This window comes from Streptomyces sp. TM32, from assembly GCF_004122755.1.
In the GTDB taxonomy this organism is placed as follows: Bacteria; Actinomycetota; Actinomycetes; order Streptomycetales; family Streptomycetaceae; genus Streptomyces; species Streptomyces sioyaensis.
Map to the genome: position 1 here is coordinate 1 of NZ_SDIG01000002.1, position 57671 is coordinate 57671.

Sequence of the window (57671 nt, forward strand, 5' to 3'; positions counted from 1 at the left end):
ACCCCCACCGGTGGCCGGGCCCGGCTCCCGGCCCCCGGCGCTCGCCCCGCATCCGTCCCGCCTCCACCGGTTCGCGGGCCGCAGGCCATACTGGGGGCATGGCCTTGATCAACCCCAGCATCCTGTCCGCGGACTTCGCCCGGCTCGCCGAGGAGGCGAAGGCGGTAGAGGGCGCCGACTGGCTGCACGTCGACGTGATGGACAACCACTTCGTCCCGAATCTCACCCTCGGCGTGCCCGTCGTCGAGTCGCTGGGCAAGGCGACGGACACCCCCCTCGATCTGCATCTGATGATCGAGGACCCGGACCGCTGGGCGCCGCAGTACATCGAGGCGGGGGCCGGTTCGGTCACCTTTCACGTGGAGGCGGCGGCCGCGCCCGTGCGGCTGGCGCGGGAGATCCGGGCCAAGGGGGCGCGGGCCTCGATGGCGCTGAAGCCGGCCACGCCCATCGAGCCGTACGAGGACCTGCTGCCCGAGCTCGACATGCTGCTGATCATGACCGTGGAGCCCGGCTTCGGCGGCCAGGCGTTCCTGGACATCATGCTGCCCAAGATCCGTCGGACCCGTGAGCTGATCTCCCGGCACGGCCTGGAGATGTGGCTGCAGGTCGACGGCGGGGTCTCGGCGACCACCATCGAGCGCTGTGCGGAGGCGGGCGCCGACGTCTTCGTGGCAGGCTCGGCGGTGTACAGCGCGGACGACCCGGCGAAGGCGGTCCGGGATCTGCGGGAGAAGGCGGAAACGGCGACCGCGGCGGCGGGCTGGGGCTGCGCGCACTGAATTCCCGGAAACGGGGGCGGGCGGCCCGCCGCCGCAAGCCACGGGGGCTTTCCGTGGTGCGGCCGTGCCGCCTCTTGTCCGTGGCGCCACCGAGCGTTCACGTGGGTCGGGGCGGTCATGGTCCCCGTTGCCCCCGGGTTTCTGAAAGGATGAGCAAAGACTCGATCAGATGCGCAAAAGGGGAGAATTTCGTGGTAGCCAGCCGCCCACAGTCCGGAATGGGCCCTGCCGAGCTGGTGCAGGCTGCGGCCATGGCCCGCCGTTTTTATCTTGAGGGAAAGTCGAAGATCCAGATCGCGGAGGAATTCGGCGTCAGCCGGTTCAAGGTCGCGCGGGTGCTGGAGACGGCACTGGAACGCGATCTCGTGCGGATCGAGATCCGGGTGCCCTCCGAATTGGACGCCGAGCGCTCCGACGCCCTGCGGGCCCGCTACGGCCTGCGGCACGCGGTGGTCGTCGAGTCACCCGCGGACGCTCCCCCCGCCTTCGGGGGTCAGACCCCGCCCGATGACGCCGCCGACCCGGAGAACCTCGGCGAAGTGGCCGCCGATCTGCTCGGTGAGCTGGTCAACGAGGGCGATGTGCTCGGGCTGGCCTGGGGCCGGTCGACGATCCACATGGCGGCGGCCCTGCACCGCCTCCCGCCCTGCACGGTCGTGCAGTTGACCGGTGTCTACGACGCGGGTACCGCCGACCGCGGTTCGGTCGAGGCGGTGCGCCGCGCGGCCGATGTCTCCGGTGGCGAGGCGCACCCGATCTACGCACCGATGCTGCTGCCCGATTCGGCAACCGCCGAGGCGCTGCGCCGGCAGACCGGGATCGCCCGCGCCTTCGAGTACTTCGACAAGGTCACCGTCGCCTGCGTCTCCATCGGTTCCTGGGAGCCGGGCGTCTCGACCGTCTACGACATGCTCTCGGAGCAGGAGCGGGAGCACTACGCCTCGCTGGGTGCGGCGGCCGAGATGTCGGCGCACCTCTTCGACGCCGAGGGGCGGCGGATCGGCCGGGACCTCGGCGAGCGGTGCATCACGGTCGAGGCGGACCGGCTGCGCCGTATCCCGGAGGTCGTCGCCATCGCCGGCGGCCGGCGCAAGGCCGACGCGATCGGCGCGGTGCTGCGCTCCGGACTGGTGACGAGCCTGGTCACGGACACCGCCGCCGCCGACCACCTGCTGCTGGAGACCGGCCCCGGGCCGCGCCCCGCGCTCGACCGCGCGGATCCTGACGGGGCGTGATCCGCGCCGCGGCGTGCCGCCGCGGGCGAGCGCGGTAGCCGCTGCCGGACGGCCCGGCCCCACCCCGGTGCGGTCACCGGCGAGCGGCCCGCGCGGGCCTGTGACAGCATCGGCGCCATGGTGATCCGCTCCGCCGTGCCCCGCGCCGCCGCGCTGCTCGGTGCGCTGCTCGCCGGGCTGCTCCTCGTCCTGACCGGGTGTGCCACGAGCGGTGCCGGCAACGGGAGTTCGCAGGGATCGCCGGGAGCCACGGCCACCGTCACGGCCGCCGCCGGTTCGCCGGGCGCCACCAAGACACCGGCATGGGCCCAGGGCATGCGGGTCGTCACCGTCGCCCAGCTGCCCTCCCGGGCGCGGGACACCCTCCGGATCATCGACGCCGGCGGGCCCTTCCCGTACCGGCAGGACGGGACCGTCTTCGGCAACCGCGAGCGGTTGCTGCCCCGCCAGCCGCGCGGTCACTACCACGAGTACACCGTCCCCACGCCCGGCTCGCCGGACCGCGGTGCCCGCCGGATCGTCACCGGCGAGAGCCATGAGACGTACTACACCGACGACCATTACCGGACCTTCAAGGCGGTGCTCCGATGACGGGTTCTGTGCCCCGGCCGCTCGCGGCGGTGCTCGACGGCAGTACGCCTCCCGGAGTGCTGCCCTGGCCCGCGGAGCGCTCGGTCGCGGAGGCGCTGGCGGCCGCGCGGGACGCCGGCTGGACGGGGACCGCACTGGACCTGGACGGGGTCGCGGACAAGTCCGCGTTCATGGACCGGTGCGCCCGCGCGCTGCGGCTGCCGGACTGGTTCGGGCGCAACTGGGACGCGCTCGCCGACTGCCTGACCGATCTGTCCTGGTGTCCCGCCGGCCGCGGCCGGCTGCTGGTCGTGACGGCCTGGCAGGGCTATGCCGCCGCGGCCCCGGAGGACTGGAGCGTCATCGAGGGCATCCTGGCGGACGCGGTGGGGTACTGGCGGGACACGGACACCGGCCTTGCCGTGATCATGGTCAGGTGCCGGGCCCGGCAGGGGGCTTAGCCGCGGGGCGCCCAGCGGCGGGCCGCGCCTGACCTGCCACGTTCCCGCGGACGGTCGTGCCGCGGGGGCCGGGAGGCGCGCGGAGCACCCGGCCGGCCTGGCGGCGCCATCCGTCGCGGGGCCCTTTGGGGGATCGCACACACGACTGGCAAATACCTCAGACAATCACATGAGCCCTGGTCAGGGCCCGTATCCTGGCCATATGCGATTCCTGAATCCGAAGAACGGCGCGCTCGAAGAGAGTTCTTCGGTGCCGTACGACCTGACCTACGACGATGTGTTCATGGTGCCCGGCCGCTCAGCCGTGGGCTCCCGCCAGGGGGTGGATCTGTCCTCCCACGACGGGACCGGCACCACCATTCCGCTCGTGGTCGCCAACATGACGGCGATCGCCGGCCGCCGGATGGCCGAGACCGTGGCCCGCCGTGGCGGCCTGGTCGTCATCCCGCAGGACATTCCGCTCGATGTCGTCACCGACGTCGTGACCTGGGTCAAGCGCCGGCATCTGGTCCTGGACACGCCGATCGTGCTGTCTCCGGTCTCGACCGTCGCCGACGCCCTGGCGCTGCTGCCCAAGCGGGCGCACGGCGCGGGCATCGTCGTCGAGGGCGGCCGCCCCGTCGGTGTGGTCACCGAGCACGATCTGGCCGGGGTGGACCGCTTCACCCAGGTCGCCGAGGTCATGTCCAGGGACCTGCTGGTCCTGGACGCGGACATCGACCCGCGGGAGGCCTTCAACCGCCTCGACGCCGCCAACCGCAAGCTCGCGCCCGCGGTGGACGCCGACGGCATGCTGATCGGCATCCTCACCCGCAAGGGCGCGCTCCGCGCCACCCTGTACACCCCCGCCACGGACGCCAACGGCAAGCTGCGGATCGCGGCCGCCGTCGGCATCAACGGCGATGTCGCCGGGCGGGCCAAGTCGCTGCTGGACGCCGGCGTGGACACGCTCGTCGTGGACACCGCGCACGGCCACCAGGAGTCGATGATCAGCGCGATCAAGGCGGTCCGCGGGCTGGATCCGCAGGTCCCGATCGTGGCGGGCAACATCGTCGCGGCCGAGGGCGTCCGCGATCTGATCGAGGCCGGCGCGGACATCATCAAGGTCGGCGTCGGACCGGGTGCGATGTGCACCACCCGCATGATGACCGGTGTCGGCCGGCCGCAGTTCTCCGCGGTGCTGGAGTGCGCCGCCGAGGCCAAGAAGTACGGCAAGCACGTCTGGGCCGACGGCGGGGTGCGCCACCCCCGCGATGTCGCGATGGCGCTGGCCGCCGGTGCGTCCAACGTCATGATCGGCTCCTGGTTCGCCGGCACCCTGGAGTCGCCCGGCGACCTCCAGCACACCGCCGAGGGCCGGCCGTACAAGGAGAGCTTCGGGATGGCCTCCGCGCGTGCGGTGCGCAGCCGCACCAGCGAGGAGTCGGCCTACGACCGGGCCCGCAAGGGACTCTTCGAGGAGGGCATCTCCACCTCCCGGATGTTCATCGACCAGGCGCGTCCCGGCGTCGAGGACCAGATCGACTCGATCATCGCGGGTCTCCGCAGCTCCTGCACCTACGCGGGCGCCGCCTCCCTGGCGGAGTTCGCCGAGAAGGCCGTGATCGGCGTGCAGAGCGCCGCCGGCTACGCCGAGGGCAAGCCGCTCCACGACAGTTGGAGCTGACCGCCGAGGAGCCGTAAAGGGCTCCGCGCGCCGTTCACCGGCCCCGCACCGACCCGGTGCGGGGCCGGTGGCGTATCCGGAAGCATCGGACCCGGTTCGAGGCCCATCCGGAGGCGGCCGTTACGATCTCACCCTGGCGCGCAACGAACCATCGTCCGCCGCGCCGGTGCGCAACGATCATCCGTGGTTACGCAAGGAACCTGCATTACGGCAGGTCAGCGGCGGCCCGTAAGGTCATGCGCTGTACGTGGAGTGGCGGGGACCGTCTGCTCGGCGGTCTCCTGCTGCGGTGTGCTTCGGCATGCCCTTCTCCCGACCGCTGCCGGTCGCCGTCATCCGTACGTCATCGATCGGCAGCGAATAAGGAGCCACTTCAGTGTTGGAGCACGGCGCAGCCCCGCCCGCAGGGGCCGGCGACCCCCTACCCCCCTCTCCCGGAGGACTCGGCACCCGGCTGATGCGGCGCAAGCCCGTCGAGCGGCTGGTCGCCGAGGGCGGCAAGGGGCAGGGGGGAGAGCTCCGCCGCTCCATGGGCATGTGGCAGCTGACCATGATCAGCATCGGTGCCACGCTCGGCACCGGCATCTTCGTCGTCCTCGGCGAGGCCGTCCCGGACGCCGGGCCCGCGGTCATCCTCTCCTTCGTCATCGCCGGGATCACCGCCCTGTTCTCCGCGCTGTCCTACGCGGAGCTGGCCGGCTCCATCCCGGTCTCCGGATCCTCCTACTCCTACGCCTACGCCACCCTCGGCGAGCTGATCGCCTGGGTCTGCGGCTGGTGCCTGATCCTGGAGTACGGCGTCTCGGTCGCGGCCGTCGCCGTGGGCTGGGGCCAGTACCTGAACGAGCTCCTCGACGGGGTCTTCGGCTTCACCATCCCCGACGCGCTGTCCCAGCCGCCCGGCGACGGTGGCATCTTCAACCTGCCGGCGCTCGTGGTCGTGCTGCTGGCGATGGTCTTCCTGCTGGGCGGGGCCAAGGAGAGCGCCCGGGCCAACACGATCATGGTCGCCGTCAAGATCGTCGCACTTCTGCTGTTCTGCGGCGTCGCGCTGCAGGGCGTGCGCTCGGGCAACTACGCGAACTTCATGCCGATGGGTATGGCGGGCGTCAGCGCCGCCGGCGCGACCCTGTTCTTCTCGTACATCGGCTTCGATGCCGCCTCCACCGCGGGCGAGGAGGCCAAGAACCCGCAGCGCGACCTGCCGCGCGCGATCATGCTCTCGCTGGTGATCGTCACCGCGCTGTACTGCCTGGTCGCGGCCATCGCCGTGGGCGCCATGCCCTGGCAGAAGTTCGAGGGCTCGGAGGCCGCGCTGGCCGGGATCATGAAGTCGGTCACCGGACAGAGCTTCTGGGCGGTGCTGCTCGCCCTCGGCGCGGTGGTCGCCATCGCCAGCGTCGTGCTGACCGTGCTCTACGGCCAGACCCGCATCCTCTTCGCGATGTCCCGGGACGGGCTGGTGCCGAAGGTGTTCTCCAAGGTGCACCCCAAGAGCGGGGCGCCGCGCGCCAACACCCTGATCGTGTCGCTGTTCTGCGGGGTGCTCGCCGCGGCGGTGCCGCTGGGTCAGCTGGCCGACGCCACCAGCATCGGCACCCTGTTCGCCTTCGCGCTGGTCAACGTCGCGGTGATCGTGCTGCGCCGCACCCGGCCGGACATGCCGCGCAGCTTCCGTACCCCGCTCTCGCCGCTCTTCCCGGCGATCGGCTTCCTGCTGTGCCTCTACATGATGGGCAGCCTCGACGTCGTGACCTGGGTCGTCTTCGGTGCCTGGATGGCCGTGGGCCTTGTGGTCTACTTCGGATACGGCATGCGCCGCTCCCGATTGGCCACCGCAGAGAAGTGATCCACCCGCAGTGCGACTGAACGATCTCGACGAACGCATCGTCCACGCCCTCGCCGAGGACGCCCGCCGCAGCTACGCCGACATCGGCCAGGAGGTCGGGTTGTCCGCGCCGGCCGTCAAGCGCCGGGTGGACCGGCTGCGGGCGGACGGCGCGATCACCGGCTTCACCGTACGGGTGGACCCGGCCGCGCTCGGCTGGGAGACCGAAGGGGTCATCGAGCTCTACTGCCGCCGGAACACCTCGCCCGAGGCGATCCACCGCGGCCTGTCGCGCTACCCGGAAGTGGCGTCCGCCTCCACCGTGACCGGTGAGGCGGACGCCATCGTCCAGGTCTTCGCCGCCGACATGCGGCATTTCGAGCGGGTGCTGGAGCGGATCGCCGGCGAACCGTTCGTGGAGCGGACCAAGTCCGTGCTGGTCCTCTCGCCGCTGCTGCGGCGGTACGGGTCGGGGGCGCCGCGCTGATCCGGCCCCTGGGGGCCGCGCCGCCGGCCGGACAGCGCCCTCGTGTGCGGTGTCCGTGCCGGCGGGCCCGCTCCCTCCGGCACCCGTGAGGTCACCTACGGGCCCGGCCGCCGGCCCGCGCCCCGGTACGCAGACCGGTCACCACGGCAATGCCCACCACCAGCACCACTCCTGCCGCTATCCGGTAGCCCAGCTCCATGGCGCCGGTGAACGCGGCGGCCGCCCCGGCGCCGTGCCCGGTACCCGAGGCGATGCGCACGGACAGCACGGTGCCCACCACGGCGATGCCCAGCGCCGCCCCCAACTCCCGTGCCGCGCCCTGGAGTCCGGAGCCCATCCCGGAGCGGCGCGCCGGTACGGACGTCACGATCGCATGCGACAGGGTCGGCATCGCCAGCCCCGCACCGGCCGACATCACCAGAAGGAACACCAGGTAGCGGGGGTAGGGAGTGTGGGCGTTGGCGGTGGAGAGCAGCAGCAGACCGACCGCGATCAGCACCAGGCCGGCACCGGCCGTCCGGGCCTCGCCGGCCCGCTCGGCCCCGCGTATGCCGAACTTCGTGACCGCCATCATCCCGAGGGCCAGCGGCACGATCGCACCGCCCGTCTGAAGCGGTGAGTACCCCTTCACGTACTGCAGGAACTGCGCATTGACGTAGAAGAGCGCGAACATCCCGAAGAAGGTGACGGCGATGCCGATGCTGCCGGCGCGCAGCCGCGGCAGCCGGAACAGCCGGGGGTCCAGCACCGGGTGCGCAGCACGCAGACCGTGCCGGACGAACACCGCGAACACCACCAGCGCCAGCGCGAAGGCACCCGTCACCGGCGCCGAGAACCAGCCCCTGCCCGGGCCTTCGATGATGCCGAAGAGCAGCGCCGCCGCACCGAGGACCAGCAGCGCCGAGCCCGGCAGATCGAGCGCCGCGGTCTGCCGGGGAACCCGGGGCGCGGCCGTCGAGACCCAGCACAGCAGGCCCAGGGCGAGCGGGACGTAGACCCAGAACAGCCCCTGCCAGGGCAGGTGCTGCACGATCAGTCCGCCGCCCGCGTTGCCGGCCAGGCCGCCGGCCCCGATCGCCGTGCTCCAGGCGGCGACCGCCCCGGCTCTGCGGTCGGGCGGGGAGGCGTGCAGCAGTACGGACATGGTCGCCGGGACCAGCAGCGCGGCGCCCGCGCCGGCGACGGCACGGCCCGCCAGCAGGACCGGCAGCTCCGTGGCCAGGGCACACAGCAGTGCGCCCGCGCCGAACACGCCCAGCCCGGTCAGGAGGATGCCCTTGCGGCCGAACCGGTCGCCGAGCGCCCCGGCCGGGATCAGCAGGCCGGCGAAGACCAGTACATAGATGTCGACGATCCACAGCATCTGGGCGGGGGAGGGGTGCAGCCCGCTCGTGGTGATCTTGGGTACGGCCAGATTCATCGCGGCCACCAGCGACTGCGCCACCAGGACACAGGCGCACATCGCGGCCGTCACCGAACGCCGCCCGGCGCGGGCACCAGCGGCAGCGGGAGCGGCAGGAGGCGAGGGAGTGGGAGGGGAAGCGGTCGAGGTCATGGCCGGGACGTTAGAGTCCCGTTGAGTTGACCTCAAATGCAAGGTGTGCACTCCATGATTGCGCGAAACGCAAACATCGACCTCAACCTGCTGACGGCGCTGGATGCCCTGCTCGAAGAACAGAGCGTGACCGCGGCCGCCGACCGGCTCGGGCTCTCCGGACCGGCCATGAGCCGGGCACTCGGCCGGATCCGCCGCACGACCGGCGACCCGGTGCTGGTCCGGGCCGGCCGCCACATGGTGCCCACGCCGCGTGCCCTGGAGATCAGGGCAGAGGTGCGCCGGCTGGTGGAGGCGGCCCACGGTGTACTGGCCCCGTCCGCGCCGGCCGACCCGGCCGCGCTGGCCCGCGTGTTCACCCTCCACGCCAACGACCTCGTCGTCACAGCTCTGGGCCCCGGCCTGCTCTCCCGCGCCGCGGAGCAGGCGCCGCAGGTCGTGCTGCGCTTCCTCGGCGAGAGCTCCGTCGATGTGCCGCTGCTGCGGGACGGCTCAGCGGACCTCGAACTCGGGGTCATCGACAGCGTGGAGCCGGAGATCCGCAGGGAGGAGCTGTTCATCGACCACAGCGTCGCGGTGCTGCGCGAGGGCCACCCGCTGACCACCGGAAAGCTCACCGCGCGCCGCTTCGCCGACGCGCTGCACCTCAACTTCTCCCGCCGCGGCCGGCTGACCGGTCCGGTCGACGCGGCGCTCGCCGAACTCGGGCTGCGGCGCAGGGTGATCGCCACCGTCCCGACCTTCGCCGCCTCGCTGATGATGGTCCAGGACAGCGATGCGGTCGGCCTGGCCAATGCGCGGGCCGCGGCCTCGACCGTCCGCCGCCTGGGACTGCGCACCCTGCCGATCCCGCTCGACCTGCCGACGATGACCATGGAGATGGCCTGGCATCCGCGTCAGGACGCCGACGCCGGGCACCGCTGGCTGCGCGGGCTGGTGCGCGAGACGGTGCGCGAGGCCCTGCGGGAGCTGCCGGCCGGCGGGGCCTGAGCGCCGCGGCCGGGCGGCCTCCCCGTGAGGGACCGGCCGGTCGGGCGACCTGCTGCCGTGGCCGGCTGCGTCAGGACGCAACGAATCACCGCAGCCTCCCGTGAACACGCAATGAATCGTCCAGCAGCGCGCAACGGTGGCGCCTTGTCCCGCCTCACCGGCGGCCCGTACCGTCAATGCGTCCACCCGCACCACCTCGCCGAGGGATCCCATGACGTCGCTGCACACCGCCCTGCTCCAGAGTTCGGGACGGCCCGGCGACGTCGCGCACAACCTGCGGATCCTCGACGACGCGGCCCGTACGGCGGCCGCGACCGGCGCCGGACTGCTCGCCTGCCCGGAACTCTTCCTGACCGGCTACGCCATCGGCGACGGGGTCCACCGCCTCGCCGAGACCGCCGACGGCGACAGCGCCCGGGCCATCGCCGAGATCGCCGCCGCACACGGCATCGCGGTGCTCTACGGCTACCCCGAGCGCGCCGGCCGGGAGGAGCCCGACAGCGCCGCGGTCTACAACTCCGCGCAGCTCATCGGCCCCGAGGGCGAGCGCCTCGCGAACTACCGCAAGACCCATCTCTTCGGCTGCTTCGAGCGGGAGTGGTTCACCCCGGGTGAGCAGGCCGTCGTCCAGGCCGAGCTGGGCGGCCTCCGGATCGGCGTCATGATCTGCTACGACGTGGAGTTCCCGGAGAACGTCCGGGCCCACGCGCTGGCCGGCACCGATCTGCTGCTGGTGCCCACCGCGCAGATGCACCCCTTCCAGTTCGTCGCCGAGTCCGTCATCCCGGTCCGCGCCTTCGAGAACCAGATGTATGTGGCGTACGTCAACCGGGTCGGCGCGGAGGGCGCGTTCGAGTTCGTCGGCCTCAGCTGCCTGGCCGGCCCCGACGGTGTCGTACGCACCCGCGCCGGCCGCACCGAACAGCTGGTGCGGGCCGAGGTCGACCCCGCCTTCCTGAAGGAATCCCGGGTGGCCAACCCGTATCTGCACGACCGGCGGCCGGAGCTGTACGGCCCGCTGACCTGACCCACCCGATCCCCCCTCCCCTCGTTCTGCTGCTTCCCCCTGCCCCGCCGCGGGCCGGTCCCGCCGGCCCGTACTGCCCTGCCTGCTGTGCCCTGTCTGCAAGGAGTCCGTCCCCGATGACGTCCACGGTGCCCACCGCCGCCCACCACGCGGATGCCCAGCCCCCGATCACCATGTTCGGCCCGGACTTCCCGTACGCCTATGACGATTTCCTCGCCCACCCGGCGGGCCTGGGCCAGGTCCCCGCGACCGAGCACGGGAAGGAGGTCGCGGTCATCGGCGGCGGCCTCTCGGGCATCATCACCGCCTATGAGCTGATGAAGATGGGCCTTCGGCCCGTCGTCTACGAGGCCGACCAAATAGGCGGGCGGCTGCGCACCGTCGGCTTCGAGGGCACCCCGTCCGAAGCAGCGGGCCTGACCGCCGAGATGGGCGCGATGCGCTTCCCGCCGTCCTCGACGGCGCTCCAGCACTACATCGACCTGGTGGGCCTGACGACCAAGCCGTTCCCCAACCCGCTGGCGCCGGACACCCCCTCGACCGTCGTCGACCTCAAGGGCGAGTCCCACTACGCGCGTACGGTCGAGGACCTCCCCGAGGTCTACCACCAGGTCATGGACGCCTGGAACGCCTGCCTGGAAGAGGGCGCCGACTTCTCCGACATGAACCAGGCGATCCGCGAGCGCGACGTCCCGCGCATCCGCGAGATCTGGTCCCGGCTCGTCGAGAAGCTCGACAACCAGACCTTCTACGGCTACCTCTGCGACTCGACGGCCTTCCGGTCCTTCCGCCACCGGGAGATCTTCGGCCAGGTCGGCTTCGGCACCGGCGGCTGGGACACCGACTTCCCCAACTCCATCCTGGAGATCCTTCGGGTCGTCTACACCGAGGCGGACGACCACCACCGCGGCATCGTCGGCGGCAGCCAGCAGCTGCCGCTGCTTCTGTGGGAGCGCGAGCCGCAGAAGATCGTGCACTGGGCGCCGGGCACCTCGCTGTCGTCGCTGCACGACGGCGCGCCCCGGCCCGCGGTGACCCGCCTGAACCGCACCGCCGGCAACCGCGTCACCGTCACCGACGCCGACGGTGACATCCGCACCTACGAGGCCGCCGTCTTCACCGCGCAGTCCTGGATGCTGCTGAGCAAGATCGCTTGCGACGACTCGCTGTTCCCCATCGACCACTGGACGGCGATGGAGCGCACCCACTACATGGAGTCCAGCAAGCTCTTCGTCCCCGTCGACCGGCCGTTCTGGCTCGACAAGGACGAGGACACCGGACGGGACGTCATGTCGATGACGCTGACCGACCGGATGACCCGCGGTACCTACCTGCTCGACAACGGCCCGGACGAACCCGCCGTCATCTGCCTCTCCTACACCTGGTGCGACGACAGCCTCAAGTGGCTGCCGCTGGAGGCGAACGAGCGGATGGAGGTCATGCTGAAGTCGCTCTCGGAGATCTATCCGAAGGTCGACATCCGCAAGCACATCATCGGCAACCCGGTCACCGTGTCCTGGGAGAACGAGCCGTACTTCATGGGCGCCTTCAAGGCGAACCTGCCCGGCCACTACCGCTACCAGCGGCGCCTGTTCACGCACTTCATGCAGGACCGGCTCCCCGAGGACAAGCGGGGCCTGTTCCTCGCGGGCGACGACATCTCCTGGACCGCGGGCTGGGCCGAGGGCGCGGTGCAGACCGCACTCAACGCGGTGTGGGGCGTCATGCACCACTTCGGCGGCACGACGGACGCCACGAACCCGGGCCCGGGCGATGTGTACGACGAGATCGCGCCGGTGGAGCTGCCGGAGGACTAGGCGGAGTTGACCGGGCCGTTCCTGTCCGTCGGCAGGAACGGCCCGTACCGGGGCGTCGGGTCGGGGTGACGGGAGGGGCGGCCCCGGCGGCGGCGCGGGATCAGCCGGGCAGCGGGGTCAGCAGCATCCGTCCGACCAGGCCCACCCCGGCGTCGAGGCGTTCGATGAGTTCCTCGGTGACATCCGGCAGCCGGCGGACGCTCCACAGCGCGCGGGCCGCCACCCAGGCGCCGTCCCTGGCCTTGTCCAGGCTCCACGATCCGACCAGATGCGTCAGCGGATCGGCGACGTCCAGCACGTCGGGGCCGGGCATCAGCCGCTCGCGGATCCGCTCCTCCAGGCTCGTCAGCACCCCGCCGACCCGCTCGAAGTCGGTCTCCAGCGCGGCCGGTTCGCACTCCAGCGCCCGGCAGGTGTCCAGCACCGCCAGTGCCAGGTCGTGGCCGATGTGGGCGTTGATCCCGGCCAGCGCGAACTGCAGCGGATGCACGCCCGGGTGCCGGCGCAGCTGGAAGAGGGGACGCCAGCAGGCCGGCGGCCGCAGTCCGGCGGTCGCGGCGTCCACCGCGGCGAAGTACCGCCGCGCAAAGCAGCGGTCCAGCTCGCCCGCGGCCGTCGGGTCCTGGAACGTACCGTCCCCGATACGCCCCGCCACCGCCTCGGTGACGGCCAGATAGACCCCGTTGAAGACGGCCACACCGTCCTCGGCGGGCAGCGCCGCGGCCAGCGCCCGCATCCGGGCCAGCACCTCCGCCAGCTCCGCGGCGGCCGCGGTTTCCGCGCCGGTGGGAGGCCGTGCGGTCGGCCCTTCGGCCGGGTCCGGCCGTCGGTGGACATCAGGGTGCGGGGCAGAGTGCCGAGTCGTCGTCATCCACTCAGCGTGACACCGCGGTGACGGATCTCGCGGGACGGCGGAGGCCGTTGACCGATACGGGGTAACGAACGGCGCGCCCTCTTGTGGAACGGTGCGCCTGACCCGGCGCGGCCATCGAACGGCGCGGCTGCCGTACGGCGCGGCCACGGCACGGCACGGCTGCCGAACCCCGCATCCCCCAGGCCACTCGCCGACTGCGCCCCGGCTTCGGTTTGTCCCCACGCAGCCGTTCGACTATGAATCACCTCGGCTCTGTGACCTGCAGGGCGTCGCAGAGTGGAGAGTGAAGATGGCCGGCTTCGGGTGGAAACTTCATGGGGACGGGCGGCATCTGCAGCCCGGCGAGGTGGTCAAGCCCCAAGAGCGCCTGACGTGGGGGCGGACGATCGCGCTCGGCGCCCAGCATGTGGTGTCGATGATCGGGGCATGTTTCGTCGCCCCCGTGCTCATGGGGCTGGATCCCAGTCTTGCCCTGATGGCGTCGGGTGTCGCCACCGCACTGTTCTTGGTGATGACCCGCGGACGCATCCCCAGCTACTTGGGCTCCTCGCTCTCCTTCGTGGGCGTCTCCGCCGTGATCGCGGGCCAGGGCGGTGACGCCGGCACGCTGACGGGGGCGATGCTCGTGGTGGGCGCCTGCTTGGCCGGCTGCGGCCTTGCCATCCATGTCGTCGGGGCCGGTGTGGTCCACGCCGTGCTCCCGCCGACGGTGACCGGCGCGGTCGTGATGCTGATCGGCTTCAACCTCGCCCCCGTTACGGCGTCCACGTACTGGCCCCAGGATCAGTGGACGGCCCTGGCGACGATGCTGTTCACCGGACTCGCGCTCGTCGTGCTCCGGGGCTTCTGGTCGCGGATCGCCATCTTCTTGGGCCTGGTCTTCGGCTATGCGCTGTCCTGGATTCTGGACCGAACCGCGGGGAAAATTCATTCGGTCAATGGTGCGGGCAAGCTCACCGACCACTGGCGCATCGACTTCTCCGGCGTCGAAAAGGCCGACTGGATAGGCCTTCCCACCTTTCACGCGCCGAATTTCTCCGCCTCCGCGGTTCTCGTCGCGCTGCCGGTCCTGGTCGCGCTGATCGCGGAGAATGCCGGACACATCAAGGCGGTCTCCGCAATGACCGGCGATCCCCTGGACGACAAGATGGGCATGGCCCTCGTCGCCGATGGCACGGCAACTGTCCTGTCGACCGCGGTGGGTGGCCCCGCCACCACGACCTACGCCGAGAACATCGGCGTCATGGCGGCCACCAGGGTCTACTCCACCGCGGCCTATTGGGCGGCGGCCGGCTTCGCCCTGCTCTTCGGCCTGTGTCCGAAGTTCGGCGCGGTGGTGGCGGCGATCCCGGGCGGGGTGCTGGGCGGTATCACCGTCATCCTGTACGGCATGATCGGCCTGCTGGGAGCCCAGATCTGGGTCCGGAACAAGGTGGATTTCTCGGTTCCGCTGAACCTCATTCCGGCGGCGGCCGGGATCATCATCGCCATTGGCGGCGTCTCGCTGAAGCTCACCGAGAATTTCGAGCTGAGCGGCATCGCGCTGGGCACGCTCACCGTACTCACCGGCTACCACTCCCTGCGGTGGCTCTCCAGGGTGACGGGCCGGCCACACCCGCCACTCCTCGACGCCGGGACCGGGGAGGACAAGGAGCCGACGGACGGGGAGGGTTGAGGCACGCAGGTGTCCGGGTGCGAGGGCTCGACGGGCGGTGACCGGCGGAGGGCCCGGACGGCCCGGTGCCCTCGGCGCCCGCATGCCGCGCGTCGATCATCGCCCCGGCGGACGAAGCGTCCTAAGCATCCGCTTACGATGGCTCGGGCAGGTGGCTCACACGAGTACCACCTGCCCCACAGCACCCACAGCACCCACAGCACCCACAGCACCCACCGCACCGCCCGTTCCGCTGCGCCTCCGCTTCCACCGCGCCGGCCGGCGCATCACCTCCCCAGGAGCATCACCCGTGAGCGTCGAATCCCTCCAGGCCCCCACCGTCCCGTACGGCGAACTGGTCCCCGTCACCGTCCACTTCGACGACCTCGACGCGCTCGGCATGCTCCACAACTCCCGCTACCCGCTGCTGGCGGAGCGCGCCTGGGCGGAGTACTGGCACGGCCGGGGCTTCCGCTTCGACGGTGACTGGGCCGCCGCGGGGGACATGTGCAACGTCATCAAGGAGATGCGCGTCTCCTACGAGCGCCCGATCACCCGGCCCGGCCGGTACGCGGCGCATCTGTGGGTGGAACGCCTCGGCCGCACCGGCCTCACCTACGGCTTCCGGCTCTGCTCGGCCGACGGCGCCGAGACCTACGCCCAGGGCCACCGGGTCCTCGTTCGGGTCGACGCCCGGACACTGCGCCCCACCCCGTGGTCCGACCGTGCCCGGGCGGTCGCCGCGGACCTGCTCCGGCCGGCCACCGCGGAGGCGGAGGCGGAGGCGGAGACGGACGTGGCGGCGGACGCGGCCTGAGCCGTTCGCCACCGGCCGGCTCCGCTGTCGATGCGGCGCCGCGCTCGCCGACAGGGAGGCCGCTCAGGACGAACTGTTCGCCCCCGCGGACCGATCCGCCGCGCCGCCCGTCCGCGCCGCGAGGAACTCGGCATAGGTCCGCCGCCCGTCGGCGTGTTGCGGTGTGAGGTTCTCGCCACGCCGCAGTGCCGCACCCGTCGCGCCCGGCAGCCACAGAGGCACCAGCAGCCGGCGCCGCCCGCCCGCCCACAGCGTCGTCCGCACCAGGTCCCGGGCGTCCAGCACCTCCGGACCGCCCAGGTCGCTGACCCGGCCCGCCGGTTCGCCGACCGCCAAATCGGCCAGCCGGGCGGCCACTTCGTGCACCTCGACCGGCTGTACCCGTACGCCCGTCGGCACCGGCAGCACCGGCGAGCGGGCGCCCGCCTTGATCACCCCGAGCACCAGATCGTGGAACTGCGTCGTCCGCAGCACCGTCCAGCCGATGCCGGAGTCCTCGATCAGTCGCTCCACGGCCAGCTTGGTGCGGTAGTAGCCGAACGGGATCCGGTCCACCCCGACGATCGAGATGTACACCAGATGTCCGACCCCCGCCGCCTTCGCCGCCTGGACGAGCCGCCCGGCCGCCTCCGTGTCCCCGCCGGCGGGTGACGAGGCGCAGTGCACGATCGCGTCCGCACCCGCCACCGCCTCGGCCAGCCCCGTTCCGTCGCGCAGATCGACCGCGTACGACCGCGGCCGCGGCCGCCCCGTGCCGGTGTGCGGCCGTCTGCTCAGTGACCGGACGTCATGACCGTCGTCGAGCAGCCGGCCGACCAGGGCCCGCCCGAGGGTGCCGGTGCCGCCGGTCACCAGAATTGTCGCCATTGCGCATCAGTCCTTGAAGGAGGGAGGTGAAGGAGAGGGAAGGTGAGAAGGGTGGGGAGGGGTCGTGTGTCGTCCCGTTATGACGGAACACGGGTGCGTTCTGTGACAGGCGGCGCGCCGAGCGTTGTGAGGCAGCCCACAGGGCTTCGCCCGCATGGGCGACGATCGGCCGTGGCAGACTGATGCTGTACTGACATAAGAGCAGCAGCGCACTCCGGGGTCGGTGTAATTCCGAACCGGCGGTTACAGTCCGCGACCCGTCCGCAGCCAGCGGCCGGTTGAGCAGGTGAAATTCCTGCACCGACGGTGAAAGTCCGGATGGGAGGCAGTGCGCGGCGGGCGAGCTTCGGTACACCGCCGTTGGCGGCGCGTCCGGTCGTTTCCGGGCGGGCCTTTTTCCGGCCAGGTGTCCCCGTTGCCGCGTTTCCGCTTTCTGTCGTCCTGACAGCCCCGGAGTCCGTGCCCGATGAGGCAGGAGGACCCGGTGGCCACCCCAGCCCCCGTTGAGACCGCGGCGATGCGCCGGGCCATCGAGCTCGCCGCGCGCGGCCTCGGGCACACCAGCCCCAACCCCGTGGTCGGCTGCGTCGTCCTGGACTCCGAGGGCCGTACGGCGGGCGAGGGCTGGCACCGCCGGGCCGGCGGGCCGCACGCCGAGATCCACGCACTGCGCGCCGCGGGGGAGCGGGCCCGGGGCGGCACCGCCCTGGTCACCCTCGAACCCTGCAACCACACCGGCCGTACCGGCCCCTGCGCCCGGGCGCTGATCGACGCCGGGGTCACCCGCGTCGTCTACGCCGTCGCCGACCCCGACCCGAGGGCCACCGGCGGCGCCCTGACCCTGGCCGAGGCCGGCGTCGACGTCGAGGGCGGACTGCTCGCCGACGAGGCCGCCGCCGGCAACGAGGCCTGGCTGACCTCGGTCCTGCGCCGCCGCCCCTTCGTGCTGTGGAAGTACGCCGCCACCCTCGACGGCCGGGTCGCCGCCGCGGACGGCACCAGTCGCTGGATCACCTCGCCCGAGTCGCGCGCCGATGTGCACCGGCTGCGGGCCGCCGCGGACGCCGTGATCGTCGGCTCCGGTACCGCCCGCGCCGACGACCCGCAGCTCGGCGCGCGGCTCGGCGGGCTCGTCGACGACGAGATCAGCCAGCCGCTGCGGGTCGTCGTCGACTCCGGTGCCACCGCCGTCAAGGCCGGCGCCCGCGTCCTGGACGGCACCGCGCCCACCCTCATCGCGGTCGCCGAGGACGCCGACGCCGGACACCTCGAAGGCCTCGCCCCGCTCGTGCGGCTGCCGCGCGCCGCCGACGGCCGCGGACTGCACCTCCCCGCTCTGCTCCAGGCCCTGTACGAGCGCGACGTGCGCTCCGTACTGCTCGAAGGCGGGCCCACGCTCGCCGGGGCCTTCCTCGCCGCCCAGGTCGTCGACAAGGTCGTCGGCTATCTCGCACCGGTGCTGCTCGGCGCCGGACCGGCCGTCCTCGGCGACGCCGGAATCACCACCATCGCCCAGGCGTTGCGGCTCGACGTGACCGGAATCGAACGGCTCGGACCCGATCTGCGGGTCACCGCCACGCCCGTCCGCCACGCCCTGAACGAGGAGAACAACTGACGTGTTCACCGGAATTGTCGAAGAGCTGGGCGAAGTCGTCGCCATCGAGGACCTCGGTGACGCTTCCCGGTTCCGACTGCGCGGCCCGCTCGTCACCGAGGACGCCAAGCACGGCGACTCGATCGCCGTCAACGGCGTCTGTCTGACCGTCGTGGACACCGCCGACGGTGAATTCACCGCCGATGTGATGGCCGAGACGCTGCACCGCTCCAGCCTCGGCGCGCTGGCCGCCGGCTCGCGGGTCAACCTGGAGCGGCCGATGGCGCTCGGCGGACGGCTCGGCGGTCACCTCGTCCAGGGCCATGTCGACGGCACCGGCACCCTCGTCGAGCGCATCCCCGGCGAACACTGGGAGATCGTCAAGATCGCGCTGCCGGCCGCACTGTCCCGTTACGTCGTCGAGAAGGGTTCCATCACCGTCGACGGCGTGAGCCTGACCGTCGTCGACGCCGCGGACGACTTCTTCACCATCAGCCTCATCCCCACCACCCTCGCCCTGACCACCCTGGGGCTCAAGAAGGCCGGCGACCCCGTCAACCTGGAGGTCGACGTCCTGGCCAAGTACGTCGAGCGCCTGCTGGGCCGCGGCGCCGTGGCGGGCGCGGAGCTCAGGGACCTCGACGAGATCAAGGAGATGGACCGGTGAGCGTCCTCGACGCGCTGAACGGCGAGGTCTTCACCGCCTTCGGCCAGCACGTCATCTGGTCGGACATGATCGGCAACACCATCGGTCTGGCCGCCCTGGCGCTCGGCTGGCGGCGCTCGATCTGGACCTGGCCCGCCCAGTTCCTCTCCGGCGTCATCCTCGTCGCCGCCTACGCCTCCGCCCACCTCAGCGGCGGCGTCGGCAAGCAACTCCTGGTCATCGGGGTGGCGTTGTGGGGCTGGCGGCAGTGGCAGCGCGGCCGGCAGCAGGCGCAGGACGGCTCCATCGCCGTACGCTTCGCCGGCCGCCGCGAGCGCGTGCTGCTCGTCGCCGGCACCGCCCTGGGCACCGCGGCCGTCGGCGGCCTGTTCACCCTGTACCCGCAGCTGTCCTGGAACCCCTGGCCGGACGCCTACATCTTCGTCGGCACGCTCGCCGCGATGGTCGCCCAGGCCCGTGGCCTGGTCGAGTTCTGGTTCGCCTGGCTGCTGGTCGATGTCGTCGGCGTCCCGCTCGCCTTCAGCAGCGGCCTCGCCTTCTCCGGCCTCGTCTACGTCGTCTATCTCGCCCTCGTCGTGTGGGGCATGCGCGACTGGTGGCTGCGCTCGCGCGCCGTCGCCGATCGCACCGTCCTGGAAGGAGCAGCGGCATGACCGCCCTCAAGAGCTGGTACGACGCCGAGGACGCCGAGGCACTGGCGCTCGACCCCGTCGAGCAGGCCATCGCCGACATCGCCGCCGGCCGCCCCGTGGTCGTCGTGGACGACGAGAACCGCGAGAACGAGGGCGACCTCGTCGTCGCCGCGGAGAAGGCCACCCCCGAGATCGTCGCCTTCATGATGAGCGAGTGCCGCGGACTGATCTGCGCCCCCATGGAGGGCCCGGAGCTGGACCGGCTGGAGCTCCCGCAGATGGTCGAGCACAACACCGAGTCGATGCGGACCGCCTTCACCGTCTCCGTCGACGCCACCGCCGCGCACGGCGTGACCACCGGCATCTCCGCCGCCGACCGCGCCACCACCCTGCGGCTGCTGGCCGCCGGCGAGTCCGTGGCCGGCGACTTCGTCCGGCCCGGCCACATCTTCCCGCTGCGCGCCCGACCCGGCGGGGTGCTGGTCCGCAACGGCCACACCGAGGCCGGCGTCGACCTCGCCCGGCTGGCCGGTCTGCGCCCGGCCGCCGCCATCGTGGAGATCGCGGGAGAGGACGGCACGATGCTGCGGCTCCCCGAGCTGGTGCCGTTCGCCCGCAAGCACGGTCTGTCGATCATCTCCATCGAGGACCTGATCGCCTACCGGCAGTCGTCCGAGCCCACCGTCCGCCGCGAGGCCACCACCCGGCTGCCCACCGCCCACGGCGAGTTCACCGCCCACGGCTACCGCTCCACCGTCGACGGCGTCGAGCACATCGCGCTGGTCGCGGGCGATCTCGGCGAGGGCGAGGACGTCTTGGTCAGGGTCCACTCCGAGTGCCTGACCGGCGACGTCTTCCACTCGCTGCGCTGCGACTGCGGCCCCCAGCTGGAGGCCTCGCTCCAGCGGGTCAGCGAGGCCGGCCGCGGCGTGGTGATCTACCTCCGCGGCCACGAGGGGCGCGGCATCGGGCTGCTGTCCAAGCTGCGCGCCTACGAGCTCCAGGAGCGTGGCCGCGACACCCTCGACGCCAACCTCGAACTGGGGCTGCCCGCCGACGCCCGCGACTACGCGGCGGGCGCGCAGATCCTCCAGGACCTCGGGGTGCGCTCGCTGCGCCTGCTGACCAACAACCCCGACAAGACCGCCGCCCTGGTGCGGCACGGCCTGCACGTCACCGGCCGCGAGCCGATGCCCGTCCGGGCCGGTGAGCACAATCTGCGGTATCTGCGCACCAAGCGGGACCGGATGGGGCACGACCTGCCCTGGCTGGAGCCCGGCGCGAGCACCGGCTCCCCCGGAGCGCCCGACACCGCGGCGACCACCTGCGACAACCAGTAGCCACCCGGCACGACGACAGCACCACCCACCCCCATCACCCGTACGAGGAGAACCGTGAGCGGCAAGGGCGCACCCGAACTGACCGTGAAGAACTGTGGCGACCTGCGGGTGGCCGTCATCGCGGCGCAATGGCACGAGCAGGTGATGGACGGGCTCGTCGACGGCGCGCTGCGGGCGCTGAACGATCTGGGCATCAGCGAGCCGACGGTGCTGCGGGTCCCCGGGACCTTCGAGCTGCCGGTGGCCGCCAAGGTCCTCGCGGACCGCGGCTATGACGCGGTGGTCGCCCTCGGCGTGGTCATCCGCGGTGGCACTCCGCACTTCGACTACGTGTGCCAGGGCGTCACCCAGGGCCTGACCCAGGTCAGCGTCGATACCGGCGTTCCCGTCGGCTTCGGTGTGCTGACCTGCGACAACGAGGAGCAGGCCATGGACCGTGCGGGCCTTGAGGGCTCGCACGAGGACAAGGGCCACGAGGCGGTCACCGCCGCCGTCGCCACCGCCGTCACCCTCCGCTCGGTATCCGAGCCCTGGCACTGACAGGGCAGGGCGACCGCGTAGGGTGGTGACCATCATGTCCAAGAAGACGTTCGAGGAGCTCTTCGCCGAGCTCCAGCAGAAGGCCGCCACGGGCGACCCCGCCACCTCCCGGACCGCCGAGCTGGTGCAGGCCGGCGTCCATACGATCGGCAAGAAGGTCGTCGAGGAGGCCGCCGAGGTGTGGATGGCCGCCGAGTACGAATCCGACGAGGCCGCCGCCGAGGAGATCTCCCAGCTCCTCTACCACCTCCAGGTCATGATGGTCGCCAGGGGCATCTCCCTCGACGACGTCTACGCCCACCTCTGATCCAGCTCCCCGCTCCTCCCAACACCCTTAGCCGTAAAGGAACTCGCTCTCATGCTGCGCATCGCTGTCCCCAACAAGGGTTCACTGTCCGAGCCTGCGTCGGCGATGCTCCATGAGGCCGGCTACCGCCAGCGCAAGGACCGCAGGGAGTTGGTCCTGGTCGATGCCGAGAACGAGGTCGAGTTCTTCTTCCTGCGGCCGCGTGACATCGCCGTCTACGTCGGCTCCGGCAAGCTCGACATCGGCATCACCGGCCGTGACCTGCTGCTGGACTCCGGCTCGCCGGCCGAGGAGATCCTCCAGCTCGGCTTCGCCGGGTCGACGTTCCGTTACGCCACCCGCCCGGGTACCGCCAAGGACGTCTCCGAGTTCGGCGGCATGACCATCGCCACCTCGTTCTCCGGTCTGGTCCGCCGGCACCTCGCCGACAACGGCGTGGACGCCTCCGTCGTCCACCTCGACGGTGCCGTGGAGACCGCCATCCAGCTCGGCGTCGCCGAGATCATCGCGGATGTCGTGGAGACCGGCACCACCCTGCGCAACGCCGGCCTGGAGATCATCGGCGAGCCGATCCTGGAGTCCGAGGCCGTGGTCATCCGCGGCACCGGCGCCCCGGACGACGACCCGAAGGTGCGCCAGTTCCTGCGCCGCATGCAGGGCGTCCTGGTGGCCCGCCGGTACGTGATGATGGATTACGACATCCGCGTGGAGCACGTCGAGAAGGCCGTCGGCCTCACCCCCGGCCTGGAGTCGCCGACCGTCTCCCCGCTGCACCACGAGGGCTGGGTCGCGGTCCGCTCGATGGTTCCGTCCAAGGACGCCCAGCGCATCATGGACGAGCTCTACGAACTCGGCGCCCGCGCGATCCTGACCACCGGCATCCACGCCTGCCGGCTGTGACCCGCCGTCACTGATCACCCGTACGCCCGCCTCACCCACGACGGAAGACCCACGACGTGTCCGCGCCCCTGACCGGCCTCCCGGTGACCTTCCGGCCGACCCGCACCCGGGCCGTCCTGTACACCGTCGGCATCGCCCAACTGGTCGCCCTCACGGCGATCGCGCTGGCGCTGCCGAAGCTGACCGGCGGCGAGCGGCTCAGCTTCGTGCTCACCGGACTGCTGGTGCTGGCCGTCCTCCTGCTGCTCAGCCGCCCCAAGGTGGTGGCGCGGCAGGAGGGTGTCACGGTCGTCAACCTCACCACCAAGCGTGAGCTGGCCTGGGCCGAGATCGTGCGGGTCAATCTCCGGGCCGGCGACCCCTGGGTCCATCTCGACCTCGCCGACGGCACCAGCCTGCCCGCCATGGGAATCCAGCCGGGCATCGCCAGGGAGCGGGCCATCCGCGACGCCCGTGCGCTGCGCGACCTCACCGAGAAGCACGGTGCGCTCGGCCACACGGCCGGGTGACCCTGCCCTAATCGGGGTCCCGCTGTTTACTCTGTTCTCCGGGGCGCAGCACGCGCCCTGCCCCTACGTGGGCTCACCGCGACCCGAGGAGTGACTCCCTCCGGCAATGGACGGATCGTCCTGTAGTACCTGCGCCGCCCCTCCCCAACCCCCGCACACCACGGAGGAGGCGGCATGACCGGCCCGCTGCTGCTGCTCGCCGCGGCCCTCGTCCTGATCCTGGCCAACGGATTCTTCGTCGCCGCCGAGTTCGGACTCGTCACCGTCGAGAAGGCCGATGCCGAACGCGCCGCGAGCGACGGCGACCGCCGCGCCCGCACCGTCGTCTCCGCCCTGCGGGAACTCTCCTTCCAGCTGTCCGGCACCCAACTGGGCATCACGATCACCTCTTTGGTGGTCGGCATGCTCGCCGAGCCCGCGCTGGCCCAGCTGCTGGCCGGGCCGCTGCTCGCCACCGGCCTGCCGAAGGCCGCGGTCCCCGGCATCGCCGTCGTCCTCGGCATGCTGCTGGCATCCGGCGTCCAGATGGTCATCGGCGAGCTGGTGCCGAAGAACTGGGCGGTGTCCAAGCCGCTGCCCGTCGCCCGGGTCGTCGCCGGTCCGCAGCGGGCCTTCTCCCGCTTCTTCCGTCCGGTGATCACCCTGCTGAACACGGTCGCCAACCGCCTGGTGCGCGCCCTGGGCGTGGAGCCGACCGACGAGCTGGCCTCCGCCCGCACCCCCGGCGAACTGGTCTCCCTCGCCCGGCACTCCGCCCGCGCGGGCGCGATCGAGCAGGACACCGCGGACCTGTTCGTCCGCACCCTCTCGCTGGGCGATCTGACGGCGGAGAACGTCATGACGCCCCGGGTGCGGGTGAGCGCCCTCCAGGCGTCCGCGACCGCCGAGGACGTGGTGAACCTCACCCGCGCCACCGGACTCTCCCGTTTCCCCGTCTACCGCACCCGCCTCGACGAGGTCGTCGGCATGGTGCACCTCAAGGACGCCCTGGCCGTCCCGGCGCACGACCGGCTGCGCATACCGGCCGGCCGGATCGCGGTGCCGCCGCTGCTGGTGCCCGAGACGCTCCCGGTGCAGCCGCTGCTGGAGCGGTTGCGCAGCGAACAGCCGATCGCGGTGGTCGTCGACGAGTACGGCGGCACGGCCGGCGTGGTCACCCTGGAGGACATCATCGAGGAGCTCGTCGGGGAGGTCCGCGACGAGCACGACCGGGTGGACCTGCCCGAACTCGGCCAGGCCCCGCCGGAGGAGGGCCGCCCCGCCTGGGACGCCGACGGCGGTTGCCGGGTGGACACCCTGCGGCGGATCGGCCTGGACGCCCCGGAAGGACCGTACGAAACGGTGGCAGGACTGGTGGCGCACATACTCGGCCGGATCCCGGCCCCGGGCGATACCGCGGAACTCGACGGCTGGCGGCTGCGGGTGCGGCTGGTGTCGCACCACCGCGCCGAGCGGATAAGGATCGTACGGACCGCGACCGTCACGCTGCCCGCCGCCCCCGAGGCGCCCCGCGAGCCCGTCGCCGTCGGCGTGGAGGTGGCCCGATGACGCTGGCCCAGCTGTTCTTCGCGATCCTGCTCGTGCTCGCCAACGGCTTCTTCGTCGGCGCCGAATTCGCACTGGTCTCGGTACGCCGCAGCCAGATCGAACCGCTGGCGACCGAGGGCTCCACCCGTGCCCGGCAGGTGCTGCACGGCCTGGAGAACCTTCCGCAGATGATGGCCGCCGCCCAGTTCGGCATCACTGTCTGCTCCCTGACGCTCGGCGCGGTCGCCGAGCCGACCGTCGCCCATCTCCTGGAGCCGCTCTTCGCGGCGGTCCGTCTTCCGGCGGCGCTGGTCCACCCACTCGGCTATGTCATCGCCCTGGCCCTGGTGGTCTTCCTCCACCTGGTCATCGGCGAGATGGTCCCCAAGAACCTGGCGATGGCGGCGCCCGAGCGGACCGCCCTGTGGTTCAGCCCGGGGCTCGTCGCCTTCGCCCGGCTGTGCCGCCCGGTCACCACGCTCCTCGGCGCCTGCGCCCGCGGCGTACTGCGGATCTTCCGGGTGGAGCCGAAGGACGAGGTCGAGGCGGTCTTCACCAGCGAGCAGCTGACCCACCTCGTGGAGGACTCGGGCCAGGCGGGGTTGCTCGACCCGGCGGAACAGGAGCAGCTCTCCGACGTCCTGGAGCTCGGCAGCCGCCCCGTCACGGACGTCCTCCTCGACCGGGCGGCCCTGGTCACCGTCGAACCCTCCGTGACCCCCCGTCAGGTGGAGGAGTTGACCGTACGGACCGGCTACTCCCGCTTCCCGGTGTGTGCGGCCGGCGGCGCGTACATGGGCTATCTGCACGTCAAGGACGTCCTCGACCTGGAGGAACGGGACCGCGCGGTGCCCCAGCGGATCTGGCACCCGATGACCACGCTCCGCGCCGAGCTGCCCCTGGACGACGCGCTGACCGCGATGCGCCGGGCCGCGTCCCATCTGGCGGCGGTCGCCGACGCGACCGGCCGGGTGCTCGGCCTGGTCGCGCTGGAGGACGTCCTGGAAATGCTGGTCGGCGAGGTCCGCGACCCGGCCCACCGCCGGGCCCCGGCCGCCCGTGCCGGACGGCGGGGCGCGGGGGAGCGGGTCACCGAACCCCGCGAGGAGGCGTCGCTGCCGGCCGGGAACCGGGCGCTGGCGGGCTGAGCTCTCCGGGGTCCCTCGGCACGGTGTTCCTCGGCACCGCGCCGAGGGACGCCGGCGGCGCGAACGGCGTTGCGGCGGCGCGACGACGGTCAGAAGTCCGCCCCCCGGGGTCAGCATTCCGCCCGCCTTGGTCAGAAGTCCGGCCGCCGCCCCGGCGACTCGGGGCCGCGGCCCGAGAGCACCTCCCCGTACGCCTGCATCAGGTCCGGCAGCCGCAGGGTGGCCAGGTCGTCGCGGGTGGGGGTGCCGCGCCAGGTGGAGAGCCGCAGATCGCGGTAGGCGCAGCTCTTCTCGTACAGGGTGCGTAGAAAGCGGCCGTTGCCCAGCTCGTCGATCCAGCCCTGGTCGACGACGTGGCCGCTGATGCTGCACAGCTCCTCCCGGGCCTCCTCGTCCCAGCGGTCGCCGTTCTCCGCGGCCAGCACCTCGCCGATGGCGGTCAGCTCCAGCGGCCGGTAGCTGGGGAAGTCGACCCGGCTGGTGAAGCGCGAGGACAGCCCCGGGTTGGCGGCCAGCAGCCGGTCCATGCCCTCGGGGTAGCCCGCCAGGATGACGACGAGCCGGTCGCGGTTGTCCTCGGCGCGCTTGAGCAGCACCTGAAGCGCTTCGTCGCCGTACGCGTCGCCCTTGCTGTAGCCGGAGTTGGACAGGCTGTACGCCTCGTCGACGAACAGCACCCCGCCCAGCGCCGAATCGATCAGCTCATTGGCCTTCACGGCGGTCTGGCCCAGGAACTCGCCGACCAGATCGGCGCGTTGGGCCTCCACGAGGTGATCGCCGCCGAGCAGCCCCAGGGCGTAGAAGACCCGCCCGAGTATCCGGGCCACGGTCGTCTTACCGGTGCCGGACGGGCCGGAGAAGACGAAGTGCCGTTTCGGCGGCTGGACCGGCAGCCCCTGGCTCGCCCGCAGGCGCGCCATCCGCAGTTGCGCCGACAGCGCCCGCACCTGCCGTTTGACCGGCTCCATGCCGACCATCCGCTCCAGCTCCGCCAGCGCCTTCTCCAGCAGTACCGGGTCGGCGGGACCGGCCGGCAGCCGTTCGGCGCCGCGCGGCACCGGCACGGTCGTCTTGGCCCGGGCCGCGGCCCCGCCCCCGGCCGGCGCGCCGCCCACCTCGCTCTCGGGCGCGTCCGCCTCACCGGTCACCAGCAGTTCACGGCCGTCGACGGGGTCGAGCGGCGCCATCGGATCCGGGTCGCCGCCGGCCTCCTGGCCGAGGCCGGACGCGGGGACCGTCGCGAGATCCGAGCCCTCGTCGAGTCCGTCCCCCTCGGCGATGGCGGCGAGCCGCGCCGCGGTGTCCATGAACGCCGGGTCGACGCGGTGCACCGCACGGTAGAGGGGGAGTGCCGCGGCGCTGCGGCCGGTGCCCTCGTGGGCGCGGGCGAGCCAGTACCGCAGCTCCTTGCGCTGCGGCTGCTCGCTGCGGCAGCGCATCAGCGCCGCGGACAGCAACGGCTCGGCCTGCCCGTACATCTCCAGCCGCACCCGCGCCATCCCGCCGAACAGCCCCGCCTCGATGCCCAGCACCGGGTCGCCGAGCAGCGGCTCGGTGTGGCGTACGAGCTGGTCCCAGTCCTTGACGAGGTAGGCGCGGCAGGCGTGCAGAAAGCGCACCTGGGGGTCGGTGTCGACGGGCGGGCAGCCGGCCAGGGCCTGATCGAGCTCCGCGACGTGCCGGCCGTCGAGCCAGTGGGAGGCGTGCGCGAGCAGCAGATCACGACCGGTCTCCAGCACCGGTTGCACCCACCAGCCCAGCCAGTACCAGGAGTTGAGGGTGCGCCGGTGCCGGGCGCGCATCTCGCCGAAGCGGTCGCGGTGCCGGTGCATCCGCAGCAGGGCGATGGAGGTGTCGGCGCGCAGCGCGTGCAGCCCGAGCCAGGCGTCGGCCATCGAGGGATCGAGCCGTACCGCGGCCCGGAACTCCTCCTCCGCCTGCGGATAGGCGCCCACGGTGTAGGCGTCGACCGCCCGCAGCCACGCGAGTTCGGCCGGGGCGGGCGAACCCTGAGTGCCGACGTCCATCCCGTCCCCCCATAAAACGTTCCCCCGTGCCGCCGGGCGAGTGCGGGCCGCAACACGGTCGAACCTGCGTACGGGGAACGGGAGTTGACCGTCACCGCGCACACCTCGGTCCGTGGCCTGCGGCGGCCCGGACTCGCATGGTACCTGCGGGATCGGTACGGGCCGTAGAGGGCGGTACGGGGCCAGAACTGACCGTTGGGTACGCTACGGCGGCGCGAAGAATGCGGTGACCCAGGGTGAGGGGGAAGCGGCGCTCGGCGGGCGGCGCGAGGGGGTTCGGGCAGAACGAAGCCCCCGATCACGGGGGAACAACCGGGGGCTTCGCATCTGCGGGCGGTCCGTTGAACCGCACATTGAGAACGTAAGTCCTGTACGCCCCCCAGGTCAAGCCGAGTTGAGGCACTCGGCGGGACCCTGTCGGCATCGCCGGGCGCGTCGGCCGTTGTCCGTTACGGAGCGTTAAATGCGGGGGCGGTCACGGCGCCGCGGACGGCCCCACGAGTACCTCGTACCCCAACGCCCCCTGGTGCACCAGGAAATCCGCATACGGACGGGAGGGGTCCGCTGCGAAGTGCGCGCGCTCCGCCGAAATCCAGCCACTCCAGAACGTGGAGAGCCCGGGCCCGTCCCGGAGTTGACCCCTTTCCCAGGAGTGTTCGCTCGCCAGTTCCATCCACAGCAGGCACGCCAGATACGGCCGAAGCGCCCGCCGGCCCGCGCCCACGCCCTCGACCAGCACCAGCGGTGCGGGTGCCAGTTCCCGCTGCCCGGTGAACTCCCCGCGCACCCAGTCGTAGACGCCGTAACGCGCCGTCCCGCCCCGGGAGAGCGGGTCCAGGACCTGTGCGCGGAAGCGGTCGCTCCACCCGAACAGCTCCTCATGGGTGGCGAGGTCGTCGGTGTGCACCACCGGCGCCCCGCCCAGCGCCCCGGCCAGGTCCGCGGCGAAGGTGCTCTTGCCCGACCCCGCGTGCCCGTCCACCGCGATCAGCCGCACCGGCCCGCAGGACGGCGGCAGGGCGTGCAGCCGGGCGGCGAGCGAAGCCAGATCATGATCCATCGCGCCAGCGTACGCGTCGGGCCCGTGCCACCTGGCCGCCAGTGGTCCACACCAATATTGCTGCCGCGACGCGCGCCGCACCGCCTTCCGAAGCGGGCTCGCAGCGGCAATAGTTGAGCGACTGCGATCCGCCCGTGCCCCGCCCGACCCTCCGTACCCACTCGTATGCATCCGACTGGGGGACCTTGATCATGACCAGCTCCGCGCCCCGGCGTACCGTTCTGGCCGCCGCGCTCGCCGCCGCGGCGGGCGCCGCCACCCCCTCGGCGCAGGCCGCCGACGCGTCCCGCACGTCCGCCGCGGGGACCACGACCCCGGCCGCCGCGCCCACCGCCCCGGACGCCCTCGCGCCCCGATCGAAGAGCCTCGTGGACTTTCACGCCTGGACCACCGCAGCCGACTGGGCCAGGGGCCACGCCCGGGGCACCGGCATCGCGCACGGCGCCCGCCCCGGCATCCGCCTCGTGCACCCGGCCGGCACCGTCGACTACAGGGATCCGCACACCGGAAAAACCGCCGCCTGGGAGTACGCCACCTGGACCTCCCCGGTGCACACCCTCAAGGTGCCGGCCACCGAGGCCGTCGCCTCGTGGAACGCGCACACCCCACCCGGCACATGGATCGCGGTCGAGCTGCGCGGCGGCTACACCGACGGCGCCCGCACCCCCTGGTACGTCATGGGCCGCTGGACCTCCGGCGACAGCGACGCCGACATCCGGCGGACCTCCGTCGACGGCCAGAAGGACGGCCGGAGCAGCATCTCCACCGACACCTTCGCCATCGACACCCCCGCGAGCGGCCTCCGGCTGGCCTCGTACGCACTCCGCGTCACCCTGTACCGCAAGCCCGGCGCCCGGCTCACCCCCACGGTCTGGCGGCTGGGAGCGATGGGTTCGGACCTCCCCGACCGGTTCGAGGTGCCGGCGTCCGAGCCCGGCCGGGCCGGCCGCGAGCTGGTGGTCCCGCGCTATTCGCAGGAGATCCACAAGGGCCAGTACCCGGAGTACGACAACGGGGGCGAGGCCTGGTGCAGCCCCACCTCGTCCCAGATGATCATCGAATACTGGGGCCGCCGACCGAGCCCACAACAGCTGTCCTGGGTCAACCCCGACTACGCCGACCCCCAGGTCTGTCACGCCGCCCGCTACACCTTCGACCACCAATACGACGGCTGCGGCAACTGGCCCTTCAACGCCGCCTACGCCGCCACCTACCGAGACCTCCAGAGCGTGGTCACCCGCCTCACCTCCCTCACGGACGCCGAACGCCTCATCCGCGCGGGCATCCCCGTCATCACGTCCCAGTCCTTCCTGAAGACCGAACTCGACGGGGCGGGCTACGGCACCGCCGGCCACCTGATGACCGTCATCGGCTTCACCAAGGACGGCGACATCATCGCCAACGACCCGGCCTCACCCGACGACGCGGCGGTCCGGCACGTCTACAAGCGCCGCCAGTTCGAAAATATTTGGCTGCGGACCAAGCGCAAGAACGCCCAGGGCAAGGTCGTCAGCGGCAGTGGTGGTGTGTGCTACCTCTACTTCCCGGCCGAGCCGACGCCGGGTCAGCGCCGGGCCCTCGCGGAGGTGGGGATCCGCTGAGCAGGTGGGCCGGTGTTGAACCCCACCCACGGTGCGTTGTGGTCCAGGGTGGCTCGGTGAGGCAGCCCCTTTTCATCCGGCCCCTCGCTCCGGGGGCCGAGTCCTTCGCACGCGACCACCTCTGTCCGGTCGATGTCTGTTGTGTCAGGCCAGGTGTGACACGGGGCCGCGCGCACGGCTGTTGCGGCTTGTCAGCCGGACGATCCGTCCGGGCGGCTGATCAGTGTCATGACCTCCTTGACCGTGCCGGTGGAGTCCAGGGTGAGGACGGCGTCGCGCAGCGTTTCGATGGCGTCGGGCGGCAGTGCCAGTTGGGCCTCCAGCTGGAACTTGGTACCGAGTTCCTCGGCGGACAGCGGCCGGTTCGGTCCGCCCCGGTTGGTGTCCACGCGGATCTCGTGCCACTGGCCGTCTCGGGTGCGGGCCCGCAGAACGGCGGGAAAGTGTCGTGGGAACAGCTCGTCGCACCGCTGGTCCGGTACACAGCGGACCTTGGCTGCGAGGGCGCGCCGTTGTGGGTCGTGGGCGGCCTGGTCGGTGAAGTCCGACAGCCAGACGCCGAGCCCGCCGCCGCCGGTGAGCGCGGCGGCAACGGTGTACGGGCCGGAAAAAGCCGCCGCGTAGCCCGTCGTAGGGGCCGCCTTCGCATCGATCGGCTGGGCGATGGTGCGCAATACCGCAGTGGGAGCGCCCAGTTCGAGCTCGGCGATGTCCTGCGCCCGCACTCCGCCGGCGCGCAGCTGGAGGGCGGCGTCGATGCCGGCGTGCGTGAAGTGGTTGCACGGATACGGCTTGATGTGGATCTCTTTTGACTCCCAGGTTTCCCCCAGGTCCTGCACCACGCGCTCGGGGTGGGCGTCGTTGCCGCACCATGCCTGGAAGAAACCGAACCTGCCTTCCAGCACGGTGGGCGGCCCGGTGATGCCCGCGCGTGCCATGTCCGCTGCGACCAGCCCGGCGTGCGCCGCCCAGCCGGTGTGTACCTGCTTGACGGTGCCGCCGGTACGGTTGGCCTCCAGCAGGCCGGAACCCATGCTGGCTGCGATCCCCGCTGCCGAGCCGATGTGGGCGGGGGACAGCCGGTAGAGCATCGCGGCGGCCACTGCTGCGCCCACGGCGCCGCAGATCGCGGTGGCGTGCTGTCCCCGTTCGAAGAAGATCGAGTTGCTCAGCTCCTCGTCGTAGCCGGCCATTCCCAGTCGCACGCACAGCTCCGTGCCAACCGTGGCGGCGTCCAGCAGCGCGGTGCCGCTCGCTCCGACGACCTCGGCGGCGGCCAGCGCGGCGGGCACGATCGAGGCGCTGGGGTGGAGCACCGAGGGCAGATGGGTGTCGTCGAAATCGAGGGCGTGCGCGAGGGTTCCGTTGACGAGCGCGGCGCTCGGTGCCGGATAGCGTCCGCCGCCGACGGCGGACGCGGCCGGGTGGCCGCCCCAGGCATCCACTACGGACGTGATCGTGCGGCCGATCGGGTGGGTGCCGGCGGCGAGTGCGTTGCCGAGTACGTCCAGGACCCGGTGGGCGGCACGTCGTCGCAGATCGGCCGGCAGTCCGGTGTCGGTGACGGTGGCGGCGAAGTCCGCGAACCGTTCGATGAGGCCGGTCACGCGTCGTCCCCTTCCACGACCGCCAGCGGACGGACCGGTGAGCCGGTGCCACCGACGATCTTCAGCGGTGCCAGGACGAACAGGAACTCGGCTGCGTCGGCAGCCGCCAGTGTTTCGAGGTTCAGGTGCTCGATGATGTGGATGCCGCTTTCGACGAGCAGCAGCCGGTGCACCGGCAGCACCCGGTGACCCGCTCCGGCGGGTATGTGCTCGAACGCGGTGGTGTCGCCACCGGCGGCGCGGACCGCGTGGTCGGCCAGCCACCCTGCGGCCTCGGCGGTGATGCCGGGCACGCCGCTGTCGGCGCCGAGATAGGCCACCGGGTCGGTCCAGTTGCGTGCCCACCCGGTGCGCACCAGTGCCACGTCGCCGGGCCCCGGGCGCACGCCCGATCGTTCGGTGGCGAGTTCCAGGTCGGCTGCGGTGACCGGATATCCGCCGGGCAGCGTGTCGACCCCGTGCACGGCGGCGACGTCCAGCAGGACGCCGCGGCACAGGAACGGCGTGATGGTTTCCGCGCCGTGTACGGAGAACCGTCCGCCCTGCTGGGCTTGTTCGGCGTCGTGCCCGCCGAACAGCTTGCCGGCGAAGGAGGCGTGGCAGAGGGCGTCGATGTGGGTTCCGACGTGCCCGCCGGTCACGATGATCTCGTTGGCGGCCGAGCTGCCGTCCGGCCGGACCATGTCTCCGTGCCGGCGCTGGAGAGCGAGCCGGAAGCCGGGGTGGTTCGGTGAGCAGGGCATTCCGGCTTCCAGAGGCTGTGCCAGGTCGTGGAGGGTGACACCGCGCCGCAGCGCGTCGAGCAGGGTGGAGCTCATGGCTTTTCCTTCCGGGCATGGTCGGCCAGTGCGAGGATCTGGTGGGCGGAGCGGACGGTGGCAGCGTCGACGAACCGGCCGTCCGTGGTGAGGGCGGCCCCGCAGTCGTCCGCCAGTGCGGCGCCCAGTACGTCCACAAGTGCCGCCGCATCGGCTATCTCGCGGTCGGTCGGGGAGTAGCTCTCGTTGATCAGGTCGAGCTGTTTCGGATGCACCGCGGAGCGGCCGAAGAAGCCCTGGCGTTTCCCGCGCAGACAGGACCTACGCAATCCGCCGAGGTCGTCAACGGCCGTGAAGACCGACTGCACCGGACCGGGCAGGCCAGCGGCACGGGCGGCGATGACACAACGGGCACGTGCGACGTCCAGCGTCACTTCGTGAAGGGCGCCCAGGTCCGCGGCCAGATCGGCCTCCCCGAGCGAGATTCCGCCCGCGGCGTCGCAGGCCCGGGCCAGTTCGAAGGCGTTCTCCACACCGAGCGCCGATTCCAGCAACAGGTGCACCGGTGCGGGGCAGTTGGCTTCGGACAGCCACCCGGCGACGCGCCGCACCTCTTCGGCGTGCTCCGCCTTGGGCAGTCGGATCCCGGCAAGTCCCGGGCCGGCCACCGCCGCGATGTCCTCGGCGGCCCGACCGGTCGCCAGTCCGTTGACCCGGACGAAGGTGGGCTTGCCCGTCGCACTCGCCACCACCGACGCCGCACTCTCGCGCGCGGCGTCCTTCGCCTCGGGCGGTACCGCATCTTCCAGGTCGAGCACGACCGCGTCCGCGCAGCTGGCGTATGCCTTGTCGATGCGGTGGGGCTGGTGGGCAGGAACGTACAGGTAGCTGCGCAGCAGCCCGGGCATCAGACCACCCCCTGCTGCTGCAACCGCTCCAGCGCCTCGGATTCGAGGCCGAGCGCCTGGTAGACCTCGGCGTTGTGCGCGCCGATCGCGGGGCCCGTCCAGCGGATGGCGCCCGGTGTGTCGAAGAGACGGAAGAGCACGTTCTGCATCCGCAGCGGACCAAGGTCGGGATCGGCCACGGTGGTGATGGTGTCCAGCGCGGCGTACTGCGGATCGGCGAGGACGTCGCTGACGTCGTAGATCGGTGCGATCGCGGCGTTCGCGGCCTCGAACTCGGCGATGACCTCCTCGCTGGTGTGCCGCGCGATCCACGCGCTGACCGCGGCATCCAGCTCATCAGCGTGCTCGGCACGCCCCGCGCCGGAGGCAAACCACGGTTCGGTGACGAACTCCGGGCGGCCCACCAGTTTCATCACCCGTTCGGCAATGTTCTGCGCACTGGTGGAGACCGCGAGCCAGCGCCCGTCGCTGCTGCGGTAGACGTTGCGCGGCGCGTTGTTCGTCGAGCGGTTTCCGGTGCGGGGCGGGATGGCGCCGAGCTGGTCATAGGCGGTCGGCTGAGGCCCGAGGAGCGACAGCAACGGCTCGATGATCGCCAGGTCGACGACTTGCCCGCGGCCGGTGCGTTCGCGTGCCCGTAGCGCGGTCATGACGGCGAACGCGCAGGTCAGTGCGGATACTCCGTCGGCAAGGCCGAAGGGGGGCAGGGTGGGTGGGCCGTCCGGTTCGCCCGTCATCGCGGCGAACCCGCTCATCGCCTCCGCGAGGGTTCCGAACCCGGGCCGCCCGGCGTACGGGCCCTTCTGGCCGAATCCGGTGACCCTGGCCAGGACGAGACCGGGGTTGTCGGCACAGAGCACGTCATAGCCCAGTCCCCAGCGTTCCAGCGTGCCGGGGCGGAAGTTTTCGATCACCACATCCGCCTCGGCCGCAAGTTGCCGGAACAGCTGCTGCCCCTCGGAGACGCCGAGGTTCAGTGTGACGGCCTTCTTGTTGCGCGCCAGGCTTTTCCACCACAGCGGTACGCCGTCCTTGCTCGGGCCGTGGCCCCGGGCCGGGTCACCTCTGGGGTGCTCGATTTTGATCACTTCGGCGCCGTAGTCGCCGAGCATGGTCGCGGCGAACGGGCCGGCGAACAGTGTGGCCGCGTCGATGACCCTTAGTCCTGCCAGTGCCTGTGGTGTGGCTGCCATCGATTACAACTCCTGGTCCTGGATGGTGTGCGGTTCGGCGAGGGCACGGCAGATCTCCGTGGCGGCCGCGCGAACCATGGGCTCGTATCGGCGGACCGTGTCGGGGTCGAAGCGGCCAAGTGGCCCGCAGAGGCTGATCGCGCCGAACACCTCGCCGGTCGGCAGCAGGATCGGGGCCGCAATCGCTCCGGCCTCCGGAAGCCGCTCTCCCAGGGAGATGGCCGACCCCCGGCGGGCGATCTCGGCCAGCTCCGTGCGCAGCAGATCCGTGTCGGTCACCGGGGCGGGCGTGAGGGAGCGCAGCGGGACGGCAAGGACGCGCTCCTGCTCGGCCGGGTCCAGGTGGGCCAGCATCGCCTTTCCGCTGGCACCGGCATGCAGGGAGTGTCGGACGCCGAGCGCGACGGTCATCTTCACTTCGCGCCGGCTTTCGAACTGCTCGACGTACGTCCGCTCCGCGCCGACCAGTTGGGACAGCGTCGTGGTCTCCCCGGTCTCATCGCGCAGCCGGCGCAGCACCGGCCTCGCCGCCGCGTGCACATCCAGCGCGGCCCAGGCGCGCGCACCGAGCAGCGCCGCGGCCGGCCCGAGCTGATAGCTGCGGCCGTCGCGGGTATGGCGAATCAGTTCCCGTGAGGAGAGCGACCGCAGAATGCGGTGCACGACCGACTTGGGCAGCTCCAGCCTGCGGGCGATCTCACTGACGCCGAGTTCAGTGGATCCCTGCGTGAACAACAGCAGGACGTCGCAGACCCGGTCGGCGACCGTGGTACCACCCTCCAGCGCTGTTCCTCCTAGCGGAACATTTTCATTCATTACAGGGCGCCTTTCTGTATCGTCTGCTCTTATGTAACGGCGGAAATGGCCCGCTCGTCAAGTATTGAACTGGGCACTTGCCGGTGGTAAACCGGAATTAAGCGATTCAGAATTTGTTCCTCTCAGCGGAACAATAAGGAACCGGGAGGGTCCGATGTCCAGCGAAATCCATGAATTCGAGGTTGAACCGACCAGATCGCGACCAGCAGGCCCCGCCACCTCGTGGCGCCACCAGATCAGCCCCACCGGATGGCGGGCACTCCTGGCAGCCGCCATGGGCTGGACGTTCGAGGTCTTCGATGTCGCCCTGCTGGCCCTGACGATTCCGGCCTTCCTGGCCGACTTCCACGTCAGCAAGGCGGAGATCGGCATTGTCGGGACCATCCAGGCGGCCGGAATGATCGTCGGCGGCATCGTCGGCGGCGGGGTGGCCGACCGGATCGGCCGGGTCCGCACGCTCAGCTACGCGATCGGCTGGTATGCGGTGTGCACCGGGATCACCGCGGCGGCGGGGTCGCTGACCTGGGTGGAAATCCTTCGCTTCCTGGCCGGGCTCGGCATGGGCGCCTGCTGGACGGCAGGCGCGGCCCTGGTCGCGGAGACCTGGCCGACCGCGCACCGCGGCAAGGGAGGTGCCCTGATGCAGAGCGGAATGCCGCTGGGCAACCTGCTCGCGCTTGCCGCCGCCGCAGTCGTCGCGCACGGGCACAGCGGGCTGGACGAGGGCCGTTGGCGCATGCTCTACCTGGTGGGCGCGCTCCCCCTGCTGTTCGCCGTCTACGTCCGCCTCGCCACGCCCGAGTCCCCTCTGTGGCTCGCCCGGGACACCGGGCCGCGCACCCGCAGCAGCATCCGCTCGCTGGGTGCCCCCGCCCTCCGCCGGCCCCTGCTGACCGCGCTGGCTTTCGTGTTCTTCATTCAGTACCTGTTCTACGCCGTCAACACGTTCCTGCCGACGTTCCTGGTGGAGGTCGACCACATGGCCTTCGCCAAGAGCCTCACCTACCTGGTGGCGCTGCAGTTCGGCGCGATCGCCGGCTTCGCCGCATTCGCCGTGCTCGTGGACCACATCGGCCGCCGCCCGACCTTCGTCGGCTACCTGCTGATCGGCGCGTGTGCCATCGGGCTGCTCCTCACCGTCCGGCGTGAAGGCGTGGTACTGGCCGCGACGTTCCTCGCAGGTGTCGGCATCTCCGGTGTCTTCGCCGGGGTGGGGCCCTGGACCGCGGAGATGATGCACCGCGCACCCGCCCGCGGACTCGCCATGGGCGTCATCTACAACGGTGGCCGCACAGGCGGCGCCATCGCGCCGTACGCGGTGGGCGCGCTGGCCGTGGACACCGCCGCCGGGTTCCGGCTCGGCCTGGGCACCGCGATAGCGGCCGCGGCTCTCGCCGTCGTCATGATGCTCCTCGCACCCGAGACCCGCGGGCGCGAACTCACCACCTGATACGCACGCCTGCTCGAAAAAGGAATCCCGCACCATGTCGCCCGCACCTGCCGTAGCGGAGATCCGCGGACCCCGCGTCGAGACCCCTCCGGCTCCGGCTCAGCCCCCGCCCGGCGCCCCACCCTGCGCTGCCATCGCCGTACCAGGACAAGCCCAAAAGGCAAGCCTGGTAAGGCACTTCACCCGGTCAACGCTCAAACGATGGTGTATAGCGTCCGATGACCTGGAGTCCGCCCTGCTCGTGGTCGGTGAACTCGCTGCCAATGCAGCCCAATACGGACGAGGCGAACTCGCTGTCTGCCTCCTCCTCCAGGACGGCACTCTTGACATCGAGGTTTCGGACTGCGGAAACCGCACTGAGCCTCAGACCCGCTACATCGCTTCCGAGGACGAGGAGCATGGTAGAGGGATGACCATCGTTGAAGCCCTCACCAGCGGATGGGAAACACACCCACGAGAATCTGGATGGCACACTCGGGCCCGCCTCCGCCTCACCCGTCCTCCCGCGCGCTGCGCTCGCATCACGTCTTGATCACCCGGTTTCCACGGCTCAAATACGGGTCTCTCGCAACCCCCGTACGCGGTAAGCAACCGAAGGAGTGTGCTGCCGAACGGGAGGGCCTGCCGACCACAAGCCAGCAAGCCTTCCGCGATCAAAAGGCCACTGCGCTCATACCGCCAAGAGGTGCGCACTCACTGCCGGTCCGACGATTTGCATGCCTGCGTACTGTCGGCCGCGACGACATGGAATACGGTGACTACGCCTGTGCCTACCGATCACGCCTGCCATGCGGCCGCCAGCGCTGCGGCCCAAAGCATCCGTCCCGTTCGGATATTTCTGGCCGGCGACCCGAGGGAGAACGAGCGCGTGGCGGCTGCCTATGCAACTGATGAGGCGGTGGGTGCAATCGCGGTGCTGATCTTTCTGGACGGACTGCATGCAGAACTGATGGGACGGCTCGGGGAATGGCACGAGGCTCTCGGCGACCGGCTTCCAGCCGCCCTCGGCCCCTCCAGCACCGCAGGGCCGGGCGGCTGGAAAGCCCTGGCACTCGTGCAGCGCAAAGCCCGCGACCTTCTCGGCGCCCTGGCGACTCAGGCCCGCGACGGGTCCTTCGGCCGTGGTGAACTGATGTGCCGACTGACGCTGGTGGAGGACACGTTCGCCAGTGGCCTACGCAGGATCGCCGTGCCTGATGAAATCTCGGTTCACTGCGCTGCCGACCTGGCAGCAGCCGTCGGCGCACTGTTCGGACTCGTTCTTCCGGCTCACCGGGCGCCGCTGCCCGCACACCCGTCCCCCGCGGAGTCTGCCGATGTCACCAACAATGTGATGCACGAGCTCTGGAGCTGGGCCGCAGCTATGCCATGAACGGCGAAGCCTTGCACTGCTGGACACGAACAAGTGAGCGGCCGCCTGAGGCGTTCCACCCGCAGCCCTGAAACCAGCCCCGATCCAGCACAACGCTCCCGCCAGGACCGGACCGGTGGGGGTGTGGCGGTCGGCCGGGTCGCCGTCGCGTGGGTGGCGTTCGTGACCGTGCTGTTCTGCCTGCCGCAGGCGGCCCCGGTGACCGTCGGGTCCTTCAACTACGCCCCGGTCGCGCTGATCGCAGGGCTGTTGCTGACGACCGCTTCCGCGGCGCCGGAGAAGATGACGCCAGGGCCCGTGGGGGTCTCGTTGAGGACCCACAGGCCGATCAGCGTGGCCAGGGTGAAGACAACGGCGATCAGCACGGCGAGGACGAGCCGGCGCCGGCGCTCGCGGCGCAGCCACTCGCCGCGGGCCGTGCGGTAGGCGTCGGGCGTTGCAGGCACCCCCACTCCGTCCGCCATGGCGGCCAGGGCTTTCTGCAGCTCCTTCTCGGTCCGCTCCGGACTGGTGCCGTTCATCGCCGGCCCTCCATGGTGTGGGTCAGGGCGGCGAGGCCGCGTGCGGTGTGTGTTTTGACCGAGCCGCAGGAGATGCCCATCGCGGCGGCGATCTCCTTCTCCTTCAGGCCGAGCCAGTGGCGCAGGACGAGTGCCTCGCGCTGGCGGGCCGGCAACGCCTGGAGCGCGTCGATCAGTACCCGCTGGTCGTCGTGGAGGATAGCGGTGCTCTCTGCGGAAGCGACGACCTCGTCCGGCGGGTTCTCCACGTGCCTGCGGGCGACCTGGAGATGACGTATGCGCATCCGGGTCAGATTGCACACGGTGGAGCGCAGATACGCCTCTGCCGCCTCGGCGTCCCGCAGCCGCTGCCACTTCCGGTAGATCTGGTAGTACGCCTCGGCCACCACGTTCTCCGGGTCGTCGGCGCCGAGCAGGACGGCGAGGCGCAACATCGAGGCGTAGTGCAGCTCGAAGAGGTGAGCGACGCCGGCCTCGCGTGCCGGGTCGGCGGGGGTGCCCACCACAGGGGTGAGGATCCCGGGCGCAGCCGGCGGTTGCGGCACCGGCGAGGGAGTGCTGGTCGGCACCGGCACGGAGGTACTGGTTCTGCGTCTCACGGGTTGTTCGCTTCCGTCTCGGGGTACCGCCTGAGGGCCAGGCGGGACGGCAGGTCGGTCGCGTCGGCGCCGCGCGGGACGCCGAGACGTTCGAGGACGGCGGTGCCGGCCGCGGCGACGGTCAGATTGAGCAACAGGGCCGCGAGCCCGGCGTAGATCTCCAGCGGCTGCCCGCCGATGCCGAGCGGGACGACGGAGGAGAACCCCTCCCGCACCACCATGAACGTCCCGGCCACCATGCCCACTGCCCACCCGGCCAGGAGCGCCCGCGGATGCAGTCGGCCGGTGAAGAGGCCGACGGCGACGGCGGGGAAGATCTGCAGGATCCAGACGCTGCCGAGGAGTTGGAGGTTCACGGCGTCCTGGTCGCGCAGCCCGAACACGAACGCGACAGCGCCGACCTTCGCCGTGAGCGACACCGCTTTGGCGATCCGGACCTGCCGTTTGGGCGTGGCGGTCGGATGGACGTACTCGACGTACACGTTCCGTACGAAGCTGGTGGCCGCCGCGATCGACATCACGGCGGCCGGGACCAGCGCCCCCACCGTGATCGCGGCGAACACCAGCCCGGCCAGCGGCACCGGCATGAGCCGGTCGACCAGCATCGGCACGGCGGACTCGGCGCCGCCCTTCGGCGCCCGCACCCCCGCCGCGAGAGCCGCGAGGCCGAGGAAGCCGAACAGCGCGAGCAGCGCCGTCCAGGCGGGCAGGGCCACGGAGACCTTGCGCAGGGTGCGCCGGCCGTCGGCGGCGAAACCGGCGGTGAGCACGTGCGGGTACATGAGCAGGGCCAGCGCGGAGCCCAGCGCGAGTGTGGCGTAGGCGGGCTGCTGGGCGGGGGAGAGGAGGAGGGCCGAGTGGGCCGCGTCCGTACCGCCGAGCCTGCGTGCCGCTCCGTCGAAGACCGCCCCGGGCCCGCCGAGACGTTCGAGGACCAGCCAGCAGACGGCGGTGAGGGAGAGGAACACGGCCACCGCCTTGAGCGCCGAGATGACGGCGGGCGCGCGCAGTCCGTGCCGGTACGTCGCCACCGCCAGCCCCGCGAACAGCGCCACCATCACCAGATCACCGGCCGCCCCCCGCGGGTAGACGCCCCCGGCAGTCAACACCGCGCGTATGCCGAGCAGTTGGAGCGCCAGATACGGCATCGTGGCCAGAATCCCGGTCAGCGCGACCACCAGCGCCAGCGGCGGCGAACCGTACCGCCCGCCCACGAAGTCGGCGGCGGTGACGTAGCCGTGCCGGCGGGCCACCGCCCACAGTCGGGTCAGCAGGACGAACGCCAGTGGGCAGACGATCACCGTGTACGGCACCGCGAAGAAGGCCGGCGCCCCGTTGCCGTACGCCAGTCCCGGTACGGCGGTGAAGGTGTAGGCGGTGAAGATCGTGCCGCCCAGCAGCAGCCAGGTCCACCCGGGGCCCAGGCTGCGGTCGGCCAGCGCCCATCCCTCCAGGGACGGCAGCCGGTCGCTCGGGCGCAGGCGGCGCGCGCTGACGGCGAGCAGCGAGGCTCCGCCGATCACGGCGAGGAACGTCGCGGTCATGGCGCCATCGGCCATCGGTCACCGTCCTTGGTGTTGCCTGCCCTCGACGGTTGGTTGCGCGAACCGCCGATTCGGATGACCGGGAACCGGCAGGAAACCTTCTGGACATTCGCTGTCAACGACTTCGGGCGGGTGGGCAACTCTTGCACAGACCGCCGGCGAGGGGGAGAGGAGCGCAGGTCGTGACACGGACAGGTCGCCACCGGCTACGGCACGTCGCCGCCGCCGTACTGCTTCTGGCCCCTGTGGCAGGGCCGCTGTCGGTCCCTTGGTACGCCGGGGCGAGCCCGCGGTTCTTCTCCCGGTACCGGCTCGCCCGGGTACCGGGGCCCGGCTGCTGCCTGTCCGTCGCATACGGCTGACCCGCGAACACCGTCGCCGCTGATCCATCCGCACGTGCCGCCACAACACCACCGTCGAGGTGAGGAGTCGCCATGCCTACGTCAGTCATGCCCGAAACCGGTCTCCCGGGGCCGTCGAGGCCTCGGACATCCCCTCGGGCGATTCTGCTCTGGACCACCGTCGCCCTGCTCGGCGCGGTCGCCTGGGGCGTCCTCGCGCTGGCGCGGGGCGAGAAGATCTCCGCGGTCTGGCTGGTGGTCGCCGCCCTCGGCTCGTACGCCATCGCCTACCGCTTCTACTCCCGCTTCATCGTCCGCCGCATCCTGAAGCCGGACGACCGCCGGGCCACTCCCGCCGAACGCCTTGCGGACGGCGTCGACTTCCAGCCCACCGACCGCCGGGTGCTCCTGGGGCACCACTTCGCCGCGATCGCCGGCGCCGGACCGCTGGTGGGACCGGTGCTCGCGGCCCAGATGGGTTACCTGCCGGGCACGCTCTGGATCGTCGCCGGAGTGATCTTCGCGGGGGCCGTGCAGGACATGGTGGTGCTCTTCCTGTCCATGCGCCGGGACGGCACCTCACTTGGCCAGATGGCCCGCGACGAGATCGGACGGGCGGGTGGGGCCGCCGCCCTGATCGCCGTCTTCGCCATCATGATCATCCTCCTCGGGGTGCTGGCCCTCGTCGTGGTCAATGCCCTCGCCCACTCCCCCTGGGGCACCTTCTCGGTCGCGATGACCATCCCCATCGCCCTGTTCATGGGTTTCTGGATGCACGTCATCCGCCCCGGCCGGGTCGTCGAGAGCAGCCTCATCGGTGTGGCACTGCTGTTGCTCGCGATCGTCGGCGGCCGCTGGATCCAGGAGTCCTCACTGGCCGGCGCGTTCACCCTCAGCCCGACCACACTTGTCTTCTGTCTCCTCGGATACGGCTTCGTCGCCTCCGTGCTACCGGTGTGGATGCTGCTCGCGCCACGCGACTACCTCTCCACCTTCATGAAGGTGGGCACCATCGCGCTCCTCGCGGTCGGCGTCGTGGTGGCCGCACCCGTGCTGCACGCGGACTCGGTCAGCAGGTTCGCCTCGTCGGGCACGGGCCCGGTCTTCGCCGGCTCCCTCTTCCCGTTCCTCTTCATCACGATCGCCTGTGGCGCGCTGTCCGGCTTCCATGCGCTGGTCGCCTCCGGTACGACGCCGAAGCTGATCCAGAAGGAGTCCCAGGTCCGCATGATCGGGTACGGGGCCATGCTCATGGAGTCGTTCGTCGCGATCATGGCGCTGATCGCCGCGGCGACCCTGGAGCCGGGTCTGTACTACGCGATGAACGCGCCCGCGGGGCTCCTCGGTACGACCGTCGAGTCGGCGTCCCACGCCGTGGCGGGCCTCGGCTTCACCATCACTCCCGACCAACTGACGCACGCCGCGCACGCAGTTGAGGAGCAGACGCTGATCGCCCGGTCCGGTGGAGCGCCGACCCTGGCCGTCGGCATGTCGGAGATCTTCTCCGGCGTCTTCGGCGGCAGCACCATGAAGGCCTTCTGGTACCACTTCGCGATCATGTTCGAGGCGCTGTTCATCCTGACCACGGTCGACGCGGGCACCCGGGTCGGACGTTTCATGCTCCAGGACATGCTGGGCAATCTCTGGAAGCCGATCGGCCGGGTCAACTGGAAGCCGGGCATCTGGCTGTGCAGCGGACTCGTCGTGGCCGCCTGGGGCTACTTCCTCTACGTCGGTGCCACCGACCCCCTGGGCGGAATCAATCAGCTCTTCCCTCTCTTCGGCATCGCCAACCAGCTCCTGGCCGCCGTGGCCCTCACCGTCTGTACGACCGTCCTGATCAAGTCCGGGCGACTGCGCTGGGCCTGGGTCACCGGCATCCCGCTGGCCTGGGTGGTCGCGGTCACCTACGCCGCCGGCCGGCAGAAGATCTTCTCCGCCGACGCCATGGTCGGCTTCTTCGCCCAGCGCACGCGGTACGCCGACGCCCTTGACGCCGGGCAGGTCCTCCCGCCCGCCAAGACCATCGACGACATGCACACCGTCGTCACCAACTCCACCGTCGACGGCGTCCTTGTCACGGTGTTCCTGCTGCTGGTCGCCGTGGTGATCGTCAACGCGGCGGTGGTGTGCGTACGGGCCGTACGATCCCCCGTCCCGCTCCCGACGACGGAGGCGCCGTACGTCGCCTCCCGCATCGACGGGCCCGGGGTGAGTGTCGAACCGCTGGTGGGGGCCGACTCATGAGTGGCCTGCGCTGGGTGCGGGCGGTGCGCTGGTATCTGCGCGAGCTGACCGGAGAGGCGGAGTACGACCGCTACTGCGCACACCACCGCCGCCATCACGCCCAGGCGCTCCTCCCGTCGCGACGGGAGTTCGAGGTGCTGCGCTCCCTGCACCGTGAGAACCACCCCCAGAGCCGCTGCTGCTGACGCACGGACCGCGGGTCGGAAATGGCGATCCTGAGGTCCTTCGTCGCTTGGTGTCGTCGGCAGCGGGGAGCCGGTGGGCGAAGGTCTCAAGAAAAACCGAAGGAGGATTGCGTGGTCTCCCGCTGGTGGCGTCCGGCCGTTCACGGAAGGTCAGGGGGAAATCGCGGCCGTGGGCTGCGGCAGACGGACCGGCAGACAGGACTTTCGGCGCCCCGGCAGGGCTGCGGTTCTTTCGCGCACCACCCCAACTCCCTCCATGGGAACTCCAGTTAGGGCCAACGTGGCGAGTTTCGCAACGCCTGTCACAAGGCCGGCGGGAAGCGCATCGACTACGCGCTTGAGACAAGGACATCACCCAGGGCCCCTCCCGGCGCCCGGGAAGAGACCCCCTTACGGAGCATTCGGACTGATCAGGGATCTTCCACTGCCGACAACGCCGCTCCGCCTGCGCCCAGCCCAGACCTTGCGCACGCTCGGGTGGGTAGCGGGCCGGTGCGGTCAGCAACTGCTTGCCGGCGGCGGAGTCGTGGACCGGGACGGCGGTGACCAGGCCTCCGTATGTCGCTCACCGAGGCTCCGGAGCGCTTCTTTCGCCGAGGATTTCGTGGACCGATTTATACCCGTCACCGCCAAAATTGACCCTTATGGTAAAAACTACGCATGATGCGGCTTATTGCCACTGTCGCTGACCGGCTTCACCTGTCGAGCGGTCGGCGACGCCGTAGTGGGCCGGTGGACCGCGGGCTCGACGAGCACCGCGGGGCGCGGGGCCGGCCACCGGGACACCGCTCGCCGTCTCTCCTGAGCCCTCGGAGCGTCGCCGGCCAGGTGCTCATCATGGTGCTGGCGCTCGTGGCGTTGCTCATCGCCGCCGCGGTGGCGGCGCTGGTGGTCCAGGCCCGGCGGCTGGAGTCGGAGTCGGCCCGTGAGCGGGTACTCGCTGTCGGTGAGACGTTCGCCAATTCCCCCGGTATCGTGCGCGCCTTGGACGGCCCCCACCCGACGGCGGTGCTGCAACCACGCGCGCAGGCGGCCCGGAAGCGGGCCGGGGTCGACAACATCGTGGTCTCGACGCCGCAGGGCATCCGTATCACCCACCGCAACCCGTACTTCATCGGCAGGCATGTCTACGGGCCGTACAAGAAGGCAGCGAACGGCACGGCGTTCACCAAGACCTCGGTGAGCCCGCTGGGGTTGACCGTGAACGCCGTGGTTCCGATCTTCCGCCCCAACGGTTCGGTCGCGGGCCTGGTCTTCCCCGAGATCAAGGTCAAAAACGTGAACAAGACGGTGACGCGGCAGCTGCCGATGCTCTTCGGCACGTCGGGTGCCGCGCTCGGCCTGGCTGCCGTCGGGTCGGTGCTGGTGGGCCGCCGGCTGCGCCGCCAGACCCGCGGCCTGCGTCCCGCCGAGATGACCCGGATGTACGAGCATCACGACGCGGTCCTGCACGCGGTGCGCGAGGGCGTGCTCATCCTCGACGACGACCGGCTGCTGCTGGCCAACGACGAGGCGCGGCACCTGCTGAACCTTCCACAGGACGCCGAACAGCGCGCGGTGCCCGAACTCGGTCTGGACCCGGGCATCGACGAACTGCTGGCCTCGCGACGGGTGGCCACCGACGAGGTTCACCCGGCCGGAGACCGGCTGCTGGCGGTGAACGTGCGGTCCACCGCGCCCTACGGCGAGCCCTCCAGCCGCGTGGTGACGTTGCGGGACACCACTGACCTCCGGGCACTGGCCGGCCGGGCGGAAGTCGCCTGGGAACGGCTGAAACTGCTCTACGACGCCGGAGGGCGGGTGGGCACCACCCTGGATGTGGGGCGGACCGCCGAAGAGCTGGCGAAGGTGGCCGTTCCCCGGTTCGCGGACTTCGTCACCATCGAGCTGGCGGACCCGGTGCTGCGTGGTGAGGAGCCCACCGGCGGCACGACCGAGATGCGCCGCACGGCGTTCTGCGGCATCCGTGAGGACCCGCCGCTGTTTCCGGTGCACCAGCTGATCCGGTTCCTCCCGGCGACGCCGCAGTCCGAGGCGCTGCGGCGCGGCCGCGCCGTCCTGGAGCCCGACCTGAGCGCCGCGCCGCACTGGCAGGCGATCGATCCCGAGCGTTCGCGGCGGGTGCTGGACTTCGGCATCCACTCGCTCGTCTCGGTGCCGCTCCAGGCCCGCGGCGTCATTCTCGGGATCGCCGACTTCTGGCGCTCGGAGCGTGCGGCCTTCGAGGAAGACGACCTGTCCTTCGCCGAGGAGTTGGCCGCCCGGGCGGCGCTGGCCCTTGACAACGCCCGCCGTTACACCCGGGAGCACGCCATGGCGGTGACCCTCCAACGGAGCCTGCTCCCGCACGGCCTGCCCGAACAGTCCGCCGTGGAAGCCGCTCACCGATACCTGCCCGCACAGGCCGGGGTCGGCGGCGACTGGTTCGACGTCATCCCGCTGTCCGGCGCCCGCGTTGCCCTCGTCGTCGGCGACGTCGTCGGGCACGGCCTGCACGCCGCCGCCACCATGGGACGGCTGCGTACCGCCGTGCACAATTTCTCCGCCCTGGACCTGTCTCCCGACGAGCTTCTGGGGCATCTCGACGAGCTGGTCGCCCAGGTCGACAGCGCCGCCGAGGACGAGGACCCCGCGGTGACCGGTGCGACGTGCCTGTACGCCATCTACGACCCGGTGACCGGACGGATCACCGCGGCCCGGGCCGGCCACCCGGGCCCCGCGCTGATCGACCCCGGGGGGACCGTCAGCTTCCTCGACGTACCCGTCGGCCTGCCGCTGGGGCTGGGCGCCAACCTGCCGTTCGAGACGGCCGAGTTCGACGTGCCCGCCGGCTCGCGCCTGGTCCTCTACACCAACGGGCTTGTCCAGAACCGCGACCTCGACCTCGACACAGGTCTCCACCTGCTGCGCGCCGGTCTCGCGGGGACCGCGGACCGGACGCCGGAGGCCACCTGCCGGGCCGTCTTCGAGAACCTGCTTCCGGAGCGCCCGAGCGACGACATCGCGCTGCTGGTGGCCCGCACCCGGCTGCTGGATCCCAGCCAGGTCGCGGAGTGGGACGTGCCCTCCGAGCCGGCGGCCGTCGCCCCGATCCGCGCCGCGTGCACCCGCCGGCTCGAAGCCTGGGGGCTGGCGGAGCTCGGGTACCCGACCGAACTCATCCTCAGTGAGCTGATCACCAACGCCATCCGGTACGGCACCCAGCCCATCCGGGTCCGGCTGCTCCACGACCGCACCTTGATCTGCGAGGTCTCCGACGGCAGCAGCACCTCGCCCCACCTGCGCCGCGCCAGGAGCACCGATGAGGGCGGACGCGGGCTGTTCCTGGTCGCCCAGTTCGCCGAACGCTGGGGCACCCGCTACACCGCCCGGGGCAAGGTCATCTGGACCGAACAGTCCCTGCACGACGGTGCCGGAGCGGCCGGTCCGGCCCTGGGGGAGGCGCTGCTCGACCTGTTCGACGACGACCTGTGATGACGGTGGCCTTCACCGGGGGAGACCTCCCTGGCGCCGCTCCCGGAGGGAACCCAGCCAACCGAGGAAGAAGCCCACGGGGATGGTGACCAGCCCGGGATTGCGCAGGGGGAACGCCGCGAAGTCCGCTTGCGGCAGCAGCGCGGAGGGGCTTCCGGAGACCTGGGGCGACAGGACGATCAGCAACAGGCACGAGAGCAGCCCACCGTAGACCGACCAGTTCGCCCCCTTGGTGGTGAAGCCCGGCCAGTACAGCCGGTACAGCACGGCGGGCAGGATCGCGGACGCCGCGACGGCGAACGCCAGGCCGATCAAGAACGAGATGCTCAGGTCCCGGGCGAACAGCGCCAGTGCCGTGGCGGTGCCGCCGGTCAGCAGCACTGCCGAACGGGCCACCACCAACTCGCGCCGCTGCGAGGCGGTGCCGCGGACGAGCACCCCGCCGTACAGGTCGTGGGCCAGTGCCGTCGCGGCGGTCAGGGTGACGCCCGCGACGACGGCCAGGATGGTCGCGAACGCGACGCAGGAGATCAGCGTGACCAGGAACGAGCCGCCCAGCTCGGAAGCGAGGAGCAGCACGGCCGTATTGCCCGAAGGGCTGTCGCCGGAGATCCGGTGCGAACCGAGCACGGCCACCGCGCCGAGCCCCAGAACCACGCTGATCAGGGCGAACGAGCAAATCAGCGTGGTGGCCCGACGGACCGACCGCCGTACGTCGCGGGCCGTGGGCACGGTGTGGAGGCGCATCAGCAGATGTGGCAGTCCGGCCGCGCCCAGCACCATCGTCAGTTGCAGGCTGAGGAAGTCCAGGCTGCTCGCCGCAGTGCTGCCGAGGCTCACACCGGGCCGCAGGAAGGCAGCACCGTGGCCGCTTCGGTGCGCAGCGGCGCTCAGCAGCGCACCCGGGTTCCAGTGAAACCGTGCCAGGACCATCAGTGCCGCCACGGTGCCTCCCGCCAGCATGAGGACGGCCTTGACGCACTGCACCACCGTCGTGGCCGGCATGCCGCCGAGGACGACGTAGAGGATCATGAGGCTGCCCAGGCCGACGATCACGATCCGCTCCGCGGGGGCGCCGTGCACGCCCAGGACCGGTGCCGCCAGCGCCCCCGCCGCGACCAGCTGGGCGATCAGGTACATCAGACAGACGACGACCGTGGCGACACCCCCGGCGAGGTGGGCGGCTCGTGGGCGCAGACGGTCGGCGAGGCTGTCGCCGACGGTGAACCGTCCCGTGGCGTGGAATCGTTCGGCGACGAGCAGCCCGATGACGGCCCATGCGACGGCCGGGCCGAGGACGTACGGAATGCCGTCGTAACCCCTGAGGGCCAGCACTCCGGGATTCCCGAGCAGCGCCGCGGCGGACATGTAGTCCCCGAAGAGCGCGAGCCCGTTGCGGGTGGAGGTCAGCCGGCCTCCGCCGATGTAGAAGTCGCTCGTGGTGTCGCGGTACGAGGCGGCCCATACCGACAGGAACAGGGCGCCGACGACGAAGAAGGTGAAGACCACGAGGACGGCGTAGTGATGCGTGGTCGACGTCACCGCCTCGGCACCCGTTCCTGCACGGCCGGGCCGGTCGGCCCGTCCAGGGGGCCCCGGACGGTGCGGGCGCAGCGGGCGTGCCACTGCGTCGCGCCGACGGTGGCGGCGAGGAGCAACAGCGCCACGGCGAAGCCGACATTGAGCGGCCCGACCACGGGGACGGCCAGCAACTCCCCGGCCGTCTCCGCGAGCACGGCATGGAGCAGGTACAGACCGACGACCGCGGCTGTCACCGCCACCGGTCGACGACGGGCGGCGTACGCCCGACGGTCCGTGCGGAACGGGTGGGATTCCGGGTCTGGATGACTGCCTGGGGGACACATGGATGTCCTTGGGAGAAGAGGCTTCAGGGACGGGGCACGATCGCCGCACTACGGAGCAGACAACTCCGCAAACCGGGAACACGGTGGGGCGGCCACAGTGGAGGATCGTTCAACGATCTAGCAAGGGGCTGACAAGCAACGATTTGGTGACCTCGCCCCCGTGTACGCGGCGCCGTCAAGTGCACGGGGGATTTCATGAGGGGAGAGTCAAGAGGCAGCCAAGGTGCTCGAAACTGAGGCGGCACAACCCTTGTCGAATCGTTGAACAATCCTCTAGGTTTGCGCCACTCCGCTGCATTCCCCTGTGCAACGGATCTCACTGAATCCACTGCGCGAACGGGTCCCACCGACCCGCTGAACCGACGCATCATGGGCCGAACACCCACCGGCCCCCTCCCTCCCCTTCCCCTCCGCCGCTGCGAGGTGCGCCGTGAGCACGCTGAATACCCGTCCTGCCGAAACACAAGACGAGGTGAGCGGACCATTCGCCTGGTTCCGCGGCCTCCCGCGCCAAGGGCGCAAGGCGTTCTTCGGCGCCTTCGGTGGCTATGCCCTCGACTCCTACGATTTCCAGGTTCTGCCACTGGGCCTGGTCGCGATCGCGGCGTACTTCCACCTCTCCAAGGGACAGGCAGGGCTGCTCACCACGGTCACGCTCGTCGTCTCGGCGCTGGGCGGCATCCTCGCCGGGGTCCTGATCGACAAGATCGGACGCTCCCGCACCTTGATGCTCACCGTCGCCACCTACGCGACGTTCACGGTGCTGTGCGGATTCGCCGTGAACTATCCGATGCTCCTCGCCTGCCGCGCCCTGCAGGGCCTTGGATTCGGCGGTGAGTGGGCAGCGGGCGCCATCCTGGTCGCCGAGTACGCCTCAACCCGCTACCGGGGCCGCACCGTCGCCTTCGTCCAGGGCGCCTGGGCGGCCGGCTGGGGACTGGCCGTCATCGTCGCCACGACGGTGCTGGACCACGTGCACGGTGACCTCGCTTGGCGCGTGCTCTTCTGGACCGGCGCCCTGCCCGGTCTCCTGCTGCTCTACCTCCGGCGCAGCGTCAACGACGCCCCCAGAGCCAACTCGCGCCCCGAGAAGGGGGAATCGACCCCCGTCACCGCCGTCTTCGGCCGCGGACTGCTGCGTACCACCCTCTTCGCCTCGCTGCTCGCCACCGGTGTGCAGGGCGGCTACTACACCATCGCCACCTGGTTGCCGACCTATCTGAAGACCGAACGGCACCTGACCGTCGTGGGCACCGGCTCCTACCTCTTCCTGCTGATCACCGGCGCCTTCCTCGGCTACCTCACCGGCGGCTACCTCACCGACTGGCTCGGACGCAGGAAAGCCATCGCCCTGTTCGCCGTACTCAGCGGCGGCATCCTCTTCGCCTACACCCACATCCCGGCGGGCGCGAACCAGCTCCTGCTCGTCCTCGGCTTCCCGCTCGGCTTCTGCGCCTCGGCCATCTTCAGCGGCTTCGGTTCGTTCCTCGCCGAGCTCTACCCGACCGAAGTGCGCGGCACCGGCCAGGGTTTGACCTACAACGTCGGCCGCGCGGTCGGCGCGTTCTTCCCCACCGCCGTCGGCTTCCAGGCCGGCGGAAACGGACTTGGCGGCGCCCTGGTCTACGGCGCCGTCGGCTACGTCATCGCCCTCGTCGCCCTGCTCGGACTGCCCGAGACCCGTGGCAGGGCACTCGACTGACCGCCGACACCACGGAACGGCGCGCCGGGCCCACGACGACGGCCGGGCCGGCCGCTCCGCCTCCACGGACAGGAGAACCGGATGCCTGAGCTCCCCGCCCTTGCCCAACTGGCCGACTGCACCCCCGCCGAGGCCCGCGCCGCGTTCCGCTCCGGCGTCGTCGTCCCCACGTCCGGCATCGCCCCCGGCCACACCCAGGCCAATCTCATCGCGCTGCCGGCGGACCACGCCTACGACATGCTGCTGTTCGCCCAGCGCAATCCCGCCGCCTGCCCGGTACTTGAGGTCACCGAGCCCGGACAGTGGACGTCCCGGCTCGCCCCCGGCGCCGACCTGCGCACCGACCTTCCCGGGTACCGCATCTGGCGGGACGGTGAACTGCACGACTCGCCCGGCGACGTCAGCGACTGGTGGCGGGAGGACCTGGTGACGTTCCTCATCGGCTGCAGCTTCAGCTTCGAGACCCTGCTGCAGGACGCCGGCGTACCGCTCCGCCACGTGGAACAGGGCCGGAACGTGCCGATGTTCCGGACCGACCGGCCCTGCGAACCGGCCGGCCGGCTGCACGGATCGCTGGTGGTGTCGATGCGGCCCGTACCCGCGCACCTCGTCGCCACCGCGGTGCAGATCACCGCGAGGATGCCCGCGGTGCACGGGGCGCCCCTCCACATCGGCGCCCCGGAGGCCCTGGGCATCCGGGACCTGTCCCGGCCGGACTTCGGCGACCCGGTGCGGCTGCACGACGGCGACCTCCCGGTGTTCTGGCCCTGCGGCGTCACGTCGCAGGCAGCCGTCATGGAGGCCGCCCCGCCCTTCGCCCTCACCCACGCTCCCGGCCACATGTTCATCACCGACACCCTCGACGTCCACCACCGGCTCTTCTGACACCTCCCGGTGACCGACCCGTGCCGGGCACACCGCCCTGCGGCACAAGGAAGCGGACAGACCATGACCCCTACGTCCCGGGCCCCCGGCGACCCACCGCTCATCGACGTCACCTGCGACCTCGGGGAAGGCTTCGGCGCCTGGACGCTGGGCGACGACGAGGCGCTGCTGCGGTGCTCCGACCGACGGAGGACCTGAGATGCGCTTCCTGGCCGCGGGCAGCCGCGCCCTGCTGGTGGAACTGGACACGTTGCAGGAGGTGATCGGGGTTCACGAGGACCTGCGCCGGGACCGCCCGGCGGGATGCATCGATCTGGTACCCGCCGCGCGCACCCTGCTGATCTCCTTCGACCCGGACCGCACGACCCGAGAGGCGCTGGCCGACGACCTCTCCTCCCGCACCGTCGCCGTTCACCGGCCGCCGCAGCCACGGGTGGTGGAGATTCCGGTGGTGTACGACGGGACGGACCTGGCCGAGGTCGCCCGCCTGAGCGGACTGAGCGTCGGTGAGGTCGTACGGCGCCACAGCGCCGCCCGGTACACCGTCGCCTTCTGCGGTTTCGCGCCCGGATTCGCCTATCTCGCCGGCCTCGATCCGGCTCTCCACCTGCCCCGCCGCCCCGTCCCGCGCACCCGCGTGGAACCCGGTTCCGTTGCCGTCGCCGACCAGTTCACGAGCGTCTACCCTCGCGCGTCGCCCGGGGGCTGGCACGTGCTGGGCCGCACCTCGGCCGAACTGTGGAGCATCGAACGCCAACCGCCCAGCCTGCTCACTCCGGGCACGCACGTCCGCTTCGTACAGGTGACGTCATGATCGAAATCCTCCGTCCGGGCCCTCTCACCACGGTGCAGGACCTCGGGCGCCCGGGGCACGCCGCCTTGGGCGTCGGGACCGGCGGCGCCGCGGACCGGGGCAGCCTGCGGCTGGCCAACCGCCTGGTGGGCAACGCCGAATCCGCCGCGGCCCTGGAATTGACCTGCGGCGGTCTGACCGCCCGCTGTCACACGCCGACCACCCTGGCTCTGACCGGGGCGCCCTGCCCGGCTGCGCTCGACGGCCGTCAGATCGGCATGAACGGACCGGTCCACGCCGCCGCCGGCCAGGAACTCACCGTCGGCTTCCCGACCCGCGCCCTGCGCACCTACCTCGCCCTCCGCGGAGGCATCGACGTACCGCCGGTGCTCGGCTCCCGCTCCACCGACACCCTCTCCGGCATCGGTCCGGCACCGCTCAGTGCGGGAGCCTCCCTGTCGACGGGCACGGCCGCACTCCGCTTCCCTCCCACCGACTTCGCGCCCCGCCGCGAATTCCCGGACCGGCCCGTGCTGCACCTCGTTCCCGGCCCCCGGGACGACTGGTTCGCCCCCGAAGCGCTGACGACCCTGTGCGCCGACGCGTACGAGGTGACCGCCGACAGCGATCGTGTCGGCGCACGCCTGGCCGGGCCACTTCTGGAGCGGGCGATCCACCACGAGATGCCGTCCGAAGGCATGGTCCGAGGCGCCCTCCAGGTACCGCCCAACGGACAACCGGTGCTCTTCCTCGCCGACCACCCCGTGACCGGCGGCTACCCCGTCATCGCCGTGGTGCACGACGCCGACCTCGACCAGGCCGCCCAACTCCGACCCGGCCAGACCGTACGCTTCCGGCCTGCCCCGCGCCGCCGCACCACCCGGAACCGGCGGGCGCACCTGTCCATGACCACATGACACCGGGCGCGCGCCACGGGTGCGGCCATGGGAACGGGTCACCGCGACCCGCGCCTGGCGCGGGCTCCGTCCGCGGTGCCCGGCCGGCTGTGCCGAGCAGCGCGGAGGATCGGCCGGACGGTCATCATTTTCCGGGCATGGCCGGGAACTCGCCCCGGATCCCCCTCGACTCATGAGGGGAGGTTGCCGTCCGGCAGCCCGCTCGTGACGGTGAGGGGGGAAGGTGACAGACGACGGTTCCCGTGTGGGACGGTCCGGTCACATACGCGTCGGCGAGGACCGCTGGTCGCTGGTCGTGGCGGCGGGTGTGCTGGCGTTCGTGGCGATGCTCGACATGAACATCGTCAATGTGGCGCTGGCGGACCTTGCCGACGGGCTGCACGTCTCGACGGCCACTGCCCAGTGGGCGGTGCTGGGCTACCAACTGCCCGTGGTGGCCCTGCTGTTGCCGGTCGGCCGGTGGCTCGACGGAGGGGGGCTGCGGTCCGCCGTGCTGGCCGCGACCTGCGGCTTCGGCCTGTGCAGCGCCCTGGCGGCCGCGGCGCCCTGGATGGCCTGGCTGATCGTCGCCCGGCTGATGCAGGGGGCGTGCGGGGCGGTGCTGTTCGTGCTGATGCCGGTGCTCGCGATCCGGTCCGTACGGCCGGAGCTGCGGGGGCGGGCGATGAGCGTGCCGGCGACTCTGGGGCCGCTGGGGGCGGTGACCGGGCCGGCCGTGGGCGGTCTGTTGCTGGACCACTGGGGCTGGTGGTCGGTGTTCCTGGTGAAGATCCCCTTCTGTGTGCTCGCGCTCGTCATCGTGTGGCGGGCCATGCCGCGGGACGGCGGGTTGCGCCGGCCCGACCTGCGGTTGGTGGGGGACGCACTGCTGGTGGCCGCGGGGGTGGCGGTACTGCTGCTCGCGCTGACCCTCGCGGTGGGCCGCCCGTCGTGGCTGGTGCTCGCCGGCGCGGCCGTCCCGACGCTCTGGTGGTGGCTGCGCGGTCCGGGCGGCCGGCCGGCGGCCGGCCTCCTCCGGTCCGCGGGGCTGTTCCGGGCCCACGGTGCGGTGCTGGCCCTCGCCACCGGGTTCGCCGCCATGCACTACGTGGTCGCCCTGCATCTCCAGCGGGACGACGGGGTCAGCGCCACCACGACCGGGCTGACCGTGCTCGCCTTCCCCCTCGGTATGGGCCTGGCCGGGCCGCTCGGCGGGCGGCTCGCCGACCTCGCCCCGGCGCGCGGCTCCGCTCGACGAGCAGGGGGCACCCCCATCGGCGCCCGGCCGGTCGCGGTCGCCGGCGCCGCCCTCACCGCGGCCGGTCTGCTCCTGCTGGTCCCGCTGGGCGACGGCTGGTCACCGCCGGACGTGGCCTGGCGGCTGGCGCTGGCGGGCGTCGGGATGGGCCTGAACGGCGGTCCCACCCAGGCTCTGGTCATGAGCGCCGTCCCACCGGACCGGGCCGCGACCGTCGGGTCCACGGTGCAGTTCGCCCGCAGTCTCGGCTTCACCCTCGGCCCCGCCCTGGCCACCGCCGCCTGGGGACCGGTCGGATCCGGGGCGGGCGTACGGGCCGGGCTCGTGCTGGCCGCCACCGCCGCCTGTCTCGCCGTACCCCTGCTCGCACCGACCGGGAGAGGGCCCGCACCTCTGCCGGAGAAGACCACCGACGCGGCGCCCGCCGTACACGACTGAACCAGGAGTCACCCGCATGTGCGGAATCACCGGCTGGGCGTCGTTCCCTCACGACGCCCGCACCCAGGCCGCGGTCATCGAGGCCATGACGGCCACCCTCACCGCGCGCGGCCCCGACGCGGGTGGCGTCTGGCTCGGCGAGCACGCCGCGCTCGGCCACCGCCGCCTGGCCGTCATCGACCCGGCCGGCGGCGGGCAGCCGATGACCGACCGGCCCGACCGGCCGACCGTCGTTCTCAGCTACAGCGGCGAGGTGTACAACCATCACCAGCTGCGCGCCGAACTGCGCGGCCGGGGACACACCTTCCGCACGCGGAGTGATACCGAGGTGGTGCTGCGCGCCTACGCCGAGTGGGGGGAGGACCTCGCCGACCACTTGGAGGGCATGTTCGCGTTCGCGGTGTGGGACGAGCGCGCCCAGCGGCTGCTGCTGGTACGCGATCGCCTCGGCGTCAAACCGCTGTTCTGGGCCGCCGTCGAGGGCGGCCTGGCCTTCGCCTCCGAGCCGAAGGCGCTGTTCGCCCACCCGGAGATACGGCCACGGGTGGACGCCGACGGGCTGCGGGAGGCGTACAGCCTGCTCTTCAACACCGGGCCGACGGTGTGGTCCGGTGTGCGCGAAGTGGAGCCCGGCGGCCTGCTCGTCCTGGACCGCGACGGCATCCGTGCACGCCGCTACTGGCAGTTGACGGCCGAGCTCCACGACGACGACCGGGACACGGCCGTTGAACGCATCCGCGAGCTGGTCGGGACGGCCGCCCGCGGCCAGCTGGAGGCCGATGTCCCGCTGTGCAGCCTGCTGTCCGGTGGCCTCGACTCCACGGTCCTGACCGCGTTGCTCGCCGACGAACTCCGGCTGCGCGAAGGCCGGGACGCCCGCATCCGCTCGTACGCCGTCGACTACAGCGACCAGGCCGAGCGGTTCACCGGCGACGTGCTGCGCACCGGCCACGACACCCCGTACGCCGCCGAGGCCGGCGCGTTCATCGGCACCGACCACAGCACGGTCGTCCTCGACCCGCGCACCCTGCTCGACCCCGAGCACCGCAAGGCGGTCGTCGTGGCGCGGGACTCACCGATCGGTGTCGGCGACATGGACACCTCCCTGTATCTGCTCTTCGGCGAGATCCGCAAGCACTCCACGGTGGCCCTCTCGGGCGAGGCGGCGGACGAGGTCTTCGGCGGTTATCCCTGGTTCCACTCCCCGGAAGCGCTGCACGCGGCGACCTTCCCCTGGCTGCTCGTCACCGGGGACGAGGCCGCGATGCCGCTCAACCCGGAACTCGGCCTGCGCATGGAGGAGTTCCGCCGGGACACCTATGCCGACGCGCTGGCCGCCGTACCGCACCGGGACGACGAAACCCCCGCCGAGCACCGGCAACGCGAGATGCAGCACGTGTCACTGACCCGCTGGCTGCGCCAGCTGCTGCACCGCAAGGACCGGCTGAGCATGGCCCAGGGGCTGGAGGTCCGCGTCCCCTACTGCGACCACCGCCTGGTCGCGTACGCCTTCGCCGCGCCCTGGGCGCTCAAGAGCTTCGACGGCCGGGAGAAGAGCCTGCTGCGCGCCGCCGGTGCCGGACTCGCTCCGCACTCCGTGCTGCACCGGCCCAAGAACCACTATCCGGCCACCCACCACCCCGACTACAACCGCGGCCTGCAGGACCTGGCCCGCGAGGCCCTGGCCGTCGAGCAGGTCCGGGCGCTGGCCGACGAGACCCGCCTCAAGCCCGGCCTCGACACCCCGCCGGACCGCTTGGAGTGGGGCCACCGCCTCCGCCTGGAACGCGTCGTCGACCTGGCGCTGTGGCTGGACCACCACCGGCCCGAACTCGCCCTCTGAGGAGCCCTTACCCGACCTTGCAGGTTTCCCGGCCGGTCGGGGGACGGCGGTTACGGCCGTGGGGCGCGTCCGATGACGTGCAACCATCGGCGGCCGCGCCCGCTCGGTGGCCGGACGTGGTCATCTTGCCGCCGCCGTAGGGGACTTGAGCGGAGCGTGAGTGCGACGTGAGCGGAAGGTGAGCGGGTCGGCCGACGGGTCGGGTCGAGGGGAAGGGCCGCCCTCGTTTCCCAGGGTCTTCCCGCTGACGTCCCCGGCGCTGCCACGCGGCCGAAAGTCTAGGGATTCCCGCAATCTACGGCGTGGCCGACCACGTACTTCCGCGGTGTTCGTTGACGTGCGAGCGGTGGCCTGCTGAGGCTGTTGTTGACCACCGCACCGCAGGCACTCGGGATTTGTGGCCCGGCAGCTGCGTGTATCTCCTGTGCCCACATTCTTCGGAGCTTCTGTGACCACCGCGCGTCTGGCTGATGCCGTCTTGGGGATAAGTCCTT

Annotated in this window: 51 protein-coding genes and 1 riboswitch; of the genes, 35 read left to right on the forward strand and 16 right to left on the reverse strand. The window is 71.4% G+C overall.

Going from position 1 to position 57671, the window contains the following annotated elements:
* Window positions 1-98: 98 nt before the first annotated feature.
* The 7 genes from rpe (at window position 99) to EST92_RS00640 (ending at window position 7029) form a co-directional block, all read left to right on the forward strand.
* Window positions 99-782, forward strand: coding sequence for a ribulose-phosphate 3-epimerase (gene rpe / locus EST92_RS00610; RefSeq protein ID WP_129279020.1), 684 nt, complete (start codon window positions 99-101; stop codon window positions 780-782).
* 218 nt (window positions 783-1000) lie between these two features.
* Window positions 1001-2017, forward strand: coding sequence for a sugar-binding domain-containing protein (locus EST92_RS00615; protein WP_129244989.1), 1017 nt, complete (start codon window positions 1001-1003; stop codon window positions 2015-2017).
* Between the two features lie 117 nt (window positions 2018-2134).
* Window positions 2135-2608, forward strand: coding sequence for a ribonuclease domain-containing protein (locus tag EST92_RS00620; RefSeq protein WP_129279021.1), 474 nt, complete (start codon window positions 2135-2137; stop codon window positions 2606-2608).
* Window positions 2605-3048 carry a barstar family protein gene (locus tag EST92_RS00625; protein WP_129279022.1) on the forward strand — a complete coding sequence of 148 codons (444 nt, stop codon included), beginning with the start codon at window positions 2605-2607 and terminating at the stop codon, window positions 3046-3048. The genes EST92_RS00620 and EST92_RS00625 overlap by 4 nt, the downstream gene beginning before the upstream one ends.
* A 202-nt stretch (window positions 3049-3250) precedes the next feature.
* Complete coding sequence (locus EST92_RS00630; RefSeq protein WP_129279023.1) at window positions 3251-4714, forward strand: GuaB1 family IMP dehydrogenase-related protein; 1464 nt, start codon at window positions 3251-3253, stop codon at window positions 4712-4714.
* 457 nt (window positions 4715-5171) lie between these two features.
* On the forward strand, window positions 5172-6563 hold the full coding sequence (locus EST92_RS00635; protein WP_174243885.1) for an amino acid permease: 1392 nt from the start codon (window positions 5172-5174) through the stop codon (window positions 6561-6563).
* Between the two features lie 10 nt (window positions 6564-6573).
* Complete coding sequence (locus tag EST92_RS00640; protein WP_006607431.1) at window positions 6574-7029, forward strand: Lrp/AsnC family transcriptional regulator; 456 nt, start codon at window positions 6574-6576, stop codon at window positions 7027-7029.
* A 91-nt stretch (window positions 7030-7120) separates the two neighbouring features.
* Here the strand turns inward: EST92_RS00640 and EST92_RS00645 are convergent, their stop codons facing one another.
* Window positions 7121-8584 (reverse strand): MFS transporter, encoded by a 1464-nt coding sequence (locus EST92_RS00645; RefSeq protein ID WP_129279025.1) that lies wholly within the window; start codon window positions 8582-8584, stop codon window positions 7121-7123.
* A 54-nt stretch (window positions 8585-8638) separates the two neighbouring features.
* Here EST92_RS00645 and EST92_RS00650 point away from each other — a divergent pair, with 54 nt between their 5' ends.
* The 3 genes from EST92_RS00650 (at window position 8639) to EST92_RS00660 (ending at window position 12418) form a co-directional block, all read left to right on the forward strand.
* On the forward strand, window positions 8639-9574 hold the full coding sequence (locus EST92_RS00650; RefSeq protein ID WP_129279026.1) for a LysR family transcriptional regulator: 936 nt from the start codon (window positions 8639-8641) through the stop codon (window positions 9572-9574).
* A gap of 211 nt (window positions 9575-9785) precedes the next feature.
* Window positions 9786-10601, forward strand: a complete 816-nt coding sequence (locus tag EST92_RS00655) for a carbon-nitrogen hydrolase family protein (protein ID WP_129279027.1) — start codon at window positions 9786-9788, stop codon at window positions 10599-10601.
* Between the two features lie 116 nt (window positions 10602-10717).
* Window positions 10718-12418 carry an NAD(P)/FAD-dependent oxidoreductase gene (locus EST92_RS00660; RefSeq protein WP_129279028.1) on the forward strand — a complete coding sequence of 567 codons (1701 nt, stop codon included), beginning with the start codon at window positions 10718-10720 and terminating at the stop codon, window positions 12416-12418.
* Between the two features lie 100 nt (window positions 12419-12518).
* On the opposite strand, the gene EST92_RS00665 is transcribed toward EST92_RS00660, so the two are convergent.
* On the reverse strand, window positions 12519-13175 hold the full coding sequence (locus EST92_RS00665) for a DUF5995 family protein (protein WP_275540836.1): 657 nt from the start codon (window positions 13173-13175) through the stop codon (window positions 12519-12521).
* A gap of 406 nt (window positions 13176-13581) precedes the next feature.
* Between EST92_RS00665 and EST92_RS00670 the strand changes: the two genes are divergently transcribed.
* Window positions 13582-14967, forward strand: a complete 1386-nt coding sequence (locus tag EST92_RS00670; protein WP_129279029.1) for a solute carrier family 23 protein — start codon at window positions 13582-13584, stop codon at window positions 14965-14967.
* 289 nt (window positions 14968-15256) lie between these two features.
* Window positions 15257-15763, forward strand: coding sequence for a hotdog domain-containing protein (locus tag EST92_RS00675; protein ID WP_129279030.1), 507 nt, complete (start codon window positions 15257-15259; stop codon window positions 15761-15763).
* Between the two features lie 63 nt (window positions 15764-15826).
* Here the strand turns inward: EST92_RS00675 and EST92_RS00680 are convergent, their stop codons facing one another.
* Window positions 15827-16630, reverse strand: a complete 804-nt coding sequence (locus EST92_RS00680; RefSeq protein ID WP_129279031.1) for an NAD(P)H-binding protein — start codon at window positions 16628-16630, stop codon at window positions 15827-15829.
* Between the two features lie 205 nt (window positions 16631-16835).
* Window positions 16836-16966: riboswitch (FMN riboswitch) on the forward strand.
* Between the two features lie 130 nt (window positions 16967-17096).
* On the opposite strand from EST92_RS00680, the gene ribD reads away from it, so the two are divergent.
* From ribD to EST92_RS00730, 10 genes are all read left to right on the forward strand, one after another.
* Window positions 17097-18245 (forward strand): bifunctional diaminohydroxyphosphoribosylaminopyrimidine deaminase/5-amino-6-(5-phosphoribosylamino)uracil reductase RibD, encoded by a 1149-nt coding sequence (ribD, locus tag EST92_RS00685; protein WP_129279032.1) that lies wholly within the window; start codon window positions 17097-17099, stop codon window positions 18243-18245.
* A gap of 1 nt (window position 18246) precedes the next feature.
* Window positions 18247-18891 carry a riboflavin synthase gene (locus EST92_RS00690; protein WP_129279033.1) on the forward strand — a complete coding sequence of 215 codons (645 nt, stop codon included), beginning with the start codon at window positions 18247-18249 and terminating at the stop codon, window positions 18889-18891.
* Window positions 18888-19544, forward strand: a complete 657-nt coding sequence (locus EST92_RS00695; RefSeq protein ID WP_129279034.1) for a nicotinamide mononucleotide transporter family protein — start codon at window positions 18888-18890, stop codon at window positions 19542-19544. Before EST92_RS00690 ends, EST92_RS00695 begins: the two co-directional genes overlap by 4 nt.
* A complete protein-coding gene (locus EST92_RS00700) occupies window positions 19541-20863 on the forward strand; it encodes a bifunctional 3,4-dihydroxy-2-butanone-4-phosphate synthase/GTP cyclohydrolase II (RefSeq protein ID WP_129279035.1) in 1323 nt (440 codons plus the stop codon). The genes EST92_RS00695 and EST92_RS00700 overlap by 4 nt, the downstream gene beginning before the upstream one ends.
* Before the next feature lie 54 nt (window positions 20864-20917).
* Window positions 20918-21403 (forward strand): 6,7-dimethyl-8-ribityllumazine synthase, encoded by a 486-nt coding sequence (gene ribH, locus EST92_RS00705; protein WP_129279036.1) that lies wholly within the window; start codon window positions 20918-20920, stop codon window positions 21401-21403.
* A gap of 34 nt (window positions 21404-21437) precedes the next feature.
* Window positions 21438-21710, forward strand: a complete 273-nt coding sequence (locus EST92_RS00710; protein WP_006607416.1) for a phosphoribosyl-ATP diphosphatase — start codon at window positions 21438-21440, stop codon at window positions 21708-21710.
* 51 nt (window positions 21711-21761) lie between these two features.
* Complete coding sequence (hisG, locus tag EST92_RS00715) at window positions 21762-22610, forward strand: ATP phosphoribosyltransferase (protein WP_129279037.1); 849 nt, start codon at window positions 21762-21764, stop codon at window positions 22608-22610.
* Between the two features lie 56 nt (window positions 22611-22666).
* Window positions 22667-23119, forward strand: a complete 453-nt coding sequence (locus tag EST92_RS00720; RefSeq protein WP_129279038.1) for a PH domain-containing protein — start codon at window positions 22667-22669, stop codon at window positions 23117-23119.
* Window positions 23120-23293: 174 nt separating this feature from the next.
* Window positions 23294-24667: a hemolysin family protein gene (locus EST92_RS00725; RefSeq protein ID WP_129279039.1), complete on the forward strand. Its 1374-nt coding sequence runs from the start codon at window positions 23294-23296 to the stop codon at window positions 24665-24667.
* On the forward strand, window positions 24664-25794 hold the full coding sequence (locus tag EST92_RS00730; RefSeq protein WP_129279040.1) for a hemolysin family protein: 1131 nt from the start codon (window positions 24664-24666) through the stop codon (window positions 25792-25794). Before EST92_RS00725 ends, EST92_RS00730 begins: the two co-directional genes overlap by 4 nt.
* A gap of 131 nt (window positions 25795-25925) precedes the next feature.
* Here the strand turns inward: EST92_RS00730 and EST92_RS00735 are convergent, their stop codons facing one another.
* Window positions 25926-27821: an AAA family ATPase gene (locus tag EST92_RS00735; RefSeq protein ID WP_129279041.1), complete on the reverse strand. Its 1896-nt coding sequence runs from the start codon at window positions 27819-27821 to the stop codon at window positions 25926-25928.
* A gap of 475 nt (window positions 27822-28296) precedes the next feature.
* A complete protein-coding gene (locus EST92_RS00740; protein WP_129279042.1) occupies window positions 28297-28881 on the reverse strand; it encodes a hypothetical protein in 585 nt (194 codons plus the stop codon).
* Window positions 28882-29072: 191 nt separating this feature from the next.
* Between EST92_RS00740 and EST92_RS00745 the strand changes: the two genes are divergently transcribed.
* Window positions 29073-30482, forward strand: coding sequence for a peptidase C39 family protein (locus EST92_RS00745; RefSeq protein WP_129279043.1), 1410 nt, complete (start codon window positions 29073-29075; stop codon window positions 30480-30482).
* A gap of 191 nt (window positions 30483-30673) precedes the next feature.
* Here EST92_RS00745 and EST92_RS00750 read toward each other — a convergent pair whose 3' ends face one another.
* The 5 genes from EST92_RS00750 to EST92_RS00770 are packed head-to-tail and all read right to left on the reverse strand — an operon-like array spanning window position 30674 to window position 35764.
* The gene (locus tag EST92_RS00750) at window positions 30674-32089 is read right to left on the reverse strand and encodes an MmgE/PrpD family protein (RefSeq protein ID WP_216849058.1); all 1416 of its coding nucleotides are present in this window, start codon (window positions 32087-32089) and stop codon (window positions 30674-30676) included.
* On the reverse strand, window positions 32086-32907 hold the full coding sequence (locus EST92_RS00755; RefSeq protein ID WP_129279044.1) for a cyclase family protein: 822 nt from the start codon (window positions 32905-32907) through the stop codon (window positions 32086-32088). Before EST92_RS00755 ends, EST92_RS00750 begins: the two co-directional genes overlap by 4 nt.
* Window positions 32904-33755 (reverse strand): CoA ester lyase, encoded by an 852-nt coding sequence (locus tag EST92_RS00760; RefSeq protein ID WP_129279045.1) that lies wholly within the window; start codon window positions 33753-33755, stop codon window positions 32904-32906. The genes EST92_RS00755 and EST92_RS00760 overlap by 4 nt, the downstream gene beginning before the upstream one ends.
* Window positions 33755-34948: a CoA transferase gene (locus EST92_RS00765; protein ID WP_129279046.1), complete on the reverse strand. Its 1194-nt coding sequence runs from the start codon at window positions 34946-34948 to the stop codon at window positions 33755-33757. Before EST92_RS00765 ends, EST92_RS00760 begins: the two co-directional genes overlap by 1 nt.
* Before the next feature lie 3 nt (window positions 34949-34951).
* A complete protein-coding gene (locus EST92_RS00770) occupies window positions 34952-35764 on the reverse strand; it encodes an IclR family transcriptional regulator (RefSeq protein WP_129279047.1) in 813 nt (270 codons plus the stop codon).
* A gap of 154 nt (window positions 35765-35918) precedes the next feature.
* Between EST92_RS00770 and EST92_RS00775 the strand changes: the two genes are divergently transcribed.
* On the forward strand, window positions 35919-37214 hold the full coding sequence (locus EST92_RS00775; protein WP_129279048.1) for an MFS transporter: 1296 nt from the start codon (window positions 35919-35921) through the stop codon (window positions 37212-37214).
* Between the two features lie 187 nt (window positions 37215-37401).
* Here the strand turns inward: EST92_RS00775 and EST92_RS31900 are convergent, their stop codons facing one another.
* The gene (locus EST92_RS31900; protein WP_254068367.1) at window positions 37402-37614 is read right to left on the reverse strand and encodes a hypothetical protein; all 213 of its coding nucleotides are present in this window, start codon (window positions 37612-37614) and stop codon (window positions 37402-37404) included.
* A gap of 468 nt (window positions 37615-38082) precedes the next feature.
* Between EST92_RS31900 and EST92_RS00785 the strand changes: the two genes are divergently transcribed.
* A complete protein-coding gene (locus EST92_RS00785; protein ID WP_129279050.1) occupies window positions 38083-38586 on the forward strand; it encodes a hypothetical protein in 504 nt (167 codons plus the stop codon).
* 218 nt (window positions 38587-38804) lie between these two features.
* Here EST92_RS00785 and EST92_RS00790 read toward each other — a convergent pair whose 3' ends face one another.
* From EST92_RS00790 to EST92_RS00800, 3 genes are all read right to left on the reverse strand, one after another.
* Window positions 38805-39107 (reverse strand): hypothetical protein, encoded by a 303-nt coding sequence (locus EST92_RS00790; protein ID WP_129279051.1) that lies wholly within the window; start codon window positions 39105-39107, stop codon window positions 38805-38807.
* Window positions 39104-39625, reverse strand: a complete 522-nt coding sequence (locus EST92_RS00795; protein WP_129279113.1) for a SigE family RNA polymerase sigma factor — start codon at window positions 39623-39625, stop codon at window positions 39104-39106. The genes EST92_RS00790 and EST92_RS00795 overlap by 4 nt, the downstream gene beginning before the upstream one ends.
* Before the next feature lie 77 nt (window positions 39626-39702).
* A complete protein-coding gene (locus EST92_RS00800; protein WP_129279052.1) occupies window positions 39703-41265 on the reverse strand; it encodes a sodium:solute symporter in 1563 nt (520 codons plus the stop codon).
* Window positions 41266-41684: 419 nt separating this feature from the next.
* Here EST92_RS00800 and EST92_RS00810 point away from each other — a divergent pair, with 419 nt between their 5' ends.
* From EST92_RS00810 to EST92_RS00820, 3 genes are all read left to right on the forward strand, one after another.
* On the forward strand, window positions 41685-43838 hold the full coding sequence (locus EST92_RS00810; RefSeq protein ID WP_129279054.1) for a carbon starvation CstA family protein: 2154 nt from the start codon (window positions 41685-41687) through the stop codon (window positions 43836-43838).
* The gene (locus tag EST92_RS00815; protein ID WP_129279055.1) at window positions 43835-44023 is read left to right on the forward strand and encodes a YbdD/YjiX family protein; all 189 of its coding nucleotides are present in this window, start codon (window positions 43835-43837) and stop codon (window positions 44021-44023) included. Before EST92_RS00810 ends, EST92_RS00815 begins: the two co-directional genes overlap by 4 nt.
* Window positions 44024-44860: 837 nt before the next feature.
* Window positions 44861-47497: a SpoIIE family protein phosphatase gene (locus EST92_RS00820; protein ID WP_254068368.1), complete on the forward strand. Its 2637-nt coding sequence runs from the start codon at window positions 44861-44863 to the stop codon at window positions 47495-47497.
* A 12-nt stretch (window positions 47498-47509) separates the two neighbouring features.
* Here the strand turns inward: EST92_RS00820 and EST92_RS00825 are convergent, their stop codons facing one another.
* Window positions 47510-49039: a cation acetate symporter gene (locus tag EST92_RS00825; protein ID WP_129279056.1), complete on the reverse strand. Its 1530-nt coding sequence runs from the start codon at window positions 49037-49039 to the stop codon at window positions 47510-47512.
* Complete coding sequence (locus EST92_RS00830; protein WP_161981683.1) at window positions 49036-49278, reverse strand: DUF485 domain-containing protein; 243 nt, start codon at window positions 49276-49278, stop codon at window positions 49036-49038. Before EST92_RS00830 ends, EST92_RS00825 begins: the two co-directional genes overlap by 4 nt.
* Window positions 49279-49792: 514 nt before the next feature.
* On the opposite strand from EST92_RS00830, the gene EST92_RS00835 reads away from it, so the two are divergent.
* From EST92_RS00835 to asnB, 7 genes are all read left to right on the forward strand, one after another.
* Window positions 49793-51064, forward strand: a complete 1272-nt coding sequence (locus EST92_RS00835) for an MFS transporter (protein ID WP_129279058.1) — start codon at window positions 49793-49795, stop codon at window positions 51062-51064.
* A gap of 81 nt (window positions 51065-51145) precedes the next feature.
* On the forward strand, window positions 51146-51949 hold the full coding sequence (locus EST92_RS00840) for a putative hydro-lyase (RefSeq protein WP_129279059.1): 804 nt from the start codon (window positions 51146-51148) through the stop codon (window positions 51947-51949).
* Between the two features lie 63 nt (window positions 51950-52012).
* Window positions 52013-52147: a LamB/YcsF family protein gene (locus EST92_RS00845; protein WP_216849059.1), complete on the forward strand. Its 135-nt coding sequence runs from the start codon at window positions 52013-52015 to the stop codon at window positions 52145-52147.
* Window position 52148: 1 nt separating this feature from the next.
* Window positions 52149-52763 carry an allophanate hydrolase subunit 1 gene (locus tag EST92_RS00850; protein ID WP_129279060.1) on the forward strand — a complete coding sequence of 205 codons (615 nt, stop codon included), beginning with the start codon at window positions 52149-52151 and terminating at the stop codon, window positions 52761-52763.
* A complete protein-coding gene (locus EST92_RS00855; protein WP_129279061.1) occupies window positions 52760-53659 on the forward strand; it encodes a biotin-dependent carboxyltransferase family protein in 900 nt (299 codons plus the stop codon). Before EST92_RS00850 ends, EST92_RS00855 begins: the two co-directional genes overlap by 4 nt.
* Before the next feature lie 244 nt (window positions 53660-53903).
* Window positions 53904-55334 carry an MFS transporter gene (locus tag EST92_RS00860; RefSeq protein ID WP_254068369.1) on the forward strand — a complete coding sequence of 477 codons (1431 nt, stop codon included), beginning with the start codon at window positions 53904-53906 and terminating at the stop codon, window positions 55332-55334.
* Window positions 55335-55350: 16 nt separating this feature from the next.
* A complete protein-coding gene (asnB, locus tag EST92_RS00865; protein WP_129279062.1) occupies window positions 55351-57177 on the forward strand; it encodes an asparagine synthase (glutamine-hydrolyzing) in 1827 nt (608 codons plus the stop codon).
* Window positions 57178-57671: the final 494 nt, after the last annotated feature.

Coding starts and splice junctions, on each gene's coding strand:
- rpe (WP_129279020.1), top strand. CDS start 99: ATGGCCTTGATCAACCCCAGCATCCTGTCCGCGGACTTCGCCCGGCTC.
- EST92_RS00615 (WP_129244989.1), top strand. CDS start 1,001: ATGGGCCCTGCCGAGCTGGTGCAGGCTGCGGCCATGGCCCGCCGTTTT.
- EST92_RS00620 (WP_129279021.1), top strand. CDS start 2,135: ATGGTGATCCGCTCCGCCGTGCCCCGCGCCGCCGCGCTGCTCGGTGCG.
- EST92_RS00625 (WP_129279022.1), top strand. CDS start 2,605: ATGACGGGTTCTGTGCCCCGGCCGCTCGCGGCGGTGCTCGACGGCAGT.
- EST92_RS00630 (WP_129279023.1), top strand. CDS start 3,251: ATGCGATTCCTGAATCCGAAGAACGGCGCGCTCGAAGAGAGTTCTTCG.
- EST92_RS00635 (WP_174243885.1), top strand. CDS start 5,172: ATGCGGCGCAAGCCCGTCGAGCGGCTGGTCGCCGAGGGCGGCAAGGGG.
- EST92_RS00645 (WP_129279025.1), bottom strand. CDS start 8,584: ATGACCTCGACCGCTTCCCCTCCCACTCCCTCGCCTCCTGCCGCTCCC.
- EST92_RS00650 (WP_129279026.1), top strand. CDS start 8,639: ATGATTGCGCGAAACGCAAACATCGACCTCAACCTGCTGACGGCGCTG.
- EST92_RS00655 (WP_129279027.1), top strand. CDS start 9,786: ATGACGTCGCTGCACACCGCCCTGCTCCAGAGTTCGGGACGGCCCGGC.
- EST92_RS00660 (WP_129279028.1), top strand. CDS start 10,718: ATGACGTCCACGGTGCCCACCGCCGCCCACCACGCGGATGCCCAGCCC.
- EST92_RS00670 (WP_129279029.1), top strand. CDS start 13,582: ATGGCCGGCTTCGGGTGGAAACTTCATGGGGACGGGCGGCATCTGCAG.
- EST92_RS00680 (WP_129279031.1), bottom strand. CDS start 16,630: ATGGCGACAATTCTGGTGACCGGCGGCACCGGCACCCTCGGGCGGGCC.
- ribD (WP_129279032.1), top strand. CDS start 17,097: ATGAGGCAGGAGGACCCGGTGGCCACCCCAGCCCCCGTTGAGACCGCG.
- EST92_RS00700 (WP_129279035.1), top strand. CDS start 19,541: ATGACCGCCCTCAAGAGCTGGTACGACGCCGAGGACGCCGAGGCACTG.
- EST92_RS00710 (WP_006607416.1), top strand. CDS start 21,438: ATGTCCAAGAAGACGTTCGAGGAGCTCTTCGCCGAGCTCCAGCAGAAG.
- hisG (WP_129279037.1), top strand. CDS start 21,762: ATGCTGCGCATCGCTGTCCCCAACAAGGGTTCACTGTCCGAGCCTGCG.
- EST92_RS00725 (WP_129279039.1), top strand. CDS start 23,294: ATGACCGGCCCGCTGCTGCTGCTCGCCGCGGCCCTCGTCCTGATCCTG.
- EST92_RS00730 (WP_129279040.1), top strand. CDS start 24,664: ATGACGCTGGCCCAGCTGTTCTTCGCGATCCTGCTCGTGCTCGCCAAC.
- EST92_RS00735 (WP_129279041.1), bottom strand. CDS start 27,821: ATGGACGTCGGCACTCAGGGTTCGCCCGCCCCGGCCGAACTCGCGTGG.
- EST92_RS00740 (WP_129279042.1), bottom strand. CDS start 28,881: ATGGATCATGATCTGGCTTCGCTCGCCGCCCGGCTGCACGCCCTGCCG.
- EST92_RS00745 (WP_129279043.1), top strand. CDS start 29,073: ATGACCAGCTCCGCGCCCCGGCGTACCGTTCTGGCCGCCGCGCTCGCC.
- EST92_RS00755 (WP_129279044.1), bottom strand. CDS start 32,907: ATGAGCTCCACCCTGCTCGACGCGCTGCGGCGCGGTGTCACCCTCCAC.
- EST92_RS00760 (WP_129279045.1), bottom strand. CDS start 33,755: ATGCCCGGGCTGCTGCGCAGCTACCTGTACGTTCCTGCCCACCAGCCC.
- EST92_RS00765 (WP_129279046.1), bottom strand. CDS start 34,948: ATGGCAGCCACACCACAGGCACTGGCAGGACTAAGGGTCATCGACGCG.
- EST92_RS00770 (WP_129279047.1), bottom strand. CDS start 35,764: ATGAATGAAAATGTTCCGCTAGGAGGAACAGCGCTGGAGGGTGGTACC.
- EST92_RS00775 (WP_129279048.1), top strand. CDS start 35,919: ATGTCCAGCGAAATCCATGAATTCGAGGTTGAACCGACCAGATCGCGA.
- EST92_RS31900 (WP_254068367.1), bottom strand. CDS start 37,614: ATGCTCCTCGTCCTCGGAAGCGATGTAGCGGGTCTGAGGCTCAGTGCG.
- EST92_RS00790 (WP_129279051.1), bottom strand. CDS start 39,107: ATGAACGGCACCAGTCCGGAGCGGACCGAGAAGGAGCTGCAGAAAGCC.
- EST92_RS00800 (WP_129279052.1), bottom strand. CDS start 41,265: ATGGCCGATGGCGCCATGACCGCGACGTTCCTCGCCGTGATCGGCGGA.
- EST92_RS00810 (WP_129279054.1), top strand. CDS start 41,685: ATGCCTACGTCAGTCATGCCCGAAACCGGTCTCCCGGGGCCGTCGAGG.
- EST92_RS00815 (WP_129279055.1), top strand. CDS start 43,835: ATGAGTGGCCTGCGCTGGGTGCGGGCGGTGCGCTGGTATCTGCGCGAG.
- EST92_RS00820 (WP_254068368.1), top strand. CDS start 44,861: ATGGTGCTGGCGCTCGTGGCGTTGCTCATCGCCGCCGCGGTGGCGGCG.
- EST92_RS00840 (WP_129279059.1), top strand. CDS start 51,146: ATGCCTGAGCTCCCCGCCCTTGCCCAACTGGCCGACTGCACCCCCGCC.
- EST92_RS00845 (WP_216849059.1), top strand. CDS start 52,013: ATGACCCCTACGTCCCGGGCCCCCGGCGACCCACCGCTCATCGACGTC.
- EST92_RS00850 (WP_129279060.1), top strand. CDS start 52,149: ATGCGCTTCCTGGCCGCGGGCAGCCGCGCCCTGCTGGTGGAACTGGAC.
- EST92_RS00855 (WP_129279061.1), top strand. CDS start 52,760: ATGATCGAAATCCTCCGTCCGGGCCCTCTCACCACGGTGCAGGACCTC.
- asnB (WP_129279062.1), top strand. CDS start 55,351: ATGTGCGGAATCACCGGCTGGGCGTCGTTCCCTCACGACGCCCGCACC.